51 protein-coding genes (2 of these 51 only partly in view) are annotated in these 57,442 nt (G+C 59.4%); 27 read left to right on the top strand and 24 right to left on the bottom strand.

Annotated elements, in window-relative coordinates:
* Together yedA and rhlE1 are read left to right on the top strand one after the other, a co-directional pair.
* Nucleotides 1-593 carry the 3' portion of a drug/metabolite exporter YedA gene (yedA, locus tag GTU76_RS07405; RefSeq protein WP_180698342.1) on the top strand. The gene continues 343 nt to the left of window position 1, outside the view, so 593 of the gene's 936 nt are visible here — the last part of the coding sequence; its start codon lies off the left edge, out of view; the stop codon is at nt 591-593.
* A gap of 52 nt (nt 594-645) precedes the next feature.
* Nucleotides 646-1,983, top strand: coding sequence for an RNA helicase RhlE1 (gene rhlE1 / locus GTU76_RS07410; protein WP_016986155.1), 1,338 nt, complete (start codon nt 646-648; stop codon nt 1,981-1,983).
* A gap of 234 nt (nt 1,984-2,217) precedes the next feature.
* Here the strand turns inward: rhlE1 and GTU76_RS07415 are convergent, their stop codons facing one another.
* Both GTU76_RS07415 and GTU76_RS07420 read right to left on the bottom strand, forming a co-directional pair.
* Nucleotides 2,218-3,465, bottom strand: a complete 1,248-nt coding sequence (locus GTU76_RS07415) for a TIGR03862 family flavoprotein (RefSeq protein WP_180698343.1) — start codon at nt 3,463-3,465, stop codon at nt 2,218-2,220.
* 279 nt (nt 3,466-3,744) lie between these two features.
* Nucleotides 3,745-4,665 carry a histone deacetylase family protein gene (locus GTU76_RS07420; protein WP_180698344.1) on the bottom strand — a complete coding sequence of 307 codons (921 nt, stop codon included), beginning with the start codon at nt 4,663-4,665 and terminating at the stop codon, nt 3,745-3,747.
* Nucleotides 4,666-4,747: 82 nt separating this feature from the next.
* On the opposite strand from GTU76_RS07420, the gene GTU76_RS07425 reads away from it, so the two are divergent.
* The 3 genes from GTU76_RS07425 (at nt 4,748) to GTU76_RS07435 (ending at nt 6,888) form a co-directional block, all read left to right on the top strand.
* Complete coding sequence (locus GTU76_RS07425; RefSeq protein ID WP_016986158.1) at nt 4,748-5,317, top strand: GNAT family N-acetyltransferase; 570 nt, start codon at nt 4,748-4,750, stop codon at nt 5,315-5,317.
* A 111-nt stretch (nt 5,318-5,428) separates the two neighbouring features.
* The gene (gene tesB, locus GTU76_RS07430; protein ID WP_003228466.1) at nt 5,429-6,298 is read left to right on the top strand and encodes an acyl-CoA thioesterase II; all 870 of its coding nucleotides are present in this window, start codon (nt 5,429-5,431) and stop codon (nt 6,296-6,298) included.
* On the top strand, nt 6,295-6,888 hold the full coding sequence (locus tag GTU76_RS07435; RefSeq protein ID WP_180698345.1) for an HAD family hydrolase: 594 nt from the start codon (nt 6,295-6,297) through the stop codon (nt 6,886-6,888). Before tesB ends, GTU76_RS07435 begins: the two co-directional genes overlap by 4 nt.
* Before the next feature lie 115 nt (nt 6,889-7,003).
* On the opposite strand, the gene GTU76_RS07440 is transcribed toward GTU76_RS07435, so the two are convergent.
* From GTU76_RS07440 to GTU76_RS07455, 4 genes are all read right to left on the bottom strand, one after another.
* Nucleotides 7,004-7,954 (bottom strand): alpha/beta hydrolase, encoded by a 951-nt coding sequence (locus tag GTU76_RS07440; RefSeq protein WP_180698346.1) that lies wholly within the window; start codon nt 7,952-7,954, stop codon nt 7,004-7,006.
* Nucleotides 7,955-8,842, bottom strand: a complete 888-nt coding sequence (ypfJ, locus tag GTU76_RS07445) for a KPN_02809 family neutral zinc metallopeptidase (protein WP_016986160.1) — start codon at nt 8,840-8,842, stop codon at nt 7,955-7,957. It abuts the gene before it with no gap.
* A gap of 193 nt (nt 8,843-9,035) precedes the next feature.
* Nucleotides 9,036-9,869 (bottom strand): aldo/keto reductase, encoded by an 834-nt coding sequence (locus GTU76_RS07450; protein ID WP_180698347.1) that lies wholly within the window; start codon nt 9,867-9,869, stop codon nt 9,036-9,038.
* The gene (locus GTU76_RS07455) at nt 9,853-11,592 is read right to left on the bottom strand and encodes an FAD-dependent oxidoreductase (protein ID WP_180698348.1); all 1,740 of its coding nucleotides are present in this window, start codon (nt 11,590-11,592) and stop codon (nt 9,853-9,855) included. Before GTU76_RS07455 ends, GTU76_RS07450 begins: the two co-directional genes overlap by 17 nt.
* A gap of 176 nt (nt 11,593-11,768) precedes the next feature.
* Between GTU76_RS07455 and GTU76_RS07460 the strand changes: the two genes are divergently transcribed.
* From GTU76_RS07460 to GTU76_RS07475, 4 genes are all read left to right on the top strand, one after another.
* Complete coding sequence (locus GTU76_RS07460) at nt 11,769-12,545, top strand: IclR family transcriptional regulator (protein ID WP_016986163.1); 777 nt, start codon at nt 11,769-11,771, stop codon at nt 12,543-12,545.
* Nucleotides 12,546-12,789: 244 nt separating this feature from the next.
* The gene (locus GTU76_RS07465; protein WP_180698349.1) at nt 12,790-13,851 is read left to right on the top strand and encodes a Gfo/Idh/MocA family protein; all 1,062 of its coding nucleotides are present in this window, start codon (nt 12,790-12,792) and stop codon (nt 13,849-13,851) included.
* A gap of 2 nt (nt 13,852-13,853) precedes the next feature.
* On the top strand, nt 13,854-14,669 hold the full coding sequence (locus tag GTU76_RS07470) for a sugar phosphate isomerase/epimerase family protein (RefSeq protein WP_180698350.1): 816 nt from the start codon (nt 13,854-13,856) through the stop codon (nt 14,667-14,669).
* 69 nt (nt 14,670-14,738) lie between these two features.
* Nucleotides 14,739-15,617: a DMT family transporter gene (locus GTU76_RS07475; protein ID WP_175553149.1), complete on the top strand. Its 879-nt coding sequence runs from the start codon at nt 14,739-14,741 to the stop codon at nt 15,615-15,617.
* Nucleotides 15,618-15,746: 129 nt separating this feature from the next.
* Here GTU76_RS07475 and GTU76_RS07480 read toward each other — a convergent pair whose 3' ends face one another.
* A complete protein-coding gene (locus tag GTU76_RS07480) occupies nt 15,747-17,084 on the bottom strand; it encodes an MFS transporter (RefSeq protein ID WP_116255881.1) in 1,338 nt (445 codons plus the stop codon).
* Between the two features lie 358 nt (nt 17,085-17,442).
* On the opposite strand from GTU76_RS07480, the gene quiC reads away from it, so the two are divergent.
* Nucleotides 17,443-19,344 carry a 3-dehydroshikimate dehydratase QuiC gene (quiC, locus tag GTU76_RS07485; protein ID WP_099757239.1) on the top strand — a complete coding sequence of 634 codons (1,902 nt, stop codon included), beginning with the start codon at nt 17,443-17,445 and terminating at the stop codon, nt 19,342-19,344.
* A gap of 101 nt (nt 19,345-19,445) precedes the next feature.
* On the top strand, nt 19,446-20,123 hold the full coding sequence (locus GTU76_RS07490; protein ID WP_016986169.1) for a TetR/AcrR family transcriptional regulator: 678 nt from the start codon (nt 19,446-19,448) through the stop codon (nt 20,121-20,123).
* Between the two features lie 116 nt (nt 20,124-20,239).
* On the opposite strand, the gene GTU76_RS07495 is transcribed toward GTU76_RS07490, so the two are convergent.
* Nucleotides 20,240-21,094 (bottom strand): shikimate dehydrogenase, encoded by an 855-nt coding sequence (locus GTU76_RS07495; RefSeq protein ID WP_180698351.1) that lies wholly within the window; start codon nt 21,092-21,094, stop codon nt 20,240-20,242.
* 5 nt (nt 21,095-21,099) lie between these two features.
* Nucleotides 21,100-21,540, bottom strand: a complete 441-nt coding sequence (aroQ, locus tag GTU76_RS07500) for a type II 3-dehydroquinate dehydratase (RefSeq protein WP_008084592.1) — start codon at nt 21,538-21,540, stop codon at nt 21,100-21,102.
* A 314-nt stretch (nt 21,541-21,854) separates the two neighbouring features.
* Here aroQ and GTU76_RS07505 point away from each other — a divergent pair, with 314 nt between their 5' ends.
* Both GTU76_RS07505 and GTU76_RS07510 read left to right on the top strand, forming a co-directional pair.
* Complete coding sequence (locus GTU76_RS07505) at nt 21,855-22,283, top strand: DUF4160 domain-containing protein (RefSeq protein ID WP_175553153.1); 429 nt, start codon at nt 21,855-21,857, stop codon at nt 22,281-22,283.
* A complete protein-coding gene (locus GTU76_RS07510; protein ID WP_180698352.1) occupies nt 22,280-22,726 on the top strand; it encodes a DUF2442 domain-containing protein in 447 nt (148 codons plus the stop codon). The genes GTU76_RS07505 and GTU76_RS07510 overlap by 4 nt, the downstream gene beginning before the upstream one ends.
* A 54-nt stretch (nt 22,727-22,780) precedes the next feature.
* Here the strand turns inward: GTU76_RS07510 and trmA are convergent, their stop codons facing one another.
* Both trmA and GTU76_RS07520 read right to left on the bottom strand, forming a co-directional pair.
* The gene (gene trmA / locus GTU76_RS07515) at nt 22,781-23,860 is read right to left on the bottom strand and encodes a tRNA (uridine(54)-C5)-methyltransferase TrmA (protein ID WP_180698353.1); all 1,080 of its coding nucleotides are present in this window, start codon (nt 23,858-23,860) and stop codon (nt 22,781-22,783) included.
* Complete coding sequence (locus tag GTU76_RS07520; protein ID WP_016986174.1) at nt 23,857-25,152, bottom strand: NCS2 family permease; 1,296 nt, start codon at nt 25,150-25,152, stop codon at nt 23,857-23,859. Before GTU76_RS07520 ends, trmA begins: the two co-directional genes overlap by 4 nt.
* Nucleotides 25,153-25,374: 222 nt before the next feature.
* On the opposite strand from GTU76_RS07520, the gene GTU76_RS07525 reads away from it, so the two are divergent.
* Nucleotides 25,375-25,824: a DUF4879 domain-containing protein gene (locus GTU76_RS07525; protein ID WP_026000681.1), complete on the top strand. Its 450-nt coding sequence runs from the start codon at nt 25,375-25,377 to the stop codon at nt 25,822-25,824.
* 66 nt (nt 25,825-25,890) lie between these two features.
* Complete coding sequence (locus tag GTU76_RS07530) at nt 25,891-26,436, top strand: DJ-1 family glyoxalase III (RefSeq protein WP_180698354.1); 546 nt, start codon at nt 25,891-25,893, stop codon at nt 26,434-26,436.
* A 12-nt stretch (nt 26,437-26,448) separates the two neighbouring features.
* Here GTU76_RS07530 and GTU76_RS07535 read toward each other — a convergent pair whose 3' ends face one another.
* On the bottom strand, nt 26,449-27,687 hold the full coding sequence (locus GTU76_RS07535) for an MFS transporter (RefSeq protein WP_180698355.1): 1,239 nt from the start codon (nt 27,685-27,687) through the stop codon (nt 26,449-26,451).
* A 392-nt stretch (nt 27,688-28,079) separates the two neighbouring features.
* On the opposite strand from GTU76_RS07535, the gene GTU76_RS07540 reads away from it, so the two are divergent.
* The 3 genes from GTU76_RS07540 (at nt 28,080) to GTU76_RS07550 (ending at nt 30,768) form a co-directional block, all read left to right on the top strand.
* Nucleotides 28,080-29,522, top strand: coding sequence for a cytochrome ubiquinol oxidase subunit I (locus GTU76_RS07540; RefSeq protein ID WP_016986177.1), 1,443 nt, complete (start codon nt 28,080-28,082; stop codon nt 29,520-29,522).
* 3 nt (nt 29,523-29,525) lie between these two features.
* The gene (cydB, locus tag GTU76_RS07545) at nt 29,526-30,533 is read left to right on the top strand and encodes a cytochrome d ubiquinol oxidase subunit II (protein ID WP_007909749.1); all 1,008 of its coding nucleotides are present in this window, start codon (nt 29,526-29,528) and stop codon (nt 30,531-30,533) included.
* 67 nt (nt 30,534-30,600) lie between these two features.
* Entirely contained in the window at nt 30,601-30,768 is a 168-nt protein-coding gene (locus tag GTU76_RS07550) for a DUF2474 domain-containing protein (RefSeq protein ID WP_007909751.1), read from the top strand.
* A 71-nt stretch (nt 30,769-30,839) separates the two neighbouring features.
* Here the strand turns inward: GTU76_RS07550 and GTU76_RS07555 are convergent, their stop codons facing one another.
* Together GTU76_RS07555 and GTU76_RS07560 are read right to left on the bottom strand one after the other, a co-directional pair.
* Entirely contained in the window at nt 30,840-31,964 is a 1,125-nt protein-coding gene (locus GTU76_RS07555; protein WP_180698356.1) for a methyltransferase, read from the bottom strand.
* Nucleotides 31,965-32,142: 178 nt separating this feature from the next.
* The gene (locus GTU76_RS07560) at nt 32,143-32,853 is read right to left on the bottom strand and encodes an autoinducer binding domain-containing protein (protein WP_016986179.1); all 711 of its coding nucleotides are present in this window, start codon (nt 32,851-32,853) and stop codon (nt 32,143-32,145) included.
* 317 nt (nt 32,854-33,170) lie between these two features.
* On the opposite strand from GTU76_RS07560, the gene GTU76_RS07565 reads away from it, so the two are divergent.
* The gene (locus GTU76_RS07565) at nt 33,171-33,947 is read left to right on the top strand and encodes a ferredoxin--NADP reductase (protein WP_016986180.1); all 777 of its coding nucleotides are present in this window, start codon (nt 33,171-33,173) and stop codon (nt 33,945-33,947) included.
* A 44-nt stretch (nt 33,948-33,991) separates the two neighbouring features.
* Here GTU76_RS07565 and mscL read toward each other — a convergent pair whose 3' ends face one another.
* Nucleotides 33,992-34,405 carry a large-conductance mechanosensitive channel protein MscL gene (gene mscL / locus GTU76_RS07570; protein WP_016986181.1) on the bottom strand — a complete coding sequence of 138 codons (414 nt, stop codon included), beginning with the start codon at nt 34,403-34,405 and terminating at the stop codon, nt 33,992-33,994.
* Between the two features lie 287 nt (nt 34,406-34,692).
* Here mscL and katB point away from each other — a divergent pair, with 287 nt between their 5' ends.
* Genes katB through radA form a run of 3 tightly spaced genes read left to right on the top strand, consistent with a single transcriptional unit; the run spans nt 34,693 to nt 38,242 of the window.
* Complete coding sequence (katB, locus tag GTU76_RS07575) at nt 34,693-36,234, top strand: catalase KatB (RefSeq protein ID WP_180698357.1); 1,542 nt, start codon at nt 34,693-34,695, stop codon at nt 36,232-36,234.
* A gap of 60 nt (nt 36,235-36,294) precedes the next feature.
* Nucleotides 36,295-36,831 carry an ankyrin repeat domain-containing protein gene (locus tag GTU76_RS07580; RefSeq protein WP_180698358.1) on the top strand — a complete coding sequence of 179 codons (537 nt, stop codon included), beginning with the start codon at nt 36,295-36,297 and terminating at the stop codon, nt 36,829-36,831.
* 43 nt (nt 36,832-36,874) lie between these two features.
* Nucleotides 36,875-38,242: a DNA repair protein RadA gene (gene radA / locus GTU76_RS07585; RefSeq protein WP_007909773.1), complete on the top strand. Its 1,368-nt coding sequence runs from the start codon at nt 36,875-36,877 to the stop codon at nt 38,240-38,242.
* 120 nt (nt 38,243-38,362) lie between these two features.
* On the opposite strand, the gene GTU76_RS07590 is transcribed toward radA, so the two are convergent.
* Complete coding sequence (locus GTU76_RS07590; RefSeq protein WP_175553163.1) at nt 38,363-38,731, bottom strand: PilZ domain-containing protein; 369 nt, start codon at nt 38,729-38,731, stop codon at nt 38,363-38,365.
* A 159-nt stretch (nt 38,732-38,890) separates the two neighbouring features.
* On the opposite strand from GTU76_RS07590, the gene GTU76_RS07595 reads away from it, so the two are divergent.
* The 3 genes from GTU76_RS07595 to yjiA all read left to right on the top strand — a co-directional run bounded on the left by GTU76_RS07595 (nt 38,891) and on the right by yjiA (nt 42,304).
* Nucleotides 38,891-40,957 carry a carbon starvation CstA family protein gene (locus GTU76_RS07595; protein WP_180698359.1) on the top strand — a complete coding sequence of 689 codons (2,067 nt, stop codon included), beginning with the start codon at nt 38,891-38,893 and terminating at the stop codon, nt 40,955-40,957.
* Nucleotides 40,958-40,972: 15 nt separating this feature from the next.
* Entirely contained in the window at nt 40,973-41,170 is a 198-nt protein-coding gene (locus GTU76_RS07600; protein ID WP_003228401.1) for a YbdD/YjiX family protein, read from the top strand.
* 162 nt (nt 41,171-41,332) lie between these two features.
* Nucleotides 41,333-42,304, top strand: coding sequence for a GTPase (yjiA, locus tag GTU76_RS07605; protein WP_175553164.1), 972 nt, complete (start codon nt 41,333-41,335; stop codon nt 42,302-42,304).
* Between the two features lie 98 nt (nt 42,305-42,402).
* Here yjiA and GTU76_RS07610 read toward each other — a convergent pair whose 3' ends face one another.
* From GTU76_RS07610 to morA, 5 genes are all read right to left on the bottom strand, one after another.
* Entirely contained in the window at nt 42,403-43,113 is a 711-nt protein-coding gene (locus GTU76_RS07610) for a GntR family transcriptional regulator (protein WP_180698360.1), read from the bottom strand.
* Nucleotides 43,114-43,132: 19 nt separating this feature from the next.
* On the bottom strand, nt 43,133-43,837 hold the full coding sequence (locus GTU76_RS07615; protein WP_180698361.1) for an FCD domain-containing protein: 705 nt from the start codon (nt 43,835-43,837) through the stop codon (nt 43,133-43,135).
* A gap of 83 nt (nt 43,838-43,920) precedes the next feature.
* The gene (locus GTU76_RS07620; protein WP_150694652.1) at nt 43,921-45,234 is read right to left on the bottom strand and encodes a C4-dicarboxylate transporter DctA; all 1,314 of its coding nucleotides are present in this window, start codon (nt 45,232-45,234) and stop codon (nt 43,921-43,923) included.
* 275 nt (nt 45,235-45,509) lie between these two features.
* The gene (glyA, locus tag GTU76_RS07625) at nt 45,510-46,763 is read right to left on the bottom strand and encodes a serine hydroxymethyltransferase (protein WP_007909785.1); all 1,254 of its coding nucleotides are present in this window, start codon (nt 46,761-46,763) and stop codon (nt 45,510-45,512) included.
* A 253-nt stretch (nt 46,764-47,016) separates the two neighbouring features.
* Complete coding sequence (gene morA, locus GTU76_RS07630; RefSeq protein ID WP_180698362.1) at nt 47,017-50,865, bottom strand: cyclic di-GMP receptor MorA; 3,849 nt, start codon at nt 50,863-50,865, stop codon at nt 47,017-47,019.
* Nucleotides 50,866-51,150: 285 nt separating this feature from the next.
* On the opposite strand from morA, the gene ettA reads away from it, so the two are divergent.
* Nucleotides 51,151-52,815: an energy-dependent translational throttle protein EttA gene (gene ettA, locus GTU76_RS07635; protein ID WP_175555643.1), complete on the top strand. Its 1,665-nt coding sequence runs from the start codon at nt 51,151-51,153 to the stop codon at nt 52,813-52,815.
* Nucleotides 52,816-53,163: 348 nt separating this feature from the next.
* Entirely contained in the window at nt 53,164-54,501 is a 1,338-nt protein-coding gene (gene gdhA, locus GTU76_RS07640; RefSeq protein ID WP_180698363.1) for an NADP-specific glutamate dehydrogenase, read from the top strand.
* Here the strand turns inward: gdhA and GTU76_RS07645 are convergent.
* The 3 genes from GTU76_RS07645 to GTU76_RS07655 form a co-directional block, all read right to left on the bottom strand.
* Complete coding sequence (locus tag GTU76_RS07645; RefSeq protein ID WP_180698364.1) at nt 54,498-54,992, bottom strand: GreA/GreB family elongation factor; 495 nt, start codon at nt 54,990-54,992, stop codon at nt 54,498-54,500. The two genes, gdhA and GTU76_RS07645, sit on opposite strands and share 4 nt — an antisense overlap.
* Nucleotides 54,993-55,062: 70 nt before the next feature.
* On the bottom strand, nt 55,063-55,419 hold the full coding sequence (locus tag GTU76_RS07650; RefSeq protein ID WP_095121717.1) for a hypothetical protein: 357 nt from the start codon (nt 55,417-55,419) through the stop codon (nt 55,063-55,065).
* 218 nt (nt 55,420-55,637) lie between these two features.
* Nucleotides 55,638-57,442, bottom strand: the 3' portion of a protein-coding gene (locus GTU76_RS07655; protein ID WP_180698365.1) for an Lnb N-terminal periplasmic domain-containing protein. The gene runs 49 nt beyond the window's last position; only the last 1,805 of its 1,854 coding nucleotides appear in the window; the start codon falls outside the window, past its right edge; the stop codon is at nt 55,638-55,640.

A 57,442-nucleotide genomic window follows, 5' to 3' on the forward strand; every position in this document is an offset into this window, starting at 1 on the left:
TCGGTTATTTCTGGGGCGCGCGTAATACTCGTCTCGAGTGGGCCGGGGTGGCGTTGGGGATTATCGGCATCGCCATGCTCAACATGGGCTCCAACCTGCAATCCAGCCCTATGGGCGCGGCGCTGCTGATTTTTGCGGCGGCGACCTGGGCGTTCGGTTCGGTGTGGAGCAGACATTTGCCGTTGCCGCAGGGCGCGATGGCCAGCGCGGTGGAGATGCTGGTCGGCGGTGTGGTGCTGCTGATCGGCAGCGCTGTCAGTGGCGAGCGTCTGCAAGCAATGCCGCCAGTTGAAGGCTGGCTGGCGCTGGCGTACCTGATCTTTTTCGGCTCGATCATCGCCTTCAATTCCTATATGTACCTGCTCAAGCACGTGCGTCCGGCGGCGGCGACCAGTTATGCCTACGTCAACCCGGCGGTCGCGGTGTTGCTGGGGATTGTGTTCGTTGGCGAGACCATCGGCATCGAAGAAGCGCTGGCGATGCTGGTGATCATCAGCGCCGTGGTGTTGATTGGCTTGCCGCAGTGGCGTCGGCCGGCACAGCCGCCAGTCGTGGCGCCGACAGCCGTTCCCACAGAAACGCGTACGAATTAGGGTAAACTGCGCGGCATTGCATGCCCGCGTCATTTTTTCCTACGGTACTTCCATGACTTTCGCCACCCTTGGCCTGATCGAACCCTTGCTGCGCTCCCTCGAGACGCTCGGCTACCAGACCCCGACGCCGGTTCAGGCGCAAGCCATTCCGGCCGTGCTGGCCGGTCGTGACCTGATGGCAGCGGCCCAGACCGGTACCGGCAAAACTGCCGGTTTCGCCTTGCCGCTGCTGCAGTTGCTGGCCATGGAAGGGCCGAAAGTCGCTGCCAACTCGGCGCGTGCGCTGATTCTGGTGCCGACCCGTGAGCTGGCCGAGCAGGTTCATGAGTCTGTGCGCCAGTACGCCGAAAACCTGCCGCTGCGCACTTATGCGGTTTACGGCGGTGTCAGCATCAATCCGCAGATGATGAAGCTGCGCGGCGGCGTCGATGTGCTGGTCGCCACGCCCGGTCGCTTGATCGACCTGTTCCGCCAGAACGCGCTGAAACTCGATCAGTTGCAGACTCTGGTGCTGGATGAAGCCGATCGTATGCTCGACCTGGGCTTCTCCGAAGAACTGGCGAACATTTACCGCATGCTGCCGAAAAAGCGCCAGACCCTGCTGTTTTCCGCAACCTTCTCCGATGACATCCGCCTGCTCGCCGGGCAGATGCTCAACGATCCGCTGACCGTCGAAGTCAGCCCGCGCAACGTCGCCGCCAATACGGTCAAGCAGTGGATCGTCACGGTAGACAAAAAGCGCAAGGCCGAACTGTTCGTGCACCTGATGCGCAAGAACAAGTGGAAGCAGGTGCTGGTGTTCGCCAAGACCCGCAACGGTGTTGATGCGCTGGTGGAAAAACTTCAGGGCCTGGGTGTGAATGCCGACGGTATCCACGGCGACAAGCCGCAGGCGACCCGTCAGCGCGCGTTGGATCGTTTCAAGCTCAGTGAAGTGCAGATTCTGGTGGCGACTGACGTTGCGGCGCGGGGTCTGGATATCGAAGACCTGCCGTTGGTGATCAACTTCGATCTGCCGATCGTGGCTGAGGATTACATTCACCGCATCGGGCGTACCGGCCGTGCGGGTGCAACCGGTGAGGCGATCTCGCTGGTCTGTGCGGATGAAGTGAACATGTTGTCGGCGATTGAAATGCTGACGCGGCAGACCTTGAAGCGTCAGAACGAGCCGGACTTTGAACCTGAGCATCGTGTGCCGGACACCGATGCCAGTGGTCAGGTGATCAAGAAGCCGAAGAAACCGAAGAAGCCGAAAGCTTCGGGTGGTGGCGGCAAGCGCAATCTGGGCAAGTGGGTCGACAGTGGCGAGACGCAGGCGCCGGAGCCTTCGATCAAGCCTGTGCGTAAAGTGCCGGTGTTCAACACTGGGCCGCGTAAGCGCAAGCCTTAAGTCAAAAGCCCCTCACCCTAACCCTCTCCCGGAGGGAGAGGGGACTGATTGGGGGATGTTTGCGAAGTACGCCGACCTGATTCTTCTGTTGTGAATCCATAAGCGACAGGGCCTTCGCCAGACACTTCGGTTGGCTGGCCGAATCCATAATCGACTCGGTGTTTCAGGTCGATGTATGGCGTCAGACACCTCGGTCGGCCCCCTCTCCCTCTGGGAGAGGGCTGGGGTGAGGGTTCAGGCAGACGCCTCGGACTTGAGCCACTGCACAATACCCAACCCCGCCGCCCGCCCGCTGGCAAAGCACCCCGTCAGCAAATACCCGCCCGTTGGTGCTTCCCAATCAAGCATCTCCCCCGCGCAGAACACCCCCGGCAACGCCTTGAGCATCAAGCGCTCATCCAGCGCCTCGAACGTCACGCCCCCGGCACTGCTGATCGCCTCGTCCAATGGCCGCGTTTTCACCAACGTCAGCGGTAATGCCTTGATCGCCCGTGCCAATAACGCCGGATCAGCGAAGGTCGCCGCATCAGTGAGTTCACGCAACAACGCCGCTTTAACCCCATCAATCCCGACCTGACTGTGCAGATGCTTGGCCATCGACCGCGAACCGCGTGGCTTGCTCAACGCCGCCTGCAATTTATCCACAGGGCGGCCGGGCAGCAGATCGATGTGAATAACCGCCGCGCCATGCTGATTGATCGCCTCACGAATCGGCGCCGACAGCGCATAAATCAGACTGCCCTCAATCCCGGTCGCGGTGATCACGCATTCGCCCAAGCGCGGAATATCGTCATTCAAACCAATGGCGATATTTTTCAGCGGCGCGCCGGCGAATTTGCTGACCATCAATTCGCTCCAGGCCTGCACCTCGAAGCCGCAATTACTCGGCTGTAACGGCGCAAGTCCTACACCTTTTTGCTCCAGGGGCAGCATCCACGCGCCATCCGAACCGAGGCGCGCCCAACTGCCGCCGCCGAGGGCGAGCAGGGTGGCGTCGGGTTTGACGGTGATTTCACCTTCGGGGCTGTCGATGCGCAGCGCACCGTGTTCATCCCAACCGAGCCAGCGGTGGCGGGTGTGGATAACTACGCCGCTGTCACGCAGGCGCTTGAGCCAGGCGCGCAACAGTGGCGCAGCTTTCATGTCCGTAGGAAAAACCCGGCCGGAGCTACCGACAAAGGTTTCGATCCCGAGATCGTGAATCCATTTACACAACGCTTCAGCATCGAAACCACGCAGCAGCAGGGCGATTTGCGGCGCGCGTTCGGCGTAGCGCGAGAGGAACGCCGGGTAGGCTTCGGAGTGGGTGATGTTCATGCCGCCGACACCGGCCAGCAGGAATTTACGCCCCACCGAGGGCATGCCGTCGTAGAGATCGACGCGGATTCCGGCCTGGCTCAGCACTTCGGCAGCCATCAGGCCGGCGGGGCCACCGCCAATGAGGGCGACGTGAGCGGGGGAGGAGGCGGAAGTCTGGGTCATGGCGTGCGCTGCGGTATGGCGGGATAAGGCGCGCATTCTAACAGCGCAGATCTTTTGTAGGAGTGAGCCTGCTCGCGATTGCGGTGTGTCAGCCAGGTTAATGTTGAAGGTGCTGACGCTATCGCGAGCAGGCTCACTCCTACAGGATTTGTGTTGGCTCAGAATGTTGGTTGAAAAATGATCAGTGCGCTGTAGGCCATAAGCTGTATGGCCTGCAGTCCCTTTCACTCAGGTTATCCACAGGCCGTTCCACAGCGATTGTGGGTAACGCAGCACAGCTCAATGACAACCGTGTGACTGCCAGACCCGCTGTGCGCTGTGATGGAGGATGCCGTGGCGGCGGGCGAGGGCGTGGCGATCCTTGCTGTAGCCGCCGCCGATCACGCCCATCACCGGAATATCGCGGCCCAGACAATGGCGCATCACGCTTTCATCACGAGCAGCGACGCCTGCGTCCGTCAGTTGCAGATAACCGAGGGCGTCGTCCTTGTGCACATCCACTCCGGCGTCGTACAGCACCAGATCCGGTTGATACAGCGGCAGCAGGTAATTGAGTGTGTCGTCGACCACTTTCAAATAATCAGCATCGCCCATGCCTTTGGGCAGCGGAATGTCCCAGTCACTTTCCGCTTTTCGTGCAGGAAAATTCTTCTCGCAGTGCAGGGAAACGGTAACCGCCTCTGGCGTGTCATGCAGGATCCGCGCGGTGCCGTCGCCCTGATGCACATCGCAATCGAAGATCAGCACGCGATTCACCCGGCCGCTTTGCAGCAGGTATTGGCTGATGATCGCCAGGTCATTGAAGATGCAGAACCCTGCCGGATAGTCGTAGTGTGCGTGGTGAGTGCCGCCGGCCAAGTGGCAGGCGAGGCCATGCTCGAGGGCTTTTTCCGCCGCCAGAATCGAACCACCGACCGCGCGCACCGTGCGCCGCGCCAAGGCTTCGTTCCACGGCAGGCCAAGACGCCGCTGGTCTTCGCGGGACAACTCGCCGCTCATGTAGCGTTCGATATACGCACGGTCATGGGCGAGGGCGAGGATGTCGTTGGGGCAGATCTCGGGTCGTAACAAATCGGCATCGCGGGTCAGACCGCTGTCGACGAGGTGATCGCGCAGCAGGCGAAACTTGTCCATCGGGAAGCGGTGATCCGCCGGAAACTCGGGGCTGTAGTCTTCGTGGTAGATCAGCGGCAATGGCATGGCGGTTTCATGTAGGAACGTAGGAAAGAGTGAAGGATCCTACCAGCGATGTAGACTTGCGGCATGGAAACGGAGAGGCACGATGGAGCCGATACTGGAACTCGAAAGCGCGCGCTTGCTGATGCGTCAGTGGCAGGACGAGGATTTGCCGGCATTTGCCGCGATGTGCGCCGATCCTCAGGTGATGCGCTATTTCCCGGCAGCGTTGAGCCGCCTCGAAAGCGCTTCGCTGATCGGCCGGATTCGCGGGCATTTTGCCGAGCACGGTTTTGGCCTCTGGGCGCTGGAGCGCAAGGACAGCGGTGAATTCATCGGTTTCACCGGGCTCGGCGTGGTCGGTTTCGATGCACCGTTCACGCCAGCGGTGGAAATTGGCTGGCGTCTGGCCAAGGAGCATTGGGGCCTCGGTTACGCCAGTGAAGCGGCGTGGACTGCTCTGCGCTGCGGCTTTGATCGGTTGGCGCTAAAGGAAATCGTCTCCTTCACCGCGCAATCCAATCTGCCCTCGGAGAAAGTCATGCAGGCGATTGGCATGCATCACGCCCCGGAAGATGATTTCGATCACCCGAAGCTGGCCGTCGATCATCCGCTGCGCCGGCATGTGCTGTACCGCATCACCCGGGAACAATGGCTGCAAACCTTGCATGGATAAGCCGACACGGACGTTTACAATGGCCGCCATATCATTGGCCCGCGCCAGAATCTGAATCGGCCGCCGCAGCCAAGACTGCGCGGTATATAGCTTTGTGTGAGGAGAGTCTGAATGAGCCAAGTGTTGGAAGATCTGGTCGACCTGCTGACCCTGGAACCGATCGAAGAAAACCTGTTCCGTGGCCGTAGCCAGGACTTGGGTTTCCGTCAGTTGTTCGGTGGTCAGGTGCTCGGTCAGTCGCTGTCGGCGGCCAGTCAGACGGTTGAAGAGGCGCGCCATGTGCACTCGATGCACGGCTATTTCCTGCGCCCGGGCGATGCCAAGTTGCCGGTGGTCTATTCGGTTGATCGCGTGCGCGATGGCGGCAGTTTCAGCACCCGCCGCGTCACGGCGATCCAGAAGGGCCACCCGATTTTCACCTGCAGCGCTTCGTTTCAGTACGACGAAGCAGGCTTCGAGCACCAGAGCCAGATGCCGGTCGTGGTCGGCCCGGAAAATCTGCCGTCGGAGCTGGAGTTGACCCAGCAACGCGCGCACCTGATCCCGGAGCACATGCGCGAAAAACTGCTGTGCCCGAAACCGATCGAAGTGCGCCCGGTCACCGAAAAAGACCCGTACAACCCGCAGCCGGCCGATCCGGTCAAATACGTGTGGTTCCGCGCCGACGGCGCATTGGCCGACATCCCGGCGCTGCACAAATACCTGCTGGCCTACGCCTCGGACTTCGGCCTGCTGACCACCTCGATGCTGCCCCACGGCAAATCGGTGTGGCAGAAAGACATGCAGGTCGCCAGCCTCGATCACGCGCTGTGGTTCCACAACGATCTGCGCGCCGATGACTGGTTGCTCTACGCGATGGACAGCCCGTGGGCCGGCAATTCCCGTGGATTTTCCCGTGGCAGCGTGTACAACCGCGCCGGGCAACTGGTCGCGTCGGTGACCCAGGAAGGCTTGATCCGTCATCGCAAGGATTGGGCATGAGCCTGAAAGAGGTCAAGCACTGGGTGTTCGACATGGACGGCACGCTGACCGTCGCCGTGCATGATTTTGCGGCGATTCGCGTGGCGCTGGCGATTCCGCCGGAGGACGACATCCTCACGCATCTCGCCGCGCTGCCTTCAGATGAGGCAGCAGCGAAACATGCCTGGCTGCTGGAACACGAAAGGGATCTGGCGCTGGGTTCGACCCCGGCCACCGGCGCGGTGGAACTGGTGCGTGATCTGCATGCGCGCGGTTATCGCCTCGGCATTCTGACCCGCAATGCGCGGGAACTGGCGCATGTAACGCTGGAGGCGATTGGTTTGGCTGACTGCTTTGCGGTGGAAGATGTGCTGGGCCGCGACGAAGCGCCGCCGAAGCCGCATCCGGGTGGCTTGCTGAAACTGGCAGAGGCTTGGGAAGTGCCGGCCAGCGCGATGGTGATGGTCGGTGATTACCGCTTTGATCTGGATTGCGGACGAGCGGCGGGGGCGCGCACGGTGTTGGTGAATCTGCCGGATAACCCGTGGCCGGAGCTGACCGATTGGCATGCGAAGGATTGTGTCGAGTTGCGGCGGATGCTTCTGGCCTGAGATCTTTGGTGCCTGAGCTGGCCTCTTCGCGAGCAGGCTCACTCCTACAATTGGAATACATTCCCCTGTAGGAGTGAGCCTGCTCGCGATGGCGTCAGATCAATCAGCACAAAACTTATTCGAACAACACCTTCTGCCCCTCCGGCGAGGTCAGCATTCCATCGCCGTTGTGCCCAACCCCGGGCACTTCAACCAGCCGCTGATTCACCCCTTCCGGATGCCGGCGCAGCAAATAACCGAAGTACAACTTCCCACGCTCCAGGCGATACTCACCCTGCGCTTCGGCTTCACAACCCTTGTCCAGCGCCGGATGCTTGGGGTCGATGTCCTGCTGCCCGAGCAGATAAATCACCTCGCGTTTGATGTAACTGCTCTCAAGCTGCAACGGCGTTTGCCCACCGGCATAGACCGGCATGTCTGACAGACCGTACTTCCAGCGATTGAAGCCCGCGCACTTGGCGTGATCGAACGCCACCGGCCTTTGTTCATTGAAATAGGCATAAGAAGACGGATTGGCCACGACATAGCGCAAGCGAATGCCGTTGGCCTTAAGCGCCGGTTGATCCTTGGCCAGCAGGGCATAACGCTGCACTACCTGGCCGCCACCGGAATGACCGAAGATCACGATCTGCTTCACGTCCGGGAACTGTTTACGATCGCTGATCCGCCCGACGATCTCATCGAGCGCGGCGTAGGAGCTCAATGGATTTGGCCCTGTGGATAAACCACCGCCCATCCACTCGTTGCCTTGCCAGCGCAGGACGGTTGCGGGCAACGAATAAAGGGCTACATCGCTTTCATTGAGAAACTGCGGGGCGATCACCAAGGTGTGCGCGCTTTGTCCCGCCAGTTCGGCCGCACTCTCGGCGCTTTTGCGATAGGTCTCGGCGTTGCGCAACCGGCCATGAATGACGATCAGCACGCGCTCGATTTTCTCCGGCGCAGGACCAATGCCTACCGCCATTTCCCCGGCCTTGAGTTGCAAACGACCGGGGCTGATCGCATCGACACCGGCGGCTTGCGCGGTGCTGCCAACAATCAGTAAAGCCAAAAGCCATTTATGCATTTACAGGTTTTTCGCCGCGAAGGTGTCGCACTGGCCGACCTGGCCCTGCGCGAATCCGGTTTTGAACCAGCGCACCCTTTGCGCCGACGTACCGTGGGTAAACGAGTCCGGCACCACACGGCCCTGACCTTGTTGTTGCAAGCGATCATCACCGATGGCGTTGGCCGCATTCAAGGCTTCTTCGATGTCGCCCGGTTCCAGCCAGTTCAAGCGCTTCTGTGCGCTGTAGGCCCAGACGCCGGCGAGGCAGTCGGCCTGCAATTCCTGACGCACCAGCAAACCGCCGTCGCCTTCCATTTGCCGACCTTGCTGGCGGGCTGTCTGAATTTTCGCCGAGACGCCAAGAAGCGTCTGCACATGGTGTCCGACTTCATGCGCGATCACGTAGGCCTGAGCGAAGTCGCCGGCGGCTTTGAAGCGTTGCGACATTTCCTGGAAGAACGCCATGTCCAGATAGACTTTCTGATCAGCCGGGCAGTAGAACGGGCCAGTGGCCGAGGTCGCCAGACCGCAGGCGGAATTCACTCGATTGCTGAACAGAACCAGGGTCGGATCTTTATATTGCCGGCCGGCCTGCTGGAAAATCGCGCCCCAGGTGTCCTCGGTATCGCCGAGGATCGAACGAACGAATTCGGCCTGTTCATCGTTGGCCGGCGGCGCTTGTCGGGTTTGCGAAGTGGGCGCCGATTGTTGACCGACTTGCCCGGTCAACTGCCCGAGGATCTGCAGTGGATCTTGCCCGGTGATCCAGCCGATGCCGACGATCAGCAGGATAGCCCCCAGGCTCAGGCCTTTGCCGCCACCGAAGCGCATGCCGCCGCCACCGCCGGCATCATCACCACGGGCATCGACGACGTTGTCACTGCGTCGGCCTTTTTTCCATAGCATGTGGGAATCCTCTGTGTGTATCGGGTGGTGATGAGTGTTGCTGTTGTGTGAGTGTGGCGCCAGTCCGGTCGTCCGTCTATTGGCACACACGCAAACAGGCCCGGCCTCGTGCTGACGAGGTCGGGCCTGTTATTGACGGTCTGGCGCGCGGCAAATTCAATCCCGCGCAGGATTTCTATCGCTGGATCATCAATCAGCGATCAAACGCATCCCACTGCGGTGCGAAATCCGGGCTGACCTGGCGTTGATTTTTCGGCAGTGCGGCAATCAATGCGCGGTCTTCATCGTCGAGTTCAACCTGCAGCGAGGCCAGGTTGGCCAGTTGATTGGTCTGACTGCTGGCCTTGGGAATGGCCGCGACGTTGGGTTGATCGAGCAACCATTTCAACGCGACCTGGGTTGGCAACACGCCGTGCTTTTGGGCGATCTGTTGAATCTGCGGAATGTCCGAGACCTTGTTGCGCGCCCGCGGGGTGTAGGCCGTCAGTGCCATGTCGTGTTGACGGGCGTAGTCGAGCAGGGCGTTTTGGCCGAGGAGGACGTGGTATTCGACCTGAATCGCTGACAGTCCGATACCGTATTCCTCGACGACTTTGCGCAGCAATGGCAGAGGAAAATTCGCCACGCCGATGTTGCGCGCCATGCCTTGCTCCTTGAACGAGGCCAACGTGTCGAGTGTGCGTGGCAGATCCCAGTCGGTGCTTGGCCAGTGGATCATGAACAGGTCGACGTAGTCGCTGCGCAAGGCCGTAAGGCTGCGGTCCATGGAGTGGCGCATCGCGTCGGGTTGCAGCTGATCCCACCAGACCTTGGTGGTGACGTGAATCTGCTCGCGCGGTGTCGGCGTGTTCGCCAGCGCTTGTCCGACGGCGTCTTCGTTGTTGTAGGCCGCTGCCGTGTCGATGTGTCGATAACCCAGTTCCAGTGCTTGCTCCACGGCGCGAGTGCATTCGTCGCCGAGCATCGGCCAGGTGCCGAGGCCGAGTTTCGGCATGTTCAAACCTTGGGCATTAACGATGTGCTGCATGGTCGATCTCCTGTTCGAAAGCAGTCATGCCGGCAATGTGCCGGGCGGCGATGTAACCGAAAGTCAGCGCCGGGCCGAGGTTGATCCCGCCCGCCGGATAGTGGCCGCCCATGATGCTGGCCATATCGCCCCCCGCTGCGTAGAGGCCGGCGATGGGCTGTTCGTTGGCATCCAGCACTTGCGCGTGTGGGTTGACCTTGAGGCCGGCAAACGTACCGAAGCAGCCCGGCTGGACTTTTACGGCGTAGAACGGGCCGGTTTCGATTGGGGCAACGCAGGGGTTGGGAAGGTTCGCCGGATCACCCTGTTTGCGGTTGTAGGGTGTTGCGCCGCGACCGAACAACGGGTCTTCGCCGTGACGGGCATGGCGGTTGTAGTTATCCACAGTCTGGCGCAAGCCGCTCGGGTCGATGCCGCAGGCGAGGGCCAATTCTTCAACGGTGTTACCGGTTTTCAGATAGCCGCTGCGGATAAATTCTGATACTGGCAGCGGAAATGGCCGCGATATGCCCAGTCCATAACGCCGTTGAAAGGCGTGCGTGCAGATCAGCCAGGAGGCGACTTCTTCACCTTCCGGCGCAGCAGCGACCATGGCGCTGACGTAGTCGTAATAACCGTTGGCTTCGTTGACGAAGCGCTGGCCGTTGCGCAGCACGCCGATGATCCCGGGTTTGCCGCGCTCAATGATGTGTGGGAAGTGCCCGGTGCTGCCGTCGGAATGTGGCACTTGCGATACCGGCGCCCACGCCACGGGCGAAGCCACATCGGTATTGACCCGTGCACCGACGCTTTCGCCCAGGCGCAAACCATCGCCGTTGACGGCCAGCGGCGGCAGCGCCCAATGCTCGTGGCCGGTGGGTGTGCGCGGGAACAGGGCTTTGCGCCGTTCGATGTCATTGGCAAAGCCACCGGCGGCGAGCACCACGGCTTTGCGTGCGTGAATGCGGATCGGGCCTTTGCCTGTGTTGACCACAGCACCCGAGACGCGCGAGCCATCACGCAGCAGTTCCGTCACCGGCGCCGACCCCCAGAGCAGAACGCCAAGGTCTTCGGCGGACTTCGCCAGCCTTGCCACCAATGCCACGCCGTTGACCAGTTGCATCGCCCGGCCATGCACGGCGAGATCAAGCAGATGCCGAGTAAAGCGCCAGGTCACATGCCATGCCGCTTTCAGCGACCGCGTCAGATTGAGGAACGCCGACAGATCCGCCCCGGCCATGATCGGCATGCCCATGAAGGACGTTTCGCGCATGGTCGTACGAAGGCGCTTGAGTAAGCGTCCGACCTCGCGTCCATCGTAAGGCGCCGCGATGACCGAGCGGCCACCAGTGCCAGCGCCCGGCGTGTCGCCATGAATGTCGGCAATGGCGTTGCCGTCGGCAAATTGCAGAGCGGTGTGCTGCTCGAAAAAAGCGACCATGCGCGGCCCGGCTTGAAGAAAGGCGTCGATCATCGCCGGGTCGAAGTGCTCGCCCAGTTCATGGCGCAAATAGGTGCGCGGTTGTTCGATGTCTTCAACGATGCCGGCGCGACGGGCCAGCGGATTGCACGGCACCCAAGCCCAACCACCGGACCATGCGGTGGCGCCGCCGAACACCGCATCCTTTTCAACGACGATGATTTTCAAGCCATGCCACGCGGCGGTGACGGCGGCCGACAATCCGGCAGCGCCGGATCCGACGACCAGTACGTCACAGTCGATTTCCGGGAGTTCGGCAGACATCAAACAACGCTCCAGCGATTAATTTTTTTGGAATCTGATTCCAGAAAATAACCAGTGCTGGAACGGCTCGACAAGCCTTGATCCAACAAAGCGGGCGGTTATCGAACAGCCGGTTCCGGATTTCGCTTTGCCGCCGATGTCTTCTAGAATCGGCGAAATTTCCTTTGGATCTCCCCATGGCCGGCAGTCAAATCGAACGGGTTTTCAGCGTGCTGGAAAGCCTCACCAGTGATCCGCGCGGGCTGCCGATGCAGACCCTGGCCGAGCAACTGGATATCCCCAAAAGCGCGACGCACCGCTTGCTTGCCGAGCTGATTCGCCTGGGCTACGTGCGCCAGAACGCGGAAACCTTGCGTTATCACCTGTCGACCAAACTCGTCGCGATGGGCTTCCAGTATTTGTCGAGCAGCGGTGCCGACATCGTCCAGCCGGTGCTCGATCGACTGGCTCAGGAAACCGGCGAACTGGTACGTTTGGGCGTGATCGATGGCGAACGGCAGACTTGGATCGCCAAAGCACAAGGCGCGCGCACCGGTCTGCGTTATGACCCGGACATGGGCCGCGATGCGCCGCTGTTCTACACCGCGTCAGGGCATGCGTGGCTGGCTTGCATGAGTGACGCCGAGGCGTTGTCACTGGTCGAGCGGCAGGCTGCGGAAGTGCCGGTGGGCGTGGGGCCAAACGCGCCGCGCTCGAATATCGAATTACTGGAACGGCTGCGCCTGGCTCGCGAACAGGGATACGCCTGTGTCGAGGAGAGTTCGGCGGTCGGCACTTCGGCGATTGCGGCGGTGGTGAAGCATCCAACGGATGGTCGCGTGATCGGTGTGCTCAGTATTGCCGGGCCGAGTGCGCGGATGCCGGGGGCGCGGTTGCATGAACTGGCGCCGCTGTTGCTGACCTTCACCGAAGAATTATCAGCAGCAAGCCTGGCCTCAGAACTGTTTATCTAATCCGAATTCACATAGGCCTCTGTGGGAGCGAGCTTGCTCGCGAATGCGTTCTGTCATTCAGCATTCAGGTCAGCTGAAAATCCGCTTTCGCGAGCAAGCTCGCTCCCACATTTGATTTTGGGTTGTTCATGGAAATTGTGCGGTGTTCGCACGGTTTCAGGATGGATGGGTTTTTGATTCTGGAACTCGGTTCTAAATTGTTTGCGGAGTGTTATTCCAACAACAATCACAAGAGGACCGCACCTTGAATTCGCCCCTTCGAATCGCCTTGATCGGCGCCGGCAACATGGGCCAGCAACATTATCGGCATCTGCAATCCCTCAGCGAAGCGACGCTGTGCGCCGTGGCTGATCCCGGGCCGCAAGCCGCAGCCTTGGCGGCTGAATGGGGCGTCAGGCATTTCGCCGATCATCGTCAGATGCTTGAGCTCATCCGGCCAGACGCGGTCATTGTCGCCAACCCGAATAATCAGCATGTTCCCACGGCGCTCGATTTTCTGGCGGCGGGCGTGCCGGTGCTTCTGGAGAAGCCGGTCGGGGTGCACATCAATGAAGTACGCGAACTGGTTGCTATGGTTAAACGCAGCGGTGTGCCGGTGCTGGTCGGCCATCATCGGCGGCACAACCCGCTGATCGTTCGCGCTCATGAATTGGTGCAAAGCGGGGCGCTCGGACGTCTGACCACGGTGACCGCACTGTTCCAGTTGCGCAAACCTGACAGTTATTTCGAGATCCCGTGGCGCCGCGAACCGGGCGCCGGGATGTTGCTGACCAATCTGATTCACGACCTCGACCTGTTACGGCATCTGTGCGGTGAAGTGCGCTCGGTGCAAGCCATCACCGATAATTCAGTGCGCGGTTTTGCCAACGAGGACAGCGCGGCGGTGTTGCTGCAATTCGAAGGTGGCACATTGGGCACATTGAACGGTTCCGACGCGGTCGCCGCGCCGTGGAGTTGGGAGCTGGATTCCGGTGAGAATCCGGTCTATCCGCGCCAGGCCGATCAGCCGTGCTATCTGCTGGCCGGGACTGCCGGCGCCTTGAGCATTCCGCAGCTCAAGCGTTGGCATTACGCCGCTGATCAGGTCGATGCCGGTTGGCATGAACCGTTGCAGGTGGTGGAAGAGTCCTGTGGTGGTGACGAAGCGTTGCGGTTGCAGCTGCAGCATTTCGTCCGCGTGGCGCGGCGTGAAGTTGAGCCGCTGGTCAGTGCGGCCGACGCTGCGCGCACTTTGGCACTGATCGAAGCGATCCGCGAGGCCGCCGCCTCCGGTCGTGCCTGTGCTCCTTTACTGATCGAGGCTTGAACATGAGCGAACGAATCCTCTCCTTGGCCAGCCTCACCGTGCTGGAGTTGTCACCGCCGCAGATGGTCGAGGTCGCTGCGCGCGCCGGTTACAGCCATGTCGGCCTGCGTCTGGAGCCGGCGACGCCTGAGGAATATCACTTCCCGTTGGTGGCCGACGGTGATTTGCGGCGTCAGACATTGCAGCGCCTGCGCGATACCGGCATTCGCGTGCTCGACGTGGAAATCCTGCGTTTGAAACCGCAAACCGTCGTCAGCGACTTCGAGAAACTTCTTACGGTCGGTGCGGAATTTGGCGCTACCGAATTGCTGGTTGCCGGTAACGATCCTGACGAGCAGCGCCTCAGCGATAACTTCGCGGCCCTTTGCGATCTGGCCGCACCTTACGGGATGCACCCGCATCTGGAGTTCATGCCCTGGACCGATGCGCGCAATCTGGAGCAAGCGTTGCGCATTGTCGAGAACGCGGATCGGGAAAATGCTGCGGTACTGGTCGATGCGTTCCATTTTGATCGTTCAGCGTCACGCTTGGAGGATCTGGCACAGGTGCCAGCGTCGCGTCTGCGTTACGCGCAATTATGTGATGTCGCGGGGCCAAGACCGTCAGACATGGCCGAGATCTTGCGTCAGGCGCGCAACGAGCGGCGGTTTCCCGGCGAGGGTGATTGCGATCTGCTCGGGTTGTTGAAAGCGCTGCCGACTAATATTCCACTGAGTCTGGAAATTCCCACGGTGAAACTGCTGGAGCAGGGTGTGAGCGGATTGCAGCGGGCGCAGATGGCGATCGAAAAAACGCGGGAATTGTTGGCGCGGCTGTAAGTCAGTTTTTTGTGGCGAGGGCGCAAACGCCCTCGCCACAGTATTGTTTTTTTCAATCAGAGATAACCAATGACCGTCAGCACCCCGCTCTCCGGAGTCAACCAACCCTTCAAGGGGATCTTGCTGATTGTCGTGGCAACTTTCCTGTTCTCCAGTCACGACGCGTTGTCGAAATACCTGTCCGGTTTCTATCCGATCGTGATGGTGGTCTGGGCACGCTATCTGGTGCACACCCTGCTGATGGCGGGGATTTTTCTGCCGCAGTCCGGGTTGCGCGTCCTGCGTACCAAAAAGCCTTTGTGGCAGTTGACCCGAGCACTTTGCCTACTCGGTACGAGCCTGTTTTTTACCACAGCTCTGCTGTATATCCCGCTGGCGGAAGCCACGGCGGTGAACTTTCTTGCGCCTGTATTGGTGACAGCCTTGTCCGTGCCGCTGCTCAAGGAACGGGTGACACGTGGCCAATGGGTTGCAGTGATTTGCGGCTTTATCGGCGTGCTGATCATCGTTCACCCAGGCGGTGAATTGTTCACCCCGGCGGTGTTGTTGCCATTCTGCTCGGCGCTGTTTTTCTGTTTCTATCAACTGCTGACGCGCAAGCTCGCCGAGATCGACAGCCCGACCACCAGCAACTTTTTCGCCGGGCTGTGCAACACGCTGGTGATGAGTGCGCTGGTGCCGTTCTTCTGGCAGGTGCCGACGCTGACCCACGCCGGGCTGATGCTGGCGCTGGGCAGTTGCGGGATGACTGCGCATCTGTTTCTGACCCAGGCGTTCCGCCATGCCGCACCGGCACTGCTGGCGCCGTTCGGTTATTGCCAGATCGTGTTTGCCGGGTTGTTGGGCTGGTTGCTGTTCAATCACACGCCGAGTCTGTTGACGATCATCGGCATCGCAGTGATCTGTTGCAGCGGACTGGCGGCAGCGTGGCAGCAGAGCCGTCGTTGAGCTGACAACACAAGAAACTGTGGGAGCGAGCTTGCTCGCGAAAGCGGTGTGTCAGTCACATTTGTTTCGACTGTCAGTCCGCATTCGCGAGCAAGCTCGCTCCCACAAGGGGCCAATGTAGTGGCCAGGTTATTCGGTGATGGTCGGAATCTTGCGCGGTGCCATGAAGTACATCCACGTCAGCGCAATGAAATACATCGCCGGAATCAGGGTGAACAACACGGTGTAGTTGTTGTTGGTGACGGTGAGGATGTGGCCGACGATCTGGGTCATGAACATCCCGCCGATCGCTGCGCACATGCCGCCGAAACCGAACACGGTGCTCATCATGTGCTTGGGCGTGTAGTCCATCACCAGGCTCCAGATGTTTGCTGTCCACGCCTGGTGTGCGCCGATGGCCAGGGAAATCGCTGCCACTGCCACCCACAGGTTGGCTGAGCCGGCGGCCATGATCACGCCGATGATGCAGCAAGCAAACAGGAACATCGACAGCAGCCGCGCCTTGATCGAGTTCATCCCGCGACCGATCAGGAACGAAGACAGAATGCCGCCACCGACGCTGCCGAAGTCAGCCGTGACGTAAATGATGATCAGCGGAATACCCATTTGGGTCACGTTGATGCCCAGGTTGTATTGCTGATTGAGGAACGGCGGCAGCCAGTACAGGTAAAACCAGAACACCGGCGCGGTCAGCGAGTAGGCGAGGGCGAAGGCCCAGGTGCCGCGCATCCGCAGGATTTTCGAGAACGGCACGCGGGCCTGTTCCGGTTCGACTTCCTGCTGGATGTAGTCCAGTTCGGACTGCTTAACGCTAGGATGATCTTCCGGGTTGAAGTACTTCAAGCCCCAGAACAGCAACCAGATCCCGCCCAGTGCCGACATGCACAGGAATGCCGCTTGCCAGCCCCAGACGTGCAGCACCAGTGGCAGCAGCATCGGCGTGAACATCGCACCGACGTTGGTGCCGGCGTTGAAGATGCCGGTGGCAACCGCACGTTCGCCGGCCGGGAACCACAGGCGTGTGGTTTTCACGCAGGCCGGGTAGTTCGCCGCTTCAGTCAGGCCGAGGATAAACCGGCAGACCATGAAACCAACGGCTGACGTTGCCAGACCGTGGGCACCGGTGGCCAGACTCCAGAGCAGCACGGCGCAGAAGAACACGCGCTTGACGCCGACCCGGTCGATCAAGCGACCTTGCAGGACGAAACCGATCGCGTAGCCGACCTGAAACCAGAAGTTGATGTTGGCGTAATCCATCGCCGTCCAGCTCATTTCCTTGGCGAGGATGGGCTGCATGACGCCGAGGGCGGCGCGGTCGATGTAGTTCAGGGTAGTGGCGAAAAACACCAGCGCCAGCATGCCCCAACGGGTCTTGCCGACAGCCATGGCGCCGCGGATCTTGTCGCCGATGCCACCCGTGGCAGTGCTCATGGCCGGAGCCATGCGGGAAGTCTGTGAAGGAATCATGTGTTCCACCCGTTTTTGGATTTGTTATTTGGTGTGCTTGTTACTTGCACGCTGCGACCGGTGGTTCAGATCCGGACTCAATGTGCAGTCGATGTTGGGCAGTGGACGAAAAATCGTCAATTCGCCAAACCGCCATTGTGTTCGATAATCGCACGCAAAACTAACCGGGTAGTACACTTTAAATTGCTGCCACGATCGATGCAGCCAATAATTTCCCCCACTATAAAAATCATCCTGTGTAGGAGCTGCCGAAGGCTGCGATCTTTTGATTTTGCTTTTCAGCAATAAAGATCAAACGATTGCCGGCTTTGGCGGCTCCTACAGTAAAGATAAAGCGGCGCAGTCCGGGAGTTGAAACATGCAGCGTTCCATTGCCACCGTTTCCTTGAGCGGCACCCTGCCGGAAAAACTCGAAGCCATCGCCGCCGCCGGGTTCGACGGGGTGGAGATTTTCGAAAACGACCTCCTGTACTACGACGGCAGCCCGCGGGAAATTAAACAGATGTGCGCCGATCTCGGCATCGCCATCACGCTGTTTCAACCGTTCCGCGATTTCGAAGGCTGCCGCCGTGATCGCCTGGCGCGCAACCTTGAGCGCGCCGAACGCAAGTTCGACCTGATGCAGGAACTGGGCACCGACCTGGTGCTGGTCTGCAGTAACGCCTCGGCCGACAGCGTCGGTGATCAACAAATTCTCGTCGATGACCTGCGCCTGCTGGCCGAACATGCCGGTGCGCGCGGCTTGCGCATTGGTTACGAAGCGCTGGCGTGGGGCCGTCACGTGAATACTTATCAACAGGTCTGGGACATCGTGCGTCAGGCCGATCACCCGAGCCTCGGTGTGTTGCTCGACAGCTTTCATACGTTGTCGCTGAAGGGCGATCCGCGCGCCATCGCCGACATTCCTGGCGACAAAATCTTCTTTGTGCAAATGGCCGACGCGCCGATTCTGCAGATGGACGTGCTGGAGTGGAGCCGGCATTTCCGTTGCTTCCCGGGACAGGGCGAATTCGATCTGCCGGGCTTCCTCGCGCCGATCATCCAGAGCGGTTACACCGGGCCACTGTCGCTGGAAATCTTTAATGACGGCTTCCGCGCCGCGCCACCACGGGCCAATGCCGCCGACGGTTTACGTTCACTGCTGTATCTGGAAGAGAAAACCCGTCAGCGTCTTGAGCAGGAAGCGACACCTGTCGCCAATCGCGAAATCCTTTTCGAAACACCGAAGGCCAGCGAGTACAACGGCATCGAGTTTCTCGAGTTTGCCGTCGATGAAAGCCTCGGCGCCAAACTGTCGAACTGGCTGGAACGCTTGGGGTTCGTCAAGGCTGGGCAGCATCGTTCCAAGAGCGTGAGTCTGTTACGTCAGGGTGACATCAACCTGATCCTCAACTCCGAGCCTTATTCCTTTGCGCACAGCTTCTTCGAGGCTCACGGCCCGTCGCTGTGTGCCACGGCTGTGCGGGTCAAGGACAGCGCCAGTGCCTTGGCCCGTGCTGTCGCCTATAAAGGTCAGCCCTATCGTGGACTGGTCGGCCCCAACGAACTGGAACTGGCGGCGGTGCGCGCGCCGGACGGCAGCCTGATTTATCTGGTGGATGAACAGGCCGACGTCTACGGCACCGATTTCAACCTGCTGGCAGACGCGCCGGCCCGTGGCGGTCTCAAGCGTATCGATCATATGGCCATGGCGTTGCCGGCCGACAGCCTCGACAGTTGGGTGCTGTTCTACAAGAGCCTGCTGGATTTCGAAGCGGACGATGAAGTGGTGCTGCCTGATCCGTATGGTCTGGTGAAGAGCCGCGCCTTGCGTAGCCGCGACAGTTCGATCCGCTTGCCGCTGAACATCTCCGAGAACCGCAACACCGCGATCTCCCACGCGTTGTCGAGTTATCGTGGCTCCGGTGTGCACCACATCGCCTTCGATTGTGACGACATCTTCGCCGAAGTCAGCCGCGCCAAAGAGGCTGGTGTGCCGTTGCTGGATATTCCGCTCAACTATTACGACGACCTCGCCGCGCGTTTCGATTTCGACGACGAATTTCTCAGTGAACTGGCCTATTACAACGTTCTGTACGACCGTGACGCGCAGGGCGGCGAGCTGTTCCACGTCTACACCGAACCGTTCGAAGGGCGTTTCTTCTTCGAGATCATCCAGCGCAAGAACGGCTATGCCGGGTATGGCGCGGCGAACGTCGCGGTGCGTCTGGCGGCGATGGCCAAATCTCGCAGTGGTGCAGTGCGCCAGGCGAAGTTGTAGGAAATTCGTAAACGCGGGATTAAACACGGGCCGCGCGGCTTCCTTCACTGTGCTGCGCGGCCCATAATCGCCGCCTGTGCAGTGATGGCCGTGAGCCCGCAATGACGATGAATACAGAACTTTCCGCAGCTCCTGAAGTTTCCGCTGTAGAGCCGCGCAAGAGTCGCAAGAACAACCCGGAAAAGACCCGCGAGAACATCTTGCAGGAGGCGATCGTCGAGTTCGTCCAGCAAGGCTTGTCCGGTGCTCGCGTTGATGCGATCGCCGAGCGCATCCACACCTCCAAGCGCATGATCTATTACTACTTCGGCAGTAAGGAGCAGTTGTACGTCGAGGTGCTGGAGAAGCTTTACGGCGATATCCGCAGCACCGAAAACCGCCTGCACCTGGCTGAGCTGGCGCCAGTGGAGGCGATTCGGCGACTGGTCGAATTCACCTTCGATCACCACGACCGCAACGTCGATTTCGTGCGCATCGTCAGCATCGAAAACATCCACAACGCCGAATACGTGAAGCGTTCCGACGCGATCAAGGCGATGAACAACACCATTCTTGATTCACTCGGCGAGATTCTGCGTCGTGGTGCTGAGGAGGGCGTTTTCCGTGCGGGGCTGGATGCGCTGGATGTGCATTTGCTGATCAGTTCGTTCTGCTTCTATCGCGTGTCGAACCGGCACACATTTGGCGAGATTTTCCAGATCGATCTGCCCGATGAAAGCATCAAGCAGCGGCATCGCGAGATGATTTGCGAGTCGGTGCTGCGTTACCTGCAAGCCTGACGCTAACCCCTTGTAGGAGTGAGCCTGCTCGCGATAGCGGTGTGTCAGGCAACTAATGTGTTGGCTGACAGGACGCCATCGCGAGCAGGCTCACTCCCACAGGGAAGCAAGTTGCTTCAGCCGTTCATGCTTTGAAAATGCGCGAGCATCCGCTGCGCATCCGGCACCACGCCACTGAACAATTCAAACGCCTTCACCGCCTGAAACACCGCCATATTGCCGCCGTCCAGCGTGCGGCAACCCAGCGCGCGGGCATTGCGCAGCAGCTCGGTTTCCAGCGGGAAATACACAATCTCGGCCACCCACAATTCCTTGCGCAGCAGCTCGACCGGCACCGGCATGCCCGGCAGTTTGGCCATGCCCATGGGCGTGGTATTGACCAGGCCGTCGGCCAGATTCAGCGTGCTCGGCAGATCCCGCCCGGCCACCGCACGACCAACGCCAAAATGCTGATTGAGATTGTTCGCCAGGCTCTCGGCGCGCTCACTGTCGACATCAAAAATGCTCAGTTGCTGTACGCCTTCGCTCAACAATGCGTGGGCCACTGCCGCGCCTGCGCCACCGGCGCCCATTTGGACCACACGCTCACGGGCAGCGTCCTTCAGACCGCGGCGAAAACCCTCAGCGAAACCGAGGCAATCGGTGTTGTGGCCGACACGCTTGCCGTCTTTCAGCACCACCGTGTTCACCGCGCCGATGCCTTTGGCTTCCGGCGACAACTCATCGAGCAGCGGAATGATCGCCTGCTTGCACGGAAAGGTAATGTTCAGCCCGGTGTAGTTCATCCGCTCGGCCGCCAGCAGCAAGTCAGGCAGGGCGGTGCTGTCCATTTTCAACTGATCGAGATCGATCAGTCGATACAGATAGCGCATGCCCTGCGCATCACCTTCGTGCTCATGCAACGCCGGCGTGCGCGAGGCCTGAATGCCAGCGCCGATCAGCCCGGCGAGTATTACGTTAGAGCGAGCCATGTGATTCACCCCTTCAACCGCTGACTGAAGTGTTCCAGTGCCAGGCGATAGCCATGACTGCCAAAACCGGCCATCACCGCTGTGGCAATCGCCGAAACAAACGAGTGATGACGAAACGGCTCGCGGGCATGAACGTTCGACAGGTGCACTTCGATCACCGGCAATTCACTGGCCACCAGCGCATCGCGAATCGCTACCGAGGTGTGCGTCCACGCCGCCGGATTGATCACGATCCCGGCACAACGGCCGCGGGCGGCGTGAATCCAGTCAAGCAGTTCGCCTTCGTGATTGGTCTGGCGAAACTCCACGGCCAGGCCGAATTCTTCGGCAGCGCGACCGCACAGAGCCGAGATATCCGCAAGGGTTTCGTGACCGTAAGTCGCCGGCTCGCGGGTGCCGAGCAGGTTCAGGTTCGGGCCGTTGAGCACCAGAACGATAGGGGGCATGAGGGGTAACTCCACTTATTGTTTTTGGCTTTGGCCGAGGATTTCAGCCTGTGGAGATAAAATGTACTAGATGGTTACCATGGTCAATTGAACAAAAATGGACGTGGCGTTTTATGTTCGGTGATCGCACAGAAGCAATATTGATGTCGATATGACGACAGCTTTGCTTACGTTTTTTACCGGAGATTGACCGACTCATGACCCGTTCCGACGCTAGCCTGAAAAGCGGTGAAACGTCATGTGCCGATCACCAGTCGTCGGATTTGAAAGGAATCTCGAATCCTGAAACTTATTAACCTAACGGATGGGTTAGCATGAAGGTGTGCAGCTACAAAGGATTGTCGATTGTCATCATGTTGCGAGATGAGCATTGCCCCCCGCACGTTCACGTGAATGCAGGTAGCTGGAGCGCCCGATTACAGTTCAGTTTCTGGCACAACGAAATTGAGCTTTGGGATGTCATGCCACTTTCTCGTCGACCACCGTTAACCGTGCTGGAAGGCTTGTGTCGATCTCTTGAGCAGCCTGCTCATCTGCGACGAGCACGCGGGATCTGGTGGTCAAGATTGCAAACTGTCTGTCTCGACAATCAATTGTGGGACAGCCATTCAAACGAATTGCTGGGGATGAAACTCGTCACTGACAAGACATACAGAGTGGGATCGGCGCGTTATCTGCCAGAAGAGGGCAAAACTCTTCTGACATTGATAGGCGCATTGGAAGGAGTGGAAATCGATTTATGAAAGTCATCAAGGCTAAGCCATCCACACATCGTCTACTGACGGAGGAGATGATCGACGCTGCCATCCTGCAAGGGGAGGCACGCCGAGCGAGTAGCTTGCAGGCTGTCTCCGTAACCTTTGAAGAATCATCTCTGGTCATCCGTTTTGAGGATGGCAGTGGTGTGTTGCTTCCGGTGAACCAGTATCCAGAGTTTGACGGGTTTGATGCAGGCGATTACGAGGGACTAACCGTCGGATTCGCAGGCACTGCGCTTTGCCATGAGGGCAAAGACCTTGACGTTTCCATTGCCGGGATGATTTCAGCGAGCCAGTCACTCATGAAGATGGCTGCGTCGGTGGTTGCATCGCGTAACGGTCGTCAAAGCAGTGCTGCAAAGTCCGAAGCTGCTCGAGCGAATGGCAAGAAGGGCGGGCGACCACGCAAGGCCGATCCCGCGTTGTAAAACCACAAAAAAGCCGTCAATCACGACGGCTTTTTCGTATCTGTTATCCCGCAATCAACGCCGGGTCAGCAACACACCCGATTCCATGTGATGCGTCCACGGGAACTGGTCAAACAACGCGCACTGGGTAATACGGTGCGTGTCGTGCAACTGGGCGATGTTCGCCGCCAGGGTTTCCGGGTTGCAGGAGATGTACAGGATGTTGTCGAAGCGCCGGGTCAACTCGCAGGTGTCCGGGTCCATGCCGGCGCGCGGCGGATCGACGAAGACGCTGCCGAACTCGTAGCTCTTCAGGTCGATGCCTTGCAGGCGACGGAACGGGCGCACGTCGTTGAGCGCTTCGGTCAGTTCTTCGGCGGACAAGCGCACCAGAGTGACGTTATCCACAGCGTTTTCGCAGAGGTTGCTCAATGCCGCGTTGACCGAGGTCTTGCTGATTTCGGTGGCCAGCACTTTACGCACGCGAGTCGCGAGCGGCAGGGTGAAGTTGCCGTTGCCGCAGTACAGCTCCAGCAAGTCGTCAGTACGATCGCCAAGTGCTTCGTACGCCCAGTTGAGCATCTTCTGGTTCACCGTGCCGTTAGGCTGGGTGAACGCGCCTTCCGGCTGGCGATAGCTGAAGGTGCGACCGCTGACGTCGAGTTTCTCGACCACGTAATCGAGGCCAAGTACTTCGCGTTTGCCCTTCGAGCGACCAATGATGCTGACGCCGAGATCCGCCGCCAGCTTCGTCGCCGCTGTATGCCAGTGTTCGTCCAGCGGGCGGTGATAGCACAGGGTGATCATTGCATCGCCGGCCAGCGTGGTCAGGAATTCCACCTGAAACAGCTTGTGGCTCAGCGCCGAACTGGCCTGCCATGCCGCCTTCAATTGCGGCATCAACTGATTGATGCGCAGGCTGGCAATCGGGAATTCTTCGATGAGGATCGGCGTGCGTTTGTCATCCTGGGAGAACATCGCGTAATGCCGCTCGCCGCCTTCGCGCCACAGGCGGAATTCGGCGCGCAGACGGAAGTTCTGCAGCGGCGAGGCGAACACCGTTGGCTCGGGGGCATCGAATGGCGCCAGCAGATCACGCAAGCGCGTGACCTTGGCTTGAAGTTGCTCGGCGTAGGCCTGGGAATCGAAAGTCATGCGTTGAACCAACCCAACTTGATCACGAACAGAATCGACAGAATCACCAGCGCCGGGTTCAGCTCACGGGCACGGCCCGACAGCAGCTTGATCACGGTCCAGGAGATGAAACCGAAGGCGATGCCGTTGGCGATCGAGTAAGTGAACGGCATGGCCAGTGCGGTCACGACAACTGGCGCGGCAACGGTGATGTCGTCCCAGTCTATTTCCGCCAGGCCCGAAGTCATCAACACGGCGACGAACAGCAGTGCCGGCGCGGTGGCGAAGGCCGGAACGCTGGCCGCCAGTGGCGAGAAGAACAGCGCCAGCAGGAATAGAATCGCCACGACAATGGCCGTCAGACCGGTACGGCCGCCCGCACTCACGCCGGCAGCGGATTCGATATAACTGGTGGTGGTCGAAGTACCCAGCAACGAACCGGCCATGGCTGCGGTGCTGTCAGCGATCAGTGCACGGCCCATTTTCGGCATGTGGCCGTCCTTGCCCATCAGGCCAGCGCGCTTGGCGACGCCGATCAGGGTGCCGGAGTTGTCGAACAGGTCGACGAACAGGAACGCGAAAATCACGCTGACCAGACCGATGTCCAGTGCGCCTTTGATGTCCAGTTGCAGGAAGGTCGGGGCCAGCGAAGGTGGCATTGAGGTCACGCCGCCGAACGGGGTGAACCCCATTGCGATGGACACGATGGTCACCGCCAGAATGCCGATCAACACAGCGCCACGTACTTTCAACGCTTCGAGGGCGACGATCAGGGCGAAACCGAGGGTGGCGAGAATCGGTGCCGGTTGTTTCAGGTCACCGAGGCCGACCATGGTCGCCGGATTGCTGACGACGATGCCGGCGTTGTGCAGGGCGATCAGCGCGAGGAACAGGCCAATACCGGCGGCAATCGCCGAGCGCAGTGGCAGCGGGATACTGTTGATGATCCATTCACGGATGCGGAAGATCGACAGCAGGAAGAACAGCACCGCGGAAATGAACACCGCGCCCAGCGCCACTTGCCACGTGTGGCCCATGTGCAGGACCACGGTGTAGGTGAAGAAGGCGTTCAGACCCATGCCCGGTGCGAGGGCGATCGGGTAGTTGGCGATCAGGCCCATCACGGTCGAACCGATGGCAGCCGCCAGACAGGTGGCGACGAACACCGCGCCTTTGTCCATGCCGGTCTCGCCGAGAATGCTCGGGTTGACGAACAGAATGTAGGCCATGGCCAAGAAAGTCGTGATGCCCGCGAGAATCTCGGTGCGCACGTTGGTGTTGTGTGCCTTGAGTTGAAACAGCCTTTCCAGCATGTCTGCTCCCCGTGGCGCGCGTAGCGCCGTGAATGTATCGACCTCAACAGCAAAGCACAGACCGTCGCAAGCGCCTGGAAAATTGTGGTGGGCCGGAAAAAGCCGCGCATCATACCAGCAGCGTGAGGAATATGGCGGTTGTTGGTGTCGATCGTCGGCGAAGTTTTGCGTTGAAGCCAACTGCGCCATACTGCGCGCTGATTTTTTCAGTGGGGGGGACGCATGAGCAAGCGCTGGATGAACGCTTTCGGGTTAATCGCAACGCTGACGGCCGGGATGTCGCCGGCCTGGGCAGCGTCGGCACCGCCGTTGACGCAAGTGAAAGTCATCAAGGTGCAATCGCCTGCCTGCGGTCTTGAAGACATCGGCGATGGGCAGGCGCAGACCCAATGCAATCACAGCGGACCGAATATCAAGGTCTACGTGCTCGAAGTCGGCTACGGCAAGAGCCAGCCTCAGGTCGCACTGGACGGATTCGAAGTGAACGGAACCCGAGCGCCGGTGTGTGCCTTTGATAACGGCAACCTGACCGAATGCACTCCCGGTAATAAAACCGTCGGTTCTCTGTATACCTTCGATCTGGCGGGCAAACAGGAAGGCACTTTTACCTTCAGCAACACCTCGATCAACGCGCCACGCAACACGATGTCGACCCAGCTTTACATCAAGTAACGGCTGTTGCAGCGCGATCCGGGTGAAGCTGACTACGCTTCAAGTATCACCCAGCGGATAGCGCCCATGACCTTTAGAGCCCTGATTACCCTCGCCGAGGGCATCGATGATTTGCAAAGCGTGACTCTGATCGACGTGCTGCGCCGCGCCGGCGTCGAAGTGGTCGCCGCCAGTATTGAAGGACGACGCATGCTCACCTGCGCCCGCGGTACGCGTCTGACCGCCGACGGCATGCTGGTCGATGTGCTGGCGCAAACCTTCGACCTGATCGTCCTGCCCGGCGGCGCCGTCGGCTCTCAACACCTGGCGGCACATCAACCGCTGCAACAACTGGTCAAGGATCAGGCCAGTGCCGGGCGCCTGTTCGCCGCCATTGCCGAATCCCCGGCCGTCGCCCTGCAAACCTTCGGCGTGCTGCGCCAGCGGCGCATGACCTGCCTGCCCAGCGCCAGCCATCAACTCTCGGGCTGTACGTTTGTTGATCAACCGGTGCTGGTGGACGGCAATTGCATCACCGCGCAAGGCTCCAGCGCTGCGCTGGAATTTGCCTTGACGCTGGTCGAGCAACTCGGCGGCAAGGCCTTGCGGGCGAAAGTGGCGGGGGAGTTGTAGGTCTGGATCGTTTCAGACCTTCACCTCTTCCACCGGCACATGCATCCGATCGCGGTTAGCCAGTGTCGGAAACAACTTGATCCATGTTCCCGTCACCACCAGCGTGCCGATCCCGCCCATCACCACCGCTGGCACGGTGCCGAACCAGTGGGCGGTGACGCCGGATTCGAATTCGCCCAACTGGTTGGAAGCACCGATAAACAGCCCGTTCACCGCGCTGACCCGGCCGCGCATTTCGTCCGGGGTTTCCAGTTGTACGAAGGAAGCACGGATGACCATGCTGATCATGTCCGCTGCGCCGAGCACCACCAGCACCGCCAGGGAGAACCAGAACGAGGTCGACAGGCCGAAGGCGATGGTCGCAACGCCGAATACCCCGACCGCCGTGAACATCACTCGGCCAACGTTGCGTTCTACGACAAATCGGGCGAGGAACAGCGACATCCCCAGTGCGCCGACCGCCGGTGCCGAACGTAGCAGGCCGAGGCCCCACGGCCCGGTCAGCAGGATGTCCTTGGCGAATACCGGCAGCAACGCCGTGGCGCCGCCGAGCAGTACCGCAAACAAATCCAGCGAAATAGCACCGAGAATGTCCGGGCGGCTGCGAATGAAGCGAATCCCGGCCAATAACGAATCCAGCGTGGCTTTGCCTTTGTTCAATGGCGTTTGCCGCGCGGGCAGGTTGAGCATCAAGGTGCAGGCAATGACATACAGCAACACGGTCGGGCCATACACCCAGACGCTGCCGAATGCATAGAGCAAACCGCCCAGCGCCGGGGCGACGATGGTGGCTGATTGCTGCGCCGATTGCGCCGCCGCCACTGCCCGAGGGAATAGCGCGCTGGGCACGATGCTCGGCAGCAGTGCCTGCGTGGTCGGCATCTCGAACGAGCGCGCCGCGCCGAGCAGGAAGGCGAGGATGAAGATCATCTCGCGGGTGACGTGATCGGTAGCGCTGCCGATGGCCAGCGCCAGCGCGATCAACGCCTGCAACGACTGGCAGATCGCCGCGACTTTGCGTCGGTCATAGCGATCAGCGACATGCCCGGTGTGCAGCATGAACAGCACGCGCGGCGCGAATTCGACCAGCCCTACCAGACCCAGATCGAGCACGTTGCCGGTCAGTTGGTAGAGGTTCCAGCCGATTGCCACGGTGAGCATCTGAAATCCGCTGGCGGTAAAGATCCGCGCGAACCAGAAAGCGAGAAATGGACGGTGATGACGTAACAGCAGGGGCTCTTGGCTGGGCATCTGAAGGCAGGTCTGGCTCGAGGGGAATCGCGAGGTTATCACCAGTCTGTAACAGGAAGTTGCTATGACAAAAAATTTAGTTAGCCAGACATCGATTTCCTCAAGCTCGCCGCAAGAAATCCATTGCAGAGCATTGCCCCGTCGATGAGGCAACTTGTCACGCGGCAAACGACCACGCAGTTCATCGGTAAAAATGGGACTACTCTTTCAACGTTGCTTGATCCAGATCAAGACCCAAAAGGAATTGATCCGGTGGCCCGTTGGCCAGACTCCCTGCGTTGCGATGGCTGTTTAAAAAGAACGAATCAGAATTCGCCGCACTCCATATCCGTGGGGGCAGTGGGTGCAGGCCTCCGGGTCCGCAGCCGGTATTACCTGACAGAGGAAGCCATATGTTCGGTTTAGAGGCACTCGATCTCGCCCGAATTCAGTTCGCGTTCACCATCTCGTTCCACATCCTGTTCCCGGCCATCACCATTGGCCTGGCGAGTTACCTTGCGGTACTAGAAGGCCTGTGGCTTAAAACCCATAACGACACCTACCGTGATCTCTACCATTTCTGGTCGAAGATCTTTGCCGTCAACTTCGGTATGGGCGTGGTCTCCGGGTTGGTCATGGCCTACCAGTTCGGCACCAACTGGAGCCGCTTCTCGGACTTCGCCGGCGCCGTCACCGGGCCGTTGCTGACCTATGAAGTGCTCACGGCGTTCTTCCTCGAGGCCGGTTTCCTTGGGGTGATGCTGTTTGGCTGGAACAAGGTCGGGCGCGGGCTGCACTTCTTTTCCACGGTCATGGTGGCAATTGGCACGCTGATTTCGACCTTCTGGATTCTCGCTTCCAACAGCTGGATGCAGACCCCGCAGGGCTTCGAAATCGTTAACGGTCAGGTGATTCCCACCGACTGGCTGGCGATCATCTTCAATCCTTCGTTCCCGTATCGCCTGATGCACATGGCAACGGCTGCGTTTGTCGCCACGGCATTCTTCGTCGGCTCCTCGGCGGCCTGGCACTTGCTGCGCGGCAAGGACAATCCGGCGATCCGCACCATGCTGTCGATGGCGATGTGGATGGCGCTGATCGTCGCGCCGATCCAGGCAGTCATCGGCGACTTCCATGGCCTCAACACCCTTGAGCATCAGCCGGCGAAAATCGCCGCGATCGAGGGGCACTGGGAAAACAAAGGCGACGAAGCCACGCCGCTGATCCTGTTCGGCTGGCCGGACATGAAAGAAGAGAAAACCAAGTTCGCCGTGGAGATCCCTTACCTCGGCAGCCTGATCCTGACCCACTCGCTGGACAAACAAGTGCCGGCACTCAAGGAATTTCCGCCGGAAGACCGGCCCAATTCGACCATCGTGTTCTGGTCGTTCCGGGTCATGGTCGGCCTCGGTTTCCTGATGATCTTCACCGGTCTGTGGAGCCTGTGGCTGCGCAAACGCGACACGCTCTACACCTCGCGGCCGTTCCTGTATCTGGCGTTGTGGATGGGGCCATCCGGCCTGATCGCGATTCTCGCCGGTTGGTTTACCACTGAAATTGGCCGTCAGCCCTGGGTGGTCTACGGCTTGATGCGCACGGCGGATGCGTCTTCCAACCACAGTTTCATGCAGATGAGCATCACCCTGATCATGTTTGTGGTGGTGTATTTCGCCCTGTTCGGCGCGGGTCTCGGCTACATGATGCGCCTGGTGCGCAAAGGGCCGAAGATCAGCGAGGGCGCCGAGACGCCGGACGGTGGTCCAGGCAAACAGCGCACACCGGCGCGTCCGTTGTCCGCCGCCGACGATTCGGCCGATGCCGATCACGACACCCCCAGCCTGACCAAGGAGATTTGAGCCATGGGTATTGATCTTCCGCTGATCTGGGCCGTGATCATCATCTTCGGCATCATGATGTACGTGGTCATGGACGGCTTCGATCTGGGCATCGGGATTCTCTTCCCGTTCATCCCCGGCAAAGTCGACCGTGATGTGATGATGAATACCGTCGCGCCGGTCTGGGACGGCAACGAAACCTGGCTGGTGCTGGGCGGCGCGGCGTTGTTCGGCGCATTTCCGCTGGCTTATTCGGTGGTCTTGTCGGCCTTGTATCTGCCGCTGATCTTCATGCTGATCGGCTTGATCTTCCGTGGCGTGGCGTTCGAATTCCGCTTCAAGGCCAAGGACGACAAGCGTCATCTGTGGGACAAGGCGTTCATCGGTGGCTCGGTGGCGGCGACGTTCTTCCAGGGCGTGGCGCTGGGGGCGTTCATCGACGGCTTGCCGGTGGTCAATCGACAGTTCGCCGGCGGTTCACTGGATTGGCTGACGCCGTTCACAATGTTCTGCGGCGCCGCACTGGTAGTGGCCTACGCCCTGCTGGGCTGCACCTGGCTGATCATGAAAACCGAGGGCAAGCTCCAGGAACAGATGCATGACCTGGCACGGCCGTTGGCTTTTGTACTGCTGGCCGTGATCGGTATTGTCAGTATCTGGACGCCGTTGGCTCATCCGGATATTGCCACCCGCTGGTTCAGCATGCCGAACCTGTTCTGGTTCATGCCGGTACCGATTCTGGTGCTGGTGACGATGTACGGTCTGATCCGCGCCGTGGCGCGCAACGCCAACTACATGCCGTTCCTGCTGACCCTGGTGCTGATCTTCCTCGGCTACAGCGGTCTGGGCATCAGCCTGTGGCCGAACATCGTGCCGCCGTCGATTTCGATCTGGGACGCCGCCGCACCGCCGCAAAGTCAGGGCTTCATGCTGGTGGGCACGCTGTTCATCATTCCGTTCATCCTGGGTTACACCTTCTGGAGCTACTACGTGTTCCGCGGCAAGGTCACCCATGAAGACGGTTATCACTAAGCAAAACCTTGTGGGAGCGATGGCGTCGGTAAGGGCGCCATCGATCTGACGGATGAGGATCGAAACAATGCCCGGCAAACATTCCCTGCACGACATTGAAGAAGCCGAAAAAAAACCGCTGTGGCAGCGGCTCGGCTGGTTGGCCTTGATCTGGGTCGGTAGCGTCGGCGTGCTGTTTATCGCCGCCAGCCTGATGCGCATGTTCATGAACGCTGCAGGCCTGACGACTCACTGAAACACCCCGTCCCGGCGCCTTCGGGTACGGCTTTGCAACCCTCCTCGCGGAGGGTTTTTTTTGCCTGAAGGTTACTTGCGCGCCTTGAGGATCACGAATTTCGGTGTGGCCGCCACTTGCTCGACACCGCGAAACAGGCGCGCCAGTTTGCTGTGATAACCCAGATGGCGATTGCCGACGATATACAGCGCGCCGCCCACCACCAGCGCCTCGCGCGCCTGCTGGAACATGCGCCAGGCAAGAAAGTCGCCGACCACTTGCTGCTGATGGAATGGCGGATTGCACAGCACCACGTCCAGCGATTGCGGCTCCTGACCGGCCAGACCATCACCTGCACGCACCGTCACGTCGCGATCACCGAGTGCAATACGCCAGTTTTCGGCAGCCGATTGCACGGCCATGAATGACTCGTCGACCAGCGTGTATTGCGCCTGGGGGTTTTGCAGGGCGCTGGCAATAGCCAGCACACCGTTGCCGCAACCCAGATCGGCAACGCGTGCATCACCAAGGTTCTTCGGCAAATGCGGGAGAAAGGCGCGAGTGCCGATGTCCAGACCTTCACGACAGAACACGTTGGCGTGGTTGAGCAACTCAATGGCCGGATCGTCGAGGCGATAACGAGACGGGTAGGGCGACACTGCTGGCGCTTTTGCCTCAGGGGTGGCGATCAGCAGGCGGGCTTTTTTCACTGCCAGTGAGGCTTGTACGGTACCGATGTAGCGCTCCAGCAGGTCGCCCGCGGCGCGCGGCAGATGCTTGACCATCGCTGCTGCGATCACCTCGGCGCCGGGGGCCAATTGCCCTTGCAGGCGAATCAGCTGTTCTTCCAGCAGGGCCAGGGTTTTCGGCACGCGGATCAGCACCCGGTCGAACGGCCCGACCAACGGCTCACTGGCCGGGACACCGCGAATCGCATCAAATGCCTGGCCGTTGCGCAGCAGGTTCTTTTCCAGTCCCTGAAAGCCCAGAAACGAATCGCCGCTGCTGGTGACGGCAACCTTGCCCAGCAGGCTCGCCGCCAGCGCACCGAAACTGTCGTTGAGCACCAATACCCGCGTGTCAGTTGTCGGCTGCTGCGCTGCCAGATGGTTGAGCAGGTATTCATCGGCGGCATCGAACGCTTGCAACGGTTCGTTCTGCTGTTCGGGCTGGCGGATCAGGTCGAGTTGGGCGAAGGGTGTATCGAGCAAAGGCATGGGGCGGGGACTCAGGATAATCGAGGAGTGTCCCGCAGCCAGCGGGAGCTTGCGGCGGAACCCGACCGAGTGGACTGCAACGCGAGGAAGACTGCGCCATCACTCAGGAAGGGCGTAAATGTTACGTTTTTTTCGTCGGGAATACCCGCATGTTTTAAACCGTTGCAAGGCCTCGCATCTAGATGATGCCAGCTCTGGCTGCCGCAATGACGGCAGAGATCTTGTTGCAGACGTTGAGCTTCTCGATCACGTTTTGCACGTGGTAGTTCACGGTGCGTTCGCTCAGGCTAAGAATCTTGGAGATTTCGTAGGCGGTCTTGCCCCCGGCGGATAACTGCAGAATCTCCAGCTCTCGGGGGGAGAGATGCGGCTGTCGGGTCTTGGCTGCCATGGGGAGTGTGCGGGCGAATAATTCGCTCAAATGACTGGCTGCATAAAAGATGTAGCCGAAATGCTCATATAACTCGAGTGGGCTGATCGGGCAATGCTTGCGCGCCAGACTGAGAATGCTGCAAAAGCCGCTTGCCTCATGATGGAACGATTGTGACCAGCCATGCTGCAGACCTTGTTCTTGCAAGCCCTGCCAAAGTCGCGGTGCGTTGGAAAACAGCGTTTCATTCCAGATCACCGGCATCATTGAGTGATTGCAGTGTGCTATTACCGGGTCAACTTCAGAGTAGTGCAATTGCTCATATTGTTCATTCCATTGGGTGGGGTAGTTATTGATTTGCAGGGCATTCGTCTTTGTTACTTGCCTTGGTGAAGTGACTGATATTGCAAAGAAATTAAATCCCAGGTTTTCGGCAAATCTCAGCAGTATCGGGTAGGCAGTATCAATACCTTTGGCGAAAGTCAGTTGCTTTAACTGTGACTCCTTCCACGTTTCCATTAAAAGTGCTCCGTGCAATGTCTGGGGTGCTTGTTGGATCCAACGGGATTAGCACGCAAACGAGTGTAGGACGTTTCCTACTTTGCGTTTTGATTTTTTTGCTCTTAAAGGGAGGGGCAACTGCATAACGTGATCTTAAGTACGTGGTGTTATATGTGACTTGTCATCTTTGACTGTTTTTATTAGCAAGTGACGTTTGACAAGACTTGTACAATTCTTGAAAGGTAGTTGAATGCGCGCAATATCATTACAAAACAGTGGTGTTTAAGAGTGCGGCTTTGCGCGAAACTGGGGGCAATCGTTGAATGGAGTGCCTCATGACAGCCAGCGTAGAGAATTTCACCTGCCAGACCTTGCTTGACGTAAAACCCTTGACGCCCAGCCTGTTCACCTTGCGAACCACCCGTGACGCGGGATTTCGTTTTCGGGCCGGGCAGTTCGCCCGGCTCGGTGTGATCAAGGCTGATGGCAGTACAGTTTGGCGTGCCTATTCCATGGTGTCCTCACCGTTCGATGAGCACCTGGAATTCTTTTCCATTGTGGTGCCCGGTGGTGAATTCACCAGTGAACTGAGTCGACTTGAAGTCGGAGATACGCTGCTGGTGGATCGGCAGGCGTTTGGCTATCTGACTCTGGATCGTTTCGTCGATGGCCGGGATTTGTGGCTGCTGTCCACCGGTACGGGAGTGGCGCCGTTCCTGTCGATTCTGCAGGACTTTGAAGTCTGGGAAAGATTCGCACGGATCATTCTGGTGTATAGCGTCCGGGAGGCGCGCGAACTGGCGTACCAGTCATTGATTGCGGGTCTGGCACAGCGCGATTATCTGACGGAACACATCCACAAACTGCAATTCATCCCGACCGTCACGCGAGAGTCACACCCTGGCGCGCTGGCTGGGCGGATTACCACGCTGATCGAAAACGGCGAGCTTGAGAGCGCCGCAGGCGTGGAGCTTTCGGCCGAACACTCCCGAGTCATGCTGTGTGGCAATCCGCAGATGATTGACGACACTCGCGCCTTGCTGAAAAAACGGCACATGAGCCTCAGCCTGACCCGTCGGCCTGGCCAGGTGGCGGTGGAAAACTACTGGTAAACAAACGGCGCCTCGCAGGCGCCGTTGTGTTTTGTGCCGAAGGTTCAGGGCTGTGTATTTTGTGCCTTGAGCAAATCGCGGATCTCGCCCAGCAATTCCTCTTCCTTGGTCGGAACCGGTGGCAGGGTAGGGGCCACGGCTTCTTCGCGTTTCAGACGGTTGATGGCTTTGACACCCATGAAAATGGCGAAGGCAACGATGATGAAGTCGAGCACAGTCTGCAGGAACTTGCCGTAAGCCAATACCACCGCCGGGCTGTCTCCCACTGCGGCCTTAAGCGTAATGGCCAGGTCACTGAAGTCCACCCCGCCGATCAGCAGGCCGATTGGCGGCATGATCACGTCGCCGACAAACGATGAAACGATCTTGCCGAAGGCGGCACCGATGATGATACCGACGGCCATGTCGACCACATTGCCTTTGACCGCGAAGGCCTTGAACTCACTTAGCACGCCCATAGGTTATTTCCTTGTTACAGATGAGTTTGGTGTACGCAGTGTAAATCAGCAAAACGCGTCCTGCGCGAAACACCTTCTTACAATGCCCGTTTTTATCGACACATTAATCGACGATTAGTTTGCAAAGTGCCACCAATCGCGCGCGTTATATCCGGTAACCCGCTGATCAGAAAGCCAATTTTATCAATCATGGCGTTACGTTCTTTCTATTTATGTTCGACGTCGCAGGCCTCTAGCCTTGGGTTGGCGCATCTGGATGCGCCCCAAAACAACCAGAGGATCCTGATATGAACTCCGCACTTGGACTGGGGGCTTTTCCCCGTCGCCGTACCTTCGGTGTACTCACCGCCAGCTTGCTGGCCTTCTCCGTTAACGCCGCGCCGCTGACCCGCGATAACGGTGCCGCAGTGGGCGACAATCAGAACTCACAGACTGCCGGCGCCAACGGTCCGGTGCTGCTGCAGGATGTGCAACTGATTCAGAAGTTGCAGCGTTTTGACCGTGAACGCATTCCCGAGCGCGTGGTTCACGCTCGCGGTACCGGCGCCCATGGCACCTTCACCGTGACCAACGATCTTAGCGACTTGAGCAAGGCCAAGGTGTTCGCCGCCGGCCAGAGTACGCCGGTATTTGTGCGCTTCTCTGCGGTGGTGCACGGCAATCACTCGCCGGAAACCCTGCGTGACCCACGGGGTTTCGCCACCAAGTTCTACACGGCCGATGGCAACTGGGATCTTGTCGGTAACAATTTCCCGACCTTTTTCATCCGTGACGCGATCAAGTTTCCCGACATGGTGCACGCCTTCAAACCCGACCCACGGACTAACCTCGATGACGATTCGCGTCGCTTCGACTTCTTCTCCCATGTACCGGAGGCCACTCGCACGCTGACCGAGCTGTATTCGAATTCGGGAACTCCCGCCAGTTATCGAGAGATGGACGGCAATGGTGTGCATGCGTACAAGTTGATCAACGCCAAGGGCGAAGTTAACTATGTAAAGTTTCACTGGAAGAGCTTGCAGGGAATTAATAATCTGACTCCAAAGCAAGTCGCTAACGTTCAGGGTCAAGACTACAGTCACATGACCAATGACCTGGTGAGCAACATTAATAAAGGTAACTTCCCGAAGTGGGACTTGTACATTCAAGTGCTGAAACCACAAGATTTGTCCAAGTTTGATTTTGATCCATTAGACGCTACCAAGATCTGGCCGGGTATTCCTGAACGAAAAGTTGGACAAATGGTATTGAACCGCAATCCGGCGAATGTCTTCCAGGAGACCGAACAAGTGGCCATGGCGCCGGCCAATATTGTTCCGGGTATCGAACCTTCCGAAGACCGTTTGTTGCAAGGTCGAGTGTTCTCTTATGCTGATACGCAAATGTATCGCCTGGGTGCCAATGCGCTGCAGTTGCCTATCAATGCGCCGAAAGTTGCCGTGAATAATGGTAATCAGGATGGCGCGATGAACTTCGGCGCCAGCAACAGCGGCGTGAACTATCAGCCGAGCCGACTGCAACCCCGTGATGAGACGCCAAGTGCGCGTTACAGCCAGGCGGCGCTGTCGGGCAGCACGCAGCAGGCGAAGATCCAGCGTGAGCAGAACTTCAAGCAAGCCGGTGATCTGTATCGCTCGTTCAGCCAGCAGGAGCGTCAGGACCTGATCGACAGCTTCGGCGGCTCACTGGCGACCACCGATGACGAGAGCAAGCACATCATCCTGTCCTTCCTTTATAAGGCCGACCCGGAATACGGGACTGGTGTGACCAAAGTGGCCAAGGGTGACCTGAGCCGGGTCAAGGCGTTGGCAGCGAAACTCGCCGACTGATCTCGACGCCGTGCAGCGCGGGGCCTGATTCGGGCCCCGTTCTGTCCAAGGAGAGTGTTTATGCGTTCCTATCTCTTGCTGTTACTCGCCTGCCTGTCCTTTACAGCGCAGGCCGGGCAAAGCCCTGAGGCGATCAAGGCACAGTTGCAGGATTACTATTTCGATGCCGCCCGGCGCGGTGACGTGCCGATGCTCGACACCTTTATCGAGTCCGGCTATTCCCTCGATACCCGCGACAGCAAAGGCTACACCGCGCTGATTCTCGCGGCTTATCACGGTCAAGCGCCGGCGGTGGAGCGGTTACTCGCTGCCGGCGCCGATGCCTGTGCGCAAGATCAACGCGGCAACACCGCGCTGATGGGGGCGATTTTCAAAGGTGAACTACAGATCGCCCGTCGCTTGATGGCCACCGATTGCAGCCCCGATCAGCGTAATAGTGCCGGGCAGACGGCAGCCATGTACGCCGGGTTGTTCAAGCGCCTGGAATTGCTCGATGCGCTCAAGGCCAAGGGCGCCGACCTCAATGCCGAAGACCCGCTGGGCAATAGCGCCGCGCGTCTGGCCAACGGCGAAATCCGCACCGTCGCGCCGCGCTGAGCGGTGGCTGCGTTATCATCGCGGTTTTTGCCGGGGGATCCAGATGGCCAAGGCCAAGCGCATGTACGGCTGCACTGAGTGCGGCGCAACCTTTCCCAAGTGGGCGGGCCAGTGCGGCGAGTGTGGCGCCTGGAACACCCTGACTGAAACCATGATCGAGAGCGGTGGTGCCACCGCGCCGACCGGTCGCACCGGTTGGGCCGGGCAGCAGGCGCAGATCAAGACGCTGGCCGAAGTCAGCATCGAAGAGATTCCGCGTTTCTCCACCGCGTCCGGTGAACTGGATCGGGTTTTGGGCGGCGGTCTGGTCGATGGTTCGGTGGTGTTGATCGGCGGTGATCCTGGCATAGGCAAATCGACGATCCTGTTGCAGACCCTGTGCAACCTCGCCAAGAGCATGCCGGCCCTTTATGTCACTGGCGAAGAGTCCCAGCAGCAAGTGGCCATGCGCGCCCGGCGCCTCGGCTTGCCCCAGGATCAACTGCGGGTGATGACTGAAACCTGCATCGAAACCATCATCGCCACGGCCCGTCAGGAAAAGCCCAAGGTGATGGTGATTGACTCGATCCAGACGATCTTCACCGAACAGCTGCAATCGGCACCTGGCGGCGTATCGCAAGTGCGCGAGAGTGCGGCGTTGCTGGTGCGTTACGCCAAGCAAAGTGGTACGGCGATTTTCCTCGTCGGCCACGTCACCAAGGAAGGCGCGCTGGCGGGGCCTCGCGTTCTCGAGCACATGGTCGACACCGTGCTGTATTTCGAAGGTGAATCCGATGGGCGTCTGCGTTTGCTGCGTGCGGTGAAAAACCGTTTCGGTGCGGTCAACGAACTCGGTGTGTTCGGCATGACCGACAAGGGGTTGAAAGAAGTCTCCAACCCCTCGGCGATTTTTCTTACCCGTGCGCAGGAAGAAGTCCCCGGCAGTGTGGTGATGGCGACGTGGGAGGGCACACGGCCGATGCTGGTGGAAGTGCAGGCGCTGGTGGATGACAGTCATCTGGCCAACCCGCGTCGGGTAACGCTGGGGCTGGATCAGAACCGTTTGGCGATGTTGCTCGCGGTTTTGCATCGCCATGGCGGCATTCCGACTCACGATCAGGATGTGTTCCTCAACGTGGTCGGTGGGGTGAAGGTGCTGGAGACGGCATCGGATCTGGCGTTGATGGCGGCGGTGATGTCGAGCCTGCGCAATCGGCCGTTGCCGCATGATCTGTTGGTGTTTGGTGAGGTCGGGCTGTCTGGTGAAGTGCGCCCGGTGCCGAGCGGGCAGGAGCGTCTGAAGGAAGCGGCCAAGCATGGCTTCAAGCGGGCGATCGTGCCGAAGGGCAATGCGCCGAAGGAATCGCCTCCGGGCTTGCAGATCATCGCCGTGACCCGCCTCGAACAGGCCCTCGACGCGCTCTTCGAATAAACCACCGACCCCTGTAGGAGTGAGCCTGCTCGCGATAGCGGTACATCAACCAACTGAAGTGTTGAATGTAAAAACGCTATCGCGAGCAGGCTCACTCCTACATTTGATCTTTGGTGGATTCTAGATCTCGATCAGGGCGCCCAATTCGCGTTCCAGCTCTTGCGGATCGGCCAGGTTCAACTCGATCAACCGCCGCAACCGCTGGATCGATTCCAGACTGATATGCCGGCAGACAAAACCCAACTGGCCGTTCTCCTCATGTGCCAGATGCACATCCATCTCGATATCGGTGTCATCGCTCAGATGAATGTCGACAAAAAAATCCTTCTCCGCATCCCCCAACCACGGCTCCGGCCGTTCGATCAGCAGCCCTTTGAGCGACAGATCAATCAACTTCACTGGCCAGATGAACTGGCCCTGACTCAGCTCGGTTCTGGCATCGAACGCAATACGTTTGAAGCGACGACGGTTGGCTGGGTGCTCGCTCATGGCGCAATCCTCATGAAGGTTCGCTGACTATAGACCGCGAATGCGGGCGCCAGCCAATCGCTAAAGCGTCTAGACCAACGTCGGGGTATGGCCTTTGGCGCCGTAAGCGCTAAACTCGGGGTGGCTGTCTTTCTTGTCCACCCTGGCTGGAATAATAAAATGAAAAATAATAATAGCCTGCTACGCCACTTACCCTGGCTAGTGCTGGCAATCGTAGGAGCGTGCGCCCTGGGCGTAGTGGCATTGCGCCGCGGCGAGGCGATCAACGCCTTGTGGATCGTGGTCGCTGCCGTGGCCATTTATCTGGTTGCGTATCGTTACTACAGCCTGTTCATCGCTAACAATGTGATGCAACTGGACCCGCGTCGGGCCACCCCCGCCGTGCTCAACAACGACGGTCTGGACTATGTGCCGACCAACAAACACATTCTTTTCGGTCACCACTTCGCTGCCATCGCTGGCGCAGGACCTCTGGTCGGCCCGGTATTGGCGGCGCAGATGGGCTACTTGCCCGGCACGCTCTGGCTGATTGCCGGCGTGGTGCTGGCGGGCGCGGTGCAGGACTTCATGGTTCTGTTCATGTCGACCCGGCGCAACGGCCGTTCCCTGGGCGACATGGTGCGTGAAGAAATGGGCCGCGTGCCCGGCACCATCGCCTTGTTCGGCTGCTTCCTGATCATGATCATCATCCTCGCGGTGCTGGCATTGATCGTGGTTAAAGCGCTGGCCGAGAGCCCATGGGGCATCTTCACCGTGATGGCAACCATCCCGATCGCGATGTTCATGGGCATTTACATGCGCTACATCCGCCCGGGTCGCATCGGCGAAATTTCCGTAGTCGGCGTGTTGCTGCTGCTCGGTTCGATCTGGCTCGGCGGGCAGATTGCTGCTGATCCGGTGTGGGCCAAGGCGTTCACCTTCACTGGCGTGCAGATTACCTGGATGCTGGTCGGTTACGGTTTCGTCGCGGCGTCGCTGCCGGTCTGGCTGATTCTGGCACCGCGTGACTACCTCTCCACCTTCCTCAAGATCGGCACCATCATCGCCCTGGCGATCGGTATTCTGGTGACCATGCCCGAGCTGAAAATGCCGGCGCTGACCCAGTTTGTCGACGGCACTGGTCCGGTGTGGAAGGGCGGTCTGTTCCCGTTCCTGTTCATCACCATCGCTTGCGGTGCGGTATCGGGTTTCCACGCACTGATTTCTTCGGGCACCACGCCGAAACTGCTGGATAACGAAACCAACGCCCGTTACATCGGTTACGGCGGCATGCTGATGGAGTCGTTCGTCGCCATCATGGCCATGGTTGCCGCGTCGGTGATCGAGCCAGGCGTGTACTTCGCCATGAACAGCCCGGCTGCCGTGGTTGGCAGTGACGTGGCATCGGTTGCGCAAGTAGTTTCCAGCTGGGGCTTTGCGATCACGCCGGAAGCGCTGCAAGCGGTGGCGCATGACATTGGTGAAACCACCATCCTGGCCCGTGCCGGTGGTGCGCCGACCCTGGCGGTCGGTATCGCGCAGATCCTGCACAGTGTCCTGCCGGGTGAAAACACCATGGCGTTCTGGTACCACTTTGCGATCCTGTTCGAAGCGCTGTTCATTCTGACGGCTGTGGATGCGGGCACTCGTGCCGGACGTTTCATGCTGCAGGACTTGCTCGGCTCCTTCGTGCCGGCGCTGAAGCGCACCGAATCGTGGACTGCCAACCTGATCGCCACCGCCGGTTGTGTGGCGATGTGGGGCTGGTTGCTGTATCAGGGCGTAATCGATCCACTGGGCGGCATCAACACCCTGTGGCCACTGTTCGGTATCTCTAACCAGATGCTGGCCGGTATTGCGCTGATGCTGGGCACCGTGGTCCTGATCAAAATGAAGCGTCAGCGCTACATTTGGGTCACCCTGTTGCCGGCTACCTGGCTGCTGATTTGCACCACGACCGCAGGCTTCATCAAGCTGTTCGATGCCAACCCGGCGATCGGCTTCCTGTCGCTGGCCAAAAAGTACAGCGATGCGCTGGCCAATGGTCAGGTGCTGGCACCGGCAAAAAGCGTCGAGCAGATGCAGCACGTGATCTTCAACGCTTACACCAACGCAACGCTCACCGCGCTGTTCCTGTTCGTGGTCTTCAGCATCCTGTTCTACGCGCTCAAGGTCGGCGTCGCCGCTTGGGGCAAAAAAGAGCGTACGGATAAAGAATCGCCATTCCAGGCCCTGCCGGATGCGTAACCAGAGGATTGCACCATGTTCAATGACCTGAGTCGCCTCGGTAAATACCTCGGTCAGGCCGCGCGCCTGATGGTCGGCATGCCCGACTACGACACCTACGTCGAGCATATGCAAACCAAGCACCCGGACAAACCGGTGATGAGCTACGAGATGTTCTTCCGCGAACGTCAGGAAGCCCGTTACGGTGGCAAGGGTGGGCCGAAGTGCTGTTGAGCTGACAGCCTGCGGTTGATGCAATCCCCTGTGGGAGCGAGCCTGCTCGCGAATACGGAGTGTCAGTTGATGAATGATTTGACTGACACACCGCTTTCGCGAGCAGGCTCGCTCCCACAGTTGTTTTTGTGTTGTTCATTCATTTTGTGAAGGGGATCTGTTTTGTCTTCTCCCATACCTGTAACGGTACTCAGCGGTTTCCTCGGCGCCGGCAAGACCACTTTGCTGCGCCATATTCTGAAAGCCGAGCACGGCCTGAAAATCGCCGTGATCGAAAACGAATTCAGCGATGCCGGCATCGACACTCAGTTGTTGGGTGATGAGCCGGTGCAAGTCATGACCCTGGCCAACGGCTGCGTCTGCTGCACCATTCACACTGATCTGACCAAAGCCTTGTACCTGCTGCTAGAACGGCTGGACAGCGGTGAAATTGCGTTCGACCGTCTGGTGATCGAGTGCACCGGGCTGGCCGATCCAGCCCCGGTGGCGCAGACCTTTTTCATCGACGAAGAACTGCGCGAGCGTTACCTGCTCGACGGCATCATCACCCTGGTCGATGCGGCGCACGCGGATGTGCACCTGACCCAAACCATTGCCCAGGCGCAGATCGGTTTTGCCGACCGCTTGCTGGTGAGCAAGACCGATCTGGTCGACGAAGCCACGTTCAACGCACTGAGCGAACGCCTGACGCGAATCAATCGCCGGGCGCCAGTCCGTGTGGTTGAACACGGCAACATCGATCTGGCAGAACTGCTGGATGTGCGCGGGTTCAACCTCAACGCTGATCTCGGCGGTGGTTTGAGCTTGCGTCCGGTGAGCAAGGCGCCGTCGATTGATCGTATTTCCAGTCTGGTATTGCGCACCGATCAGCCGCTGGATATCGATCAGCTCAGCGAGTTCATGAATGAACTGCTCGAGGAACACGGCAAGCAGTTGCTGCGTTACAAAGGCGTGCTGAACATTGCCGGTGAGGATCGGCGCTTGGTGTTTCAGGGCGTGTTGAAGCTTTATGGTTTCGACTGGGACACCGAATGGGCCGAGGGCGAGGCGCGGGAAAGCGTGATTGTGTTTATTGCTGATGATTTGCCGGAAGAGAAGATTCGGGCGGGGTTTGCCAGAGTGGTTTCTGCCTGATGGGCTTTCGGTGCCCGCAATGACGCCATCGCGAGCAGGCTCACTCCTACAGGGGAACGCATTTCAAATGTAGGAGCGAGCCTGCTCGCGAAGGCGATCTAACCGACAGCACAATGCTCAAGGTCTGAACCGAGCAGTGCCTGTTCAAGAAGATCCAAATGCCGATTCATCAGCATGCCAGCCTTGGAAGCATCGCCTCGCTCCACTGCTTCCACCAACGCCAAATGCTCCTTCCAAGCGCAACAGCTATGCGTCTGGCCCTCACTTCGCGCAATCGCCAATGATGTAAGCGGCACAAGACTGCCAAGAAAATGCGCCAACGGCGCATTCCCCGCCATCTGCGCCAAGTGCAGATGAAATTCCCCCGACAAGCGAATCGCCGCCCCACGCCGATCCTGCTCAACCGCCTGACGCTCGCGCTCGATCAACCCGCGCAAGCGTTTCAACCCTTCAGCCTGCGGGCGCTGACACGCCAGACGCACCAAGGTGTTTTCGGCCAGTCGCCGCGCATGCAGAGCCTGCCGCGTCTGCTCCCGATCAGGTGCGGCGACACGCGGCCGATGATTGGCCCGCAGCACAATGACCTGCTCAAGCGACAGCTGCGTCAGCACCCGGCGCACATCGGCGCGACTGACACAGAACATCTCTTTCAAACTGTCTTCGGTGAAGCGGCTTTCTGGATTGATGCGCTGTTCGAGAATCGCATCCAACAGTCGCGGATAAAGATCCTCCACCGGCGCCCGCAGCCGGGAAAAGGGCAGGTGCGCGGTGGTCGGCTGGGCGTGCGAGGGTGAAGCGAAACTGTTCATAGCCTGTCTCCAATAGAAATCAGCGACTCAGGTTGTCTTCCGGAATATTCAGCTCGATGCCCATGCGCTGACCTTCGCGCAAAATGTGCCGGCGCATTTCGGCGCTGGCCTGGGCGCTGTTCTTGCCGCGGATGGCGCGCACCACGGCTTCGTTTTCTTCCAGCCGTTCGGCCAGATGTTCCGGTGAGTTGCGCAGCACTTCAGCGCTCTGCTTGAGGGCGTTGCTGGTCTGTTGCACCACACTCTGGAAGATCGGATTCGAGGTCAGGGTGAACAGCTCTTCGTGGAAGGCGATGTAGGCGTTGACTCCGGCTTCGCTGTCGCCGGCTTCAAGGGCTTCGCGCATGTCCATCAGGGTCAGGCGCAACTGGCCGACTTCCTTGCTGCTGATCGACTGCGCCACCAGACCGACGATGAACGGCTCGAGGGTGTAACGTAGTTGCAGCACGTCTTCGAGGCTGGCCCCGGCGACTGCGCTGTCGTGGCTCTGGCTGTCGCCGATTTGCGCGTCGAGCACGACCACGCCTTTGCCCGGCATCGAACGCACCAGGCCCAGGGTTTCCAGGACGATCACCGCTTCACGCAAGCTCGGGCGGCTGATGCCCAGTTGCTCGGCCAGTTCACGCTGGCCCGGCAGCATGTCGCCGGAGCGCCACTGCCCACGGGCCAATGCGGCGCGCAGTTTTTCTACGACTGAGTTGACGACGGTTGATGTGGTAATCACTTGTCTTGCTCCATGTGCCCAAAGGGGCGCCGCAAACCGGGATCAAAAGATCGCCACTTGCGGCAGCGCCGATAGGGTTGAAATCAGAACTCCTGCTGGTGCGCCGGAGTTGCTGGTTTACGCGGCTGAAAGGTGTAGCCCTGCTGACCGCTGAGTACTTTGTTGGCGCGTTGTACGTCGATGTCTTTTTCCCAACGGGCGATCGCAACCGTGGCGACGCAGTTGCCGATGAGATTGGTGAGTGCCCGGCCGATGCCCATGAACCAGTCCACCGCCAACACCAGCACCAGACCGACCACCGGGATCGCCGGAATCGCTGTCAGCGTGGCCGCCAGAATCACCAGGGCCGACCCGGGAATACCGTGGGCGCCTTTGGAAGTGATCAGCGATACCAGCAGAATGGTCAGCAGGTCGGTCATGGCCAGCGGCGTGCCGGTGGCATTGGCAATGAACACGATGGCCAGGGTCAGGTAGATCGAGAAACCGTCGAGGTTGAACGAATACCCGGTCGGAATCACCAGACCCACGGTCGAGCTGCCGATGCCGAGGTGTTCGAGTTTGCGCATGATCTGCGGCAGTACCGCGTCGGACGACGCCGTGCCCATGACGATCAGCAGTTCTTCACGCAGATACTTCAACAGCGGCCACATGCGCAGGCCGGAAGCACGCATCACCAGACCGAGAATCACGCTGACGAAGGCGATGCAGGTCAGGTAGAACAAACCGACCAGGCTACCCAGATGTTGCAGGGAGTCGAGGCCATATTTGCTGGTGGTGAAAGCGATGGCGCCGAACACGCCGATCGGCGCCAGACGCACGATCATGCCCATGATGCGGAAGATCACATGGCTCAGTTCGTTGATCAGGCGCGAGATCCCGGAAGCTGCTTCGCCGACCAGATTCAACGCGCTACCGAACAGCACCGAAAACAGCAGCACTTGCAGGATGTTGTTGTCAGCGAAGGCGCCGATCACCGAGGTCGGAATCAGGTCCATCAGGAACTGCGTGGTGGTGTGCATGTGCTGGCTGCGTTCGGCGAGATCGCCCATGTCGGCCGCAGACAGTTGCTCGAGATGGATATTCGCGCCGCTGCCGATGCCGGTGCTGAAGGCGAAGACCAGGCCGATCACCAGAGCGATGGTGGTCAACACTTCGAAGTAGATCACTGACTTGAGGCCGATGCGCCCGACCTTCTTCAGATCGCCGGCGCCGCTGATGCCACTGACCACCACGCAGAACACGATGAGGCCGATGAGCATCTTGATCAGTTTGATGAAGCCGTCGCCGAGCGGTTTGAGCTGGGCCGAGTATTCAGGAAGGGTCAGCCCGCAGACGATGCCGAGCATCAGTCCGAGAACCACTTGGAGGAAGATTGAACGCGAGCACCATCTGAGCATGGGAGGAATCCTGGTCGGTGTCCTGGCTGCCGTGCGCGGGGCGCATCAGATTCAGGACTTAATTATTGTGGTCTTACCGGTATGTCCAGTGCAGGCGCAGTCTAGGCGCTGATTTTCCATGATCGCAAGTGAAAAATGACGAATTGGCATGACCGGTCTGACCAGTTGTGCGGTGAGTCCCATTCTTGAGCGGTTCACGCGTTTGAAAAAATTCAGGCGAAAAAAAACCGGCCAATCACTTGGCCGGTTTTTCATGCTGCGGGTTTAGCGTCGCATCAAGCGCCGTATACCGGCAGTTTCTTGCAGATGGCTTTGACTTTCTCACGAACGGCGTCGATCACCGCTTCGTTGTTCAGGTCAGCCAGGATGTCGCAGATCCAGCCGGCCAGCTCTTTGCACTCGGCTTGCTTGAAGCCACGAGTGGTCACAGCCGGAGTACCGAAACGCAGGCCGGAAGTGACGAACGGCGAGCGTGGATCGTTTGGCACGGAGTTCTTGTTGACGGTGATGAACGCTTTGCCCAGAGCGGCGTCGGCGTCTTTACCGGAGATGTCCTGCTTGATCAGCGACAGCAGGAACAGGTGGTTCTTGGTACCACCGGAAACCACGTCGAAACCGCGCTCGATGAACACTTCGGCCATGGCCTGGGCGTTCAGCACCACTTGTTCCTGGTAAGCCTTGAACTCAGGCTGCAGCGCTTCCTTGAAGCAGATTGCCTTGGCGGCGATCACGTGCTCCAGCGGGCCACCCTGGGCGCCCGGGAATACCGCGGAGTTCAGTTTCTTCTCGATGTCGGCGTTGGCGCGAGCCAGGATCAGGCCGCCACGTGGACCGCGCAGGGTCTTGTGCGTGGTGGTGGTCACGACGTCAGCGAAAGGCACCGGGTTCGGGTAAACACCCGCGGCAACCAGACCGGCCACGTGAGCCATGTCGACGAACAGGTAAGCGCCGACTTTGTCAGCGATGGCGCGGAAACGCGGGAAGTCGAGAATCTGCGAGTAGGCAGAGAAACCGGCCACGATCATTTTCGGCTTGTGCTCAACCGCCAGACGCTCGACTTCGTCGTAGTCGATCAGGCCGTTGGCGTCGATGCCGTACTGTACGGCGTTGTACAGCTTGCCGGAGGAGGAAACGCTGGCGCCGTGGGTCAGGTGACCACCGTGAGCCAGGCTCATGCCCAGAATGGTGTCGCCGCCTTGCAGCAGGGCCAGGTAAACAGCGGCGTTGGCTTGCGAACCGGCGTGCGGCTGAACGTTGGCGTAATCGGCGCCGAACAGTTCCTTGGCGCGGTCGATGGCCAGTTGTTCAACGATGTCGACGTACTCGCAACCACCGTAGTAACGCTTGCCTGGGTAGCCTTCAGCGTACTTGTTGGTCAGGACCGAGCCTTGAGCTTCCATCACCGCTGGGCTGGTGTAGTTTTCCGAAGCGATCAGCTCAATGTGTTCTTCCTGGCGCTGAGCTTCTTGCTCCATGGCGGCAAAAAGGTCGGCGTCGTACTTGGCAATAGTCAAATCACGGCTGAACATGGCGGTCCTCAAGGATCGGGGGCAGAAAAGGGGGGCATTCTAACCCAATGGGTTTTGGATGGCATATGAAACGACATCATGTCGCAGACAAGTGGCGTTCATGCGCAGATAGATGGTGATTGTGCCGGCCTCAAAAGATCGCAGCCTTCGGCAGCTCCTACAGTAATCCGAGCTGATCCCGAATACTGTGACCGACATCAATCCTTGTAGGAGCTGCCGAAGGCTGCGATCTTTTCGGTCGCGCCGCCGATCTTCAGTCGAACATAAAGAGCGCGTCATTGCTGAACTGCGCCTCGAACCGCCCCGCCGGCATCGGCCGCCCGAACAGATAGCCCTGAACCTCATCGCAACCATGCTCACGCAGGAAGTCCAGTTGTTCATGGGTTTCCACACCCTCGGCGATCACCGCCAGATTCAGGCTGTGCGCCATGGCAATGATCGCCCGGGCAATCTGCGCATCCTGCTCACCCGACGGCAAGCCATCGACAAACGTGCGGTCGATCTTCAGCACGTCGATCGGGAATTGCTTGAGGTAGTTCAGCGACGAGTAGCCGGTGCCGAAGTCATCGACCGCGATGCTCAGGCCGAGGTTTTTCAGCCCGGCGAGAATCTGCATCGCTTCGCTGACTTCGCGCATCAGAATACTTTCGGTCAGCTCCAGTTCCAGACACGCCGGCGGCAGGCCGGTTTCGCGCAGGATCGTCGCGATACGTGTGCCGAGCTGGCCGTCGGAGAACTGCCGTGCGGAGATGTTCACCGAGACCTTCGGTACACGCACACGGTTCTGGTGCCAGGTCTTCAGTTGGCGGCAAGCCTCGCTGATCACCCAGTCGCCAACGTCCACCACCAGACCGAGCTCTTCCAGCACCGGAATGAAATCCCCCGGCGGCACCAGTCCACGGCGCGGATGACGCCAGCGCAACAGCGCCTCGGCGCCGGTCAGGCGTTTGCCGTCGCCGCTGAATTGCGGCTGGTAATACAGGACGAATTCGTTCTGCTCCAAGGCGTGGCGCAAGTCGCTTTCCAGCTCCAGACGCTCCAGCGCACTGGCGTTCATGTCGGCCTGATAGAACTGGAAGTTGTTCTTGCCGCGCTCCTTGGCGTGGTACATCGCCGTGTCGGCGTTCTTCATCAACTGGCTGAGTTCGTTGCCGTCCTGCGGACTCAGGGCGATGCCGATACTGGCGGTGACGAAGAACTCGCGGCCTTCAAGCACGAATGGCCGCACCAGGCTGCCGAGGATCTGCTCGGCGACATGAATCGCCCGGTTCAGCGCCATTTCGCGGCTGGAGCGATGTTGCAGCAAGAGTGTGAATTCGTCGCCGCCCATGCGCGCCACGGTGTCGTCATCGTCGACGCAGGCCAGCAGGCGCGTGGCCATGTCTTTCAACATGCGGTCGCCGGCGGCGTGGCCGAGGGAGTCGTTGATCGGTTTGAAACGGTCGAGGTCGAGGAACATCAGCACCACCCATGACTTTTGCCGCTCGGCCGATTGCAGCGCGGTGTGCAGGCGATCCTGGAACAACGTGCGGTTCGGCAAGTGGGTCAGGGCGTCGTAGTAGGCGAGGCGGTGAATGCGCTGTTCGCTGGCCTTGCGTTCGCTGATGTCGCTGAAGAAGCACACATAACTGGCCAGATCGCCCTCGTCGTCGAGCACCGCGGTGATGCCGACCCACGCCGGGTAATGCTCGCCATTACGCCGCTTCATCCAGACTTCACCCTCCCAGGTGTTGTGCTGGTGCAATTGCTTGAGCACATACCGCAGGTGCGCGTCCTGTTGCTCATCGACGGTGAGCATGTTCGGCAACTGGTCGAGCACTTCGCTCACCGCGTAACCGCTGACGCGGCTGAAAGCCTCGTTGGCCTGAACGATGTAACCGGCCGGGTCGGTGATCAGGATCGCCGAGGTCGAGTGCTCGAATACGGTGGCAGCCATGCGCAGGTCTTTCTCGGCGCGGCGTTGCTGACTGATGTCGCGACCGACACCGAGTACGCCTTCAAACGCGCCATGTTCGTCCCATACCAGCACCAGACGCAGCTCGATCGGGATCTTGCGGCCATCGGCGCGCAGGCAGTCGAACAGGAACATTTGCGTCTGCACCTGATTGCGCAACACCGCCAGTTGCTCGGGTTTGTCCAGCGCCTTGCTGACCCGATCCATCAGCGTGTAGATGCCGCTCAGTTGTTGCGGGTTGGCGATGGTCGATTGCCAGCCGTTCTGGAAAATCCACTCGGCGTCGTAGCCCAGCACGGCTTGCACCGACGGGCTGACGTAGTTCAGCGAGAGCTTGCTGTCGGTGGAGAAGATCACGTCGCTGATGCTTTCAGCGAGCATGCGGTAGCGCTGCTCACTGTCGCGCAGGGATTCGCTGGCTTCGATCTGCTCGGTGATGTCCTTGGCCACGCCGATGATCCGCGTGACCTGATCGTGTTTGTCGCGGGCCAGCGCCTGTTCGCGAATATCGAAACGCCGCCATTTGCCGTCGCGATGGCGGAAACGCAACTGGCACTGGAGCAACTGACTGTAACCGGCGTGACGCTGCATCTGCCGCGAGCGATGGTAGTAGTCGGCATCTTCCGGGTGCAGCAGGATCTCCCAGAAATACTCGCCCATCTGGTGCAGTTCGGTGCGGTTGTAGCCGAGGGTCTGGCCGAGGTGGTGGTTGCTGAAAATCATCCGCTGGCTGATCACGTCCTGCACATACAAATGATCCGGCACGGTGCGCACTACGTCCGACCAGAAGCCTTCGCGCTCGAGCAGCGACAGTTCGATCAGCTTGCGGCTGGTGATGTCGTTGATGCTGAGGATCACCGCTTTGTAGTCGTGCTGCTCGGTCGGCAGGCGCAATACCATCCACAGGTGTTGGTCGCGACCGTTGATGTCCGGCAGTTTGATTTCCAGTTCCAGCTGCTTTTGTTGCTGCAGGACGGCGTCGAGGACTTGATTGCCGATGGCGCACTGGCGGTGCGGATGGCCGTCGATCAACAGTTGCCAGGCGTGCTCGCAGGAATTGACGTTGAGCAATTGCAATGCGACCTGGTTGACCTCGGTGACGCGCAATTCCTGCAGCAGTTGCTGGCGTTGCTGCGGTTGGTCGAGCCAGGCCTTGAGCTGGTCGCTGGTCTGGATCTGCGCCTTGTCGAAGACCTGCTTCAAACCGGACAGATCAAGCACACAGAGGGCCACGCCGGTGCCTTCGAAAATGTCCTGATAGCGTCGACGACCTTCGTGCAACTGGCGCTGGCGGCGGCGCATGTTCAACAGCGCAATCACCGGCAGCAGCGAGAACGCCAGACCCAACAGGCACTTGCCGATAAACGCCGGCAGCAGTTCTTCGAGCACGCGCTGACGGTCGAACAGGCCACGCAACTGCCAGTCGCTGCTGCTCAGCGGCACGGTCAGCACGGTGTTGGCCATGTCGTCCGGACTCAAGACGCCGGGCCTGGCCGAAGGCTGCGCTTCGTCGCGGCTGATGATCTGATGGTTGAGGCGGTTTTCCACCAGCCACAAAGGGCGGATGCCGGTTTCACCCTGTTTGGTCAGTGAGTCGAAGAACGTCGGGGTCAGGCGCAATGCCCAATAACCGCGCGTGCTGCCGCTGGCCTGATGCAATAACAGATGCACCACAGAACCGTCGTCGGCGTTGCTGAAGTAATGCGCTTGTGCACGGCTGCGGCGCACCAGTTCGGTGAGGTAGCTGGCGTCGTGGCTGTTGTCGTCACTGTCGCTGATGATTTTGCCGGAAGGGGTGAGCAGGGCCAGGCTGCGCAGGTCAGGCAAGGATTGCTGGAGCTTGCGCAATAGCACCTGCTGTTCGTCGGCTGATTGCGGTTGTTCGACGATCGGTAGCAGATTGAGGGCGATTTGCGCGTTCAGCGCCATGTTCAGGCTGACCTGCGAGGCGAGGTCGGCGGTGTAATCGATGGTGTACTGACGCTGGTTTTTCTGGGTTTCGCGCAATTGGTCGAGCAGTTGCCAGAACAGCAACGCGAGCAATAAAAGCACGAGCGTCGCCAGCGCACCCTTTAATGTACCGCGCAGGGACGAGCCGGGCGCCGGTGGGGTGCTGCTCACAGAAGCTGGCGGAGTGACATTGGACAAGCTGTGATCCTGCGATTTGGCTGGACTGGCGCGACGTGCACTATAAGCCGGACGCCCAAAGGGCGGCTAGCATGCCTTGAGTCGTGGCGAAGTGCCAGCCCTGCGCGGCTGGACTGCCACTGGTCAATCAGGTAGCTTTGCCGGTTACGCGGGAGCGTTCCAGCTCCTAGACTCAGACTTTTTCAGCGCGCACGCATTGATAACCATCAAGTGAACGACGCGCATGGTCTGGCCGGGCATCGCCTGCGCTGCAATCATTCATCTGTCACTGACCCAAGGTTCTCCATGGCTCAATACGTCTTCACCATGCATCGGCTGGGCAAAGTTGTTCCACCGAAGCGGGAAATTCTCAAAAACATTTCGCTGTCGTTCTTCCCCGGCGCCAAGATCGGCGTACTCGGCCTCAACGGTTCGGGTAAGTCCACGCTGCTGAAAATCATGGCTGGCGTCGACACCGAGTTCGAGGGCGAAGCCCGTCCGATGCCGGACCTGAACATCGGTTATCTGCCACAAGAGCCACAACTTGATCCGACCAAGACCGTGCGTGAAGTGGTCGAGGAAGCGGTCAGCGTGATCAAGAACGCCCAGGCGCGCCTGGACGAGGTCTACGCGGCTTACGCTGAAGAAGACGCCGACTTCGACAAACTGGCAGCCGAGCAAGCCAAGCTCGAAGCGATCCTGCAAGCCAGCGACGGTCACAACCTCGATCGTCAACTGGAAGTCGCCGCCGACGCACTGCGTTTGCCGGCGTGGGACGCCAAGGTCGAATTCCTCTCCGGTGGTGAAAAACGTCGTGTGGCCCTGTGCCGTCTGCTGCTGTCCGCGCCGGACATGCTGCTGCTCGACGAACCAACCAACCACTTGGACGCCGATTCGGTTGCGTGGCTGGAGCACTTCCTGCACGACTTCCCGGGCACCGTGGTAGCGATCACGCACGACCGTTACTTCCTCGATAACGTTGCTGGCTGGATTCTCGAACTCGACCGCGGCGCGGGCATTCCTTACGAGGGCAACTACTCGGGTTGGCTCGAAGCCAAGTCCGATCGTCTGGCCGCTGAATCCAAGCAGCAGTCGGCTCACGAAAAAGCCATGAAAGAAGAACTGGAGTGGGTGCGCAAAGGCGCGAAAGCCCGCCAGTCGAAATCCAAGGCACGTCTGCAACGCTTCGAAGAAATGCAATCGCAGGAATTCCAGAAGCGCAGCGAAACCAACGAGATCTACATCCCGGCCGGCCCACGTCTGGGCGACAAGGTCATCGAATTCAAGAACGTCACCAAGGGCTACGGCGATCGCGTGCTGATCGACAACCTGTCGTTCGCGATGCCGAAAGGCGCCATCGTCGGTGTGATCGGTGGTAACGGTGCCGGTAAGTCGACCCTGTTCCGCATGCTGATGGGCAAGGAAACACCGGATTCGGGCAGCATCGAAGTCGGCGAAACCGTGCAACTGGCCTGCGTCGATCAGAGCCGCGATGACCTCGATGGCAGCAAGACTGTGTTCCAGCAAATCTCCGACGGTTCCGATCAGATCCGCATCGGCAACTACGAGATCCCGTCGCGCACCTACGTCGGTCGCTTCAACTTCAAGGGCGGCGACCAGCAGAAGTTCGTCAAGGACCTGTCCGGTGGTGAGCGCGGTCGTCTGCACCTGGCGCTGACCCTGAAGGAGGGCGGCAACGTCCTGCTGCTCGACGAACCGTCCAACGACCTCGACGTTGAAACCCTGCGTTCCCTGGAAGAAGCCCTGCTGGACTTCCCGGGCGCCGCCATTGTTATCTCTCACGATCGGTGGTTCCTTGACCGTGTGGCCACCCACATCCTGGCGTACGAAGACGATTCGCAAGCTATCTTCTTCGAAGGTAACTACACCGAGTACGAAGCTGATCGTAAAAAGCGTCTCGGCGAAGCAGCTGCCCAGCCACACCGGGTACGTCACAAGAAACTGGCCTGATTCGGGTTGGTTGCATAAAGAGCGGAGCCTTCGGGCTCCGTTTTTTTTTGCTCGGTTTTTTTCAGGTTTACCGAGTCGCACCCTTCGCGAGCAAGCTCGCTCCCACAGGGGAACGCATTTCAAATGTGGGAGCGAGCTTGCTCGCGAAGGCGGTATAACTTTTGGTGCAGCTCTCAAATCTGGTCTCACCATTCAGGTGCAAAATCGGCTAAAAATCCTTCTGATTTATATCCTGTGCACCATTTGATTTCATAAATGCGACATTTTGCTCTGTTCCTGTGCGCATTTCGTTTGTTACAGTCCGGCCCAATCTCCTCCAACGACAATAAATTTGCCGAGACTTTTGCCATGATCGAATCCGTCGAATCCTTCCTTGCCCGTCTGAAAAAACGCGACCCGGATCAGCCCGAATTCCACCAGGCCGTCGAAGAAGTGTTGCGCAGCCTGTGGCCGTTTCTCGAAGCCAATCCGCATTACCTGAGCTCGGGGATTCTGGAGCGCATCTGCGAGCCGGAGCGCGCGGTGGTGTTCCGCGTGTCGTGGGTCGACGATCAGGGCAAAGTCCAGGTCAATCGCGGTTTCCGCATCCAGATGAACAGCGCCATCGGCCCGTACAAGGGCGGTCTGCGTTTCCATCCATCGGTGAACCTGGGCGTGCTGAAATTCCTCGCCTTCGAACAGACCTTTAAAAACTCGCTGACCTCGCTGCCCATGGGCGGCGGCAAGGGCGGTTCCGACTTCGATCCGAAGGGCAAAAGTGACGCTGAAGTCATGCGTTTCTGCCAGGCGTTCATGAGCGAGTTGTATCGCCACATCGGCGCCGACGTTGACGTACCCGCCGGTGATATCGGCGTTGGCGCACGCGAGATCGGTTTCCTCTTCGGCCAGTACAAACGCCTGAGCAATCAGTTCACCAGCGTCCTCACTGGCAAAGGCATGACTTACGGCGGCAGCCTGATTCGTCCGGAAGCCACCGGTTTCGGCTGCGTGTATTTCGCCGAAGAAATGCTCAAGCGCCGCGAACAGACCGTGGAAGGCAAACGAGTGGCGATCTCCGGCTCCGGCAACGTGGCGCAATACGCGGCGCGTAAGGTGATGGACCTGGGCGGCAAGGTGATTTCCCTGTCCGACTCCGAAGGCACGCTGTATTGCGAAGCTGGGCTGAGCGAAGAGCAATGGCTGGCGTTGCTGGAGCTGAAGAACGTCAAACGCGGACGCATCAGCGAGCTGGCGTCTGCCTTCGGTCTGGAGTTCCGCGCCGGGCAATTGCCGTGGTCGTTGCCGTGCGACATCGCGCTGCCGTGCGCCACGCAGAATGAGCTCGACGCTGAAGCCGCACACGCGTTATTGCGCAATGGCTGCGTGTGCGTGGCCGAAGGCGCGAACATGCCGACCACGCTGGAAGCTGTGGATATCTTTATCGAGGCCGGCATTCTGTTTGCCCCGGGCAAGGCGTCCAACGCTGGCGGCGTCGCGGTGAGCGGTCTGGAGATGTCGCAGAACGCCATGCGTCTGCTGTGGACGGCGGGTGAGGTGGACAGCAAACTGCACGCAATCATGCAGTCGATCCACCACGCGTGCGTGCATTACGGCGAAGAGAACGGGCGGATCAACTACGTCAAAGGCGCGAACATCGCCGGTTTCGTCAAAGTCGCCGACGCGATGCTGGCGCAGGGTGTGGTTTAAGCCGGTTCGATGCGGATCACTTCAATCACTTGATCGCCGGCGGGGCGCTGCCACAGCACCTCGTCGTTGAGCCGGGCACCGAGCAGCGCCCGGCCCAAGGGCGAGCCCCAATTGATCAGGCCCTTGCTGGCATCGGCCTGATCTTCGCCGACCAGTTGCACCCGACGTTCGGTGTCGTGTTCATCGGCGTAGGTGACCCAACTGCCGATCTGCACCTTGTCGGTAGAGGTCGCGGCAACCGCGACTTGTGCGCTGCTCAGGCGTTGATTGAAATAACGCAGATCCCTTTCCAGATCCGCCAACCGTTGTTTGTCGGCCTGCTCACCTTTGGCCGATTGTTCGGCATGCAGGGTTTGCAGCTCGGCGACTTTCGCCTGCAACTGCGCCAGGCCCTGCGCGGTGACGTAATTGGGCTGCGCGCTGACCTGCCGTTCGACCGGCTGATCGGCTTGCGCGGCGGCGTTGTCTTCGTTGACAAATGCGCGACTCATGGTGTCCTCCTCGTATGAGGTTTGGGCCATGCTCGCAGGCATTTGGTTTCACTGGATGTCTGGGAACGACCTATTGCGAGCGATAAGCCCGCCCGGCGTCCTGATCTTTTTGCTGCTGCCAGGCGCGTTCGCGCTCGTCCCAGTGTTCGTTGCGATACTCTTCGCGGCCCTTGTTTTCCAGCATGGCCTGACACTGCCGAAAGCCGTCGGTCCAGCCTTCGGCGTACTGCTTGTCCTTGAGATAGCGCGGCACGTTCTTGCGAAACTCGCCGCTGATCGAACCGGCGGCTTGCCGACCACTGACGCAACCGTCATCAAAACCGTCGGCGAAGGCCGGTGGATAACCCTTGGCGATCAAGTCTTCATGGGTGGTCTGGCAACCGCCCAGCAACAGCACAACACCCAGCAAACCCGCACACCGCCACATCGCACTCTCCCGCGCCGGTTGTCCGGCTTATGGGGAAAGTCTAGAAGGGGATTCATGACACGGCTGTCGAAGCCCCGTGAAAAATCCATCAACACCACAAATCCCCTGTGGGAGCGAGCTTGCTCGCGAAGGCGTCGTGTCAGGCAACTCTGATATCGACTGACCCACCGCTTTCGCGAGCAAGCTCGCTCCCACATTGGTTTGTGCTGTGTTCGGGATCAATAGTGATACCACTTCACTTCAAGCATGACTTCGGTTTCCGGCGTGGCGAGATGGCTGAACTCACGCTGCGCACTCAAGCGCAAACCAAGGTTGCGCGACAACTCCCACTGCTGATTCAGACTCAGACTGCGGCGCACTTCGCCATTGAAGAAGTAATCACCCTTGGCTTCCAGGCTCAGATTGCCCAGCGGGTTTTTCCACAACACGCCGGTATTGAAACCACCCGCCGGGGAGACGAATTCGGCGAAGTCATTGTTGTGTTCAACCCGCACGGTACCGAGGGCAAAACCCAGCACATCGTCGCCTAACGCCCACGTGCCGCCACCGCCCCCATTCACATGGCTGACCAGCGTCTCGTCATCATGCTTGCCCGGTACGCGCTCCAGGCCACCAGTGACCTGCCACGAAAGTGGCTGCAACAGCTCATTGCGCGGCGTCAGCGAACGAATCGTCGCCAGATCCAGTTGCTGGAATTGCCAGTGATTGCCTTCGTACTGACGCAATTTCATCTGCAGAATTTCGATCTGCGCGCCGAGCGGGAAGCTCTCGGCGTTGTCGTTGAGATCGTGATAAGCCATGCGCAAACCGTACTCACCGAATGCACGATCACCACGGGTGCCGAGACCGGCCTGCCAGGTACGCGATTCGTGGCCGTCTTCCGGCAGGCCCGGTTGTGGAATGTCCAACTCAGGTGCCGGGTTCTTGTTGATCGCCCGCAGCAATTCGAAACTGCGCTGCGCCCGTTGCGGATCACGCTCCTGACCGTTGGCACGGTAGCGCTCGAGGCGATACGCCGCGTCGATGACCAGCGCCTGACGGGCGCGTGGCAGGGCTTTGAAAGCCGGATCCTGCAACCGCTGCTGATCAGCGCTGACGTTCAACACCCATTGCTGTTCGTCACTGCTCAACGGCTCGGCGCGGCTAAGCAATTCACGCTCGCGGGATGGCCGGTATTCGATACTTTCCACCAGCCCGGCTTCCTTCACCGCTTTGACGGTATCGGTGGGAATCGCGGTCAATGGGAATTGTTCGGTCAGGCGCAGGCTTGGCCGTGCGACCTGCAGTAACTCAAGCAAGCGATACGAGCAGTTTTCATCGAAGAAAAAGTAGTCGAACTGGATCTGTTTCAACTCCCACACATGCTCGACCATGCGCGCGGTTTCTTCCTGGGTCAGATTCAATCGGTATTCCCAAAGATCGCGGTTTTCCAGGCTGCGGTATTCGGAGAGTTTTTCCTGATACGGCACCAGTGCGAACAGGCCGGGATAACCGCCCATCAAGCCTTTCCAGGCGTAAAGAATGCTGTTGTCCGAACCTTCGATGTAGGCGCCGAAGTTGATCGCGTAACTGAGCAGCGAGGTTTTGTCGGCCTGCACGTCAGCCTGATCGATACGCAGCAGGGTATGGCCGAACATCGACGACGGACTATTCAGATAAGCCGCCGGAAAAATCATCACCGCACTGTGCGGCGAGACATCCTTGAACCACTTCTTGTATTCGGCGCATGCAGGTGTCGGCAGATCGCTGAGATTGAGTTGCGCTTTCAGCCAGCGAGTGCGCGCCGGATAAACACATTGCGCGTGTTGCTCGCCGAGGCTGGCCGGGGCGTACAGCGCTTGCACGGTGGCCGCCAGTTCATGATCGGGATGTTCATTGCCATCGGGCGCGAGAAAGAACTTCTTGTCGCTGACATAGCTGCGCCAGCCGCCGAGCTTGGCGGTTTCGTAGTGACCGAGGGAAATCCAGAAACGGTCGTTGGCCAGTTGCTGCAAACGTTGAGGGTCGATGGTTGGCGCGGCGG

This window comes from Pseudomonas crudilactis, assembly GCF_013433315.1.
Classification (GTDB): Bacteria; Pseudomonadota; Gammaproteobacteria; order Pseudomonadales; family Pseudomonadaceae; genus Aquipseudomonas; species Aquipseudomonas crudilactis.

Coding starts and splice junctions, on each gene's coding strand:
- ettA (WP_175555643.1), top strand. CDS start 51,151: ATGGCTCAATACGTCTTCACCATGCATCGGCTGGGCAAAGTTGTTCCA.
- aroQ (WP_008084592.1), bottom strand. CDS start 21,540: ATGCCCCCTATCGTTCTGGTGCTCAACGGCCCGAACCTGAACCTGCTC.
- GTU76_RS07535 (WP_180698355.1), bottom strand. CDS start 27,687: ATGCCCAGCCAAGAGCCCCTGCTGTTACGTCATCACCGTCCATTTCTC.
- mscL (WP_016986181.1), bottom strand. CDS start 34,405: ATGGGCGTGCTAAGTGAGTTCAAGGCCTTCGCGGTCAAAGGCAATGTG.
- glyA (WP_007909785.1), bottom strand. CDS start 46,763: ATGTTCAGCCGTGATTTGACTATTGCCAAGTACGACGCCGACCTTTTT.
- GTU76_RS07555 (WP_180698356.1), bottom strand. CDS start 31,964: ATGCCTTTGCTCGATACACCCTTCGCCCAACTCGACCTGATCCGCCAG.
- GTU76_RS07480 (WP_116255881.1), bottom strand. CDS start 17,084: ATGATTCCTTCACAGACTTCCCGCATGGCTCCGGCCATGAGCACTGCC.
- GTU76_RS07505 (WP_175553153.1), top strand. CDS start 21,855: ATGAAGGTGTGCAGCTACAAAGGATTGTCGATTGTCATCATGTTGCGA.
- GTU76_RS07475 (WP_175553149.1), top strand. CDS start 14,739: ATGACCGTCAGCACCCCGCTCTCCGGAGTCAACCAACCCTTCAAGGGG.
- GTU76_RS07490 (WP_016986169.1), top strand. CDS start 19,446: ATGACGATGAATACAGAACTTTCCGCAGCTCCTGAAGTTTCCGCTGTA.
- GTU76_RS07415 (WP_180698343.1), bottom strand. CDS start 3,465: ATGACCCAGACTTCCGCCTCCTCCCCCGCTCACGTCGCCCTCATTGGC.
- GTU76_RS07620 (WP_150694652.1), bottom strand. CDS start 45,234: ATGCTCAGATGGTGCTCGCGTTCAATCTTCCTCCAAGTGGTTCTCGGA.
- GTU76_RS07595 (WP_180698359.1), top strand. CDS start 38,891: ATGAAAAATAATAATAGCCTGCTACGCCACTTACCCTGGCTAGTGCTG.
- GTU76_RS07540 (WP_016986177.1), top strand. CDS start 28,080: ATGTTCGGTTTAGAGGCACTCGATCTCGCCCGAATTCAGTTCGCGTTC.
- GTU76_RS07470 (WP_180698350.1), top strand. CDS start 13,854: ATGAGCGAACGAATCCTCTCCTTGGCCAGCCTCACCGTGCTGGAGTTG.
- GTU76_RS07560 (WP_016986179.1), bottom strand. CDS start 32,853: ATGGAAACGTGGAAGGAGTCACAGTTAAAGCAACTGACTTTCGCCAAA.
- GTU76_RS07425 (WP_016986158.1), top strand. CDS start 4,748: ATGGAGCCGATACTGGAACTCGAAAGCGCGCGCTTGCTGATGCGTCAG.
- katB (WP_180698357.1), top strand. CDS start 34,693: ATGAACTCCGCACTTGGACTGGGGGCTTTTCCCCGTCGCCGTACCTTC.
- GTU76_RS07450 (WP_180698347.1), bottom strand. CDS start 9,869: ATGCAGCACATCGTTAATGCCCAAGGTTTGAACATGCCGAAACTCGGC.
- GTU76_RS07495 (WP_180698351.1), bottom strand. CDS start 21,094: ATGGCTCGCTCTAACGTAATACTCGCCGGGCTGATCGGCGCTGGCATT.
- quiC (WP_099757239.1), top strand. CDS start 17,443: ATGCAGCGTTCCATTGCCACCGTTTCCTTGAGCGGCACCCTGCCGGAA.
- GTU76_RS07600 (WP_003228401.1), top strand. CDS start 40,973: ATGTTCAATGACCTGAGTCGCCTCGGTAAATACCTCGGTCAGGCCGCG.
- gdhA (WP_180698363.1), top strand. CDS start 53,164: ATGATCGAATCCGTCGAATCCTTCCTTGCCCGTCTGAAAAAACGCGAC.
- GTU76_RS07440 (WP_180698346.1), bottom strand. CDS start 7,954: ATGCATAAATGGCTTTTGGCTTTACTGATTGTTGGCAGCACCGCGCAA.
- rhlE1 (WP_016986155.1), top strand. CDS start 646: ATGACTTTCGCCACCCTTGGCCTGATCGAACCCTTGCTGCGCTCCCTC.
- GTU76_RS07420 (WP_180698344.1), bottom strand. CDS start 4,665: ATGCCATTGCCGCTGATCTACCACGAAGACTACAGCCCCGAGTTTCCG.
- GTU76_RS07455 (WP_180698348.1), bottom strand. CDS start 11,592: ATGTCTGCCGAACTCCCGGAAATCGACTGTGACGTACTGGTCGTCGGA.
- GTU76_RS07460 (WP_016986163.1), top strand. CDS start 11,769: ATGGCCGGCAGTCAAATCGAACGGGTTTTCAGCGTGCTGGAAAGCCTC.
- cydB (WP_007909749.1), top strand. CDS start 29,526: ATGGGTATTGATCTTCCGCTGATCTGGGCCGTGATCATCATCTTCGGC.
- GTU76_RS07510 (WP_180698352.1), top strand. CDS start 22,280: ATGAAAGTCATCAAGGCTAAGCCATCCACACATCGTCTACTGACGGAG.
- tesB (WP_003228466.1), top strand. CDS start 5,429: ATGAGCCAAGTGTTGGAAGATCTGGTCGACCTGCTGACCCTGGAACCG.
- GTU76_RS07645 (WP_180698364.1), bottom strand. CDS start 54,992: ATGAGTCGCGCATTTGTCAACGAAGACAACGCCGCCGCGCAAGCCGAT.
- GTU76_RS07580 (WP_180698358.1), top strand. CDS start 36,295: ATGCGTTCCTATCTCTTGCTGTTACTCGCCTGCCTGTCCTTTACAGCG.
- GTU76_RS07530 (WP_180698354.1), top strand. CDS start 25,891: ATGACCTTTAGAGCCCTGATTACCCTCGCCGAGGGCATCGATGATTTG.
- GTU76_RS07590 (WP_175553163.1), bottom strand. CDS start 38,731: ATGAGCGAGCACCCAGCCAACCGTCGTCGCTTCAAACGTATTGCGTTC.
- GTU76_RS07610 (WP_180698360.1), bottom strand. CDS start 43,113: ATGAACAGTTTCGCTTCACCCTCGCACGCCCAGCCGACCACCGCGCAC.
- GTU76_RS07550 (WP_007909751.1), top strand. CDS start 30,601: ATGCCCGGCAAACATTCCCTGCACGACATTGAAGAAGCCGAAAAAAAA.
- GTU76_RS07650 (WP_095121717.1), bottom strand. CDS start 55,419: ATGTGGCGGTGTGCGGGTTTGCTGGGTGTTGTGCTGTTGCTGGGCGGT.
- GTU76_RS07565 (WP_016986180.1), top strand. CDS start 33,171: ATGACAGCCAGCGTAGAGAATTTCACCTGCCAGACCTTGCTTGACGTA.
- GTU76_RS07525 (WP_026000681.1), top strand. CDS start 25,375: ATGAGCAAGCGCTGGATGAACGCTTTCGGGTTAATCGCAACGCTGACG.
- GTU76_RS07520 (WP_016986174.1), bottom strand. CDS start 25,152: ATGCTGGAAAGGCTGTTTCAACTCAAGGCACACAACACCAACGTGCGC.
- radA (WP_007909773.1), top strand. CDS start 36,875: ATGGCCAAGGCCAAGCGCATGTACGGCTGCACTGAGTGCGGCGCAACC.
- ypfJ (WP_016986160.1), bottom strand. CDS start 8,842: ATGCTATGGAAAAAAGGCCGACGCAGTGACAACGTCGTCGATGCCCGT.
- GTU76_RS07435 (WP_180698345.1), top strand. CDS start 6,295: ATGAGCCTGAAAGAGGTCAAGCACTGGGTGTTCGACATGGACGGCACG.
- trmA (WP_180698353.1), bottom strand. CDS start 23,860: ATGACTTTCGATTCCCAGGCCTACGCCGAGCAACTTCAAGCCAAGGTC.